46 protein-coding genes and 1 pseudogene (1 of these 47 only partly in view) are annotated in these 50,641 nt (G+C 63.5%); 26 read left to right on the top strand and 21 right to left on the bottom strand.

Going from position 1 to position 50,641, the window contains the following annotated elements; all coding sequences use genetic code 11:
* From ACX4ZE_RS09850 to ACX4ZE_RS09835, 4 genes are all read right to left on the bottom strand, one after another.
* Window positions 1-767, bottom strand: a 767-nt coding sequence (locus tag ACX4ZE_RS09850) for an ESX secretion-associated protein EspG (protein ID WP_480273021.1), incomplete at its 3' end; no start/stop codon positions are given.
* Window positions 764-2,194, bottom strand: coding sequence for a WXG100 family type VII secretion target (locus ACX4ZE_RS09845; RefSeq protein WP_480273020.1), 1,431 nt, complete (start codon window positions 2,192-2,194; stop codon window positions 764-766). The genes ACX4ZE_RS09850 and ACX4ZE_RS09845, both read right to left, overlap by 4 nt.
* Window positions 2,194-2,595: a hypothetical protein gene (locus ACX4ZE_RS09840; RefSeq protein ID WP_480273019.1), complete on the bottom strand. Its 402-nt coding sequence runs from the start codon at window positions 2,593-2,595 to the stop codon at window positions 2,194-2,196. Before ACX4ZE_RS09840 ends, ACX4ZE_RS09845 begins: the two co-directional genes overlap by 1 nt.
* Before the next feature lie 41 nt (window positions 2,596-2,636).
* Complete coding sequence (locus tag ACX4ZE_RS09835; RefSeq protein WP_480273018.1) at window positions 2,637-3,203, bottom strand: DUF3558 domain-containing protein; 567 nt, start codon at window positions 3,201-3,203, stop codon at window positions 2,637-2,639.
* A gap of 397 nt (window positions 3,204-3,600) precedes the next feature.
* On the opposite strand from ACX4ZE_RS09835, the gene ACX4ZE_RS09830 reads away from it, so the two are divergent.
* Window positions 3,601-5,340 (top strand): glycoside hydrolase domain-containing protein, encoded by a 1,740-nt coding sequence (locus ACX4ZE_RS09830; protein ID WP_480273017.1) that lies wholly within the window; start codon window positions 3,601-3,603, stop codon window positions 5,338-5,340.
* Between the two features lie 67 nt (window positions 5,341-5,407).
* Here ACX4ZE_RS09830 and ACX4ZE_RS09825 read toward each other — a convergent pair whose 3' ends face one another.
* Both ACX4ZE_RS09825 and ACX4ZE_RS09820 read right to left on the bottom strand, forming a co-directional pair.
* Window positions 5,408-5,833, bottom strand: a complete 426-nt coding sequence (locus ACX4ZE_RS09825; protein ID WP_480273016.1) for an HIT family protein — start codon at window positions 5,831-5,833, stop codon at window positions 5,408-5,410.
* A 214-nt stretch (window positions 5,834-6,047) separates the two neighbouring features.
* Window positions 6,048-6,425 carry a PH domain-containing protein gene (locus ACX4ZE_RS09820; protein ID WP_480273040.1) on the bottom strand — a complete coding sequence of 126 codons (378 nt, stop codon included), beginning with the start codon at window positions 6,423-6,425 and terminating at the stop codon, window positions 6,048-6,050.
* Window positions 6,426-6,561: 136 nt separating this feature from the next.
* On the opposite strand from ACX4ZE_RS09820, the gene purD reads away from it, so the two are divergent.
* Complete coding sequence (gene purD / locus ACX4ZE_RS09815; protein WP_480273015.1) at window positions 6,562-7,833, top strand: phosphoribosylamine--glycine ligase; 1,272 nt, start codon at window positions 6,562-6,564, stop codon at window positions 7,831-7,833.
* Window positions 7,834-7,899: 66 nt separating this feature from the next.
* On the opposite strand, the gene ACX4ZE_RS09810 is transcribed toward purD, so the two are convergent.
* Complete coding sequence (locus tag ACX4ZE_RS09810) at window positions 7,900-8,847, bottom strand: M23 family metallopeptidase (protein WP_480273014.1); 948 nt, start codon at window positions 8,845-8,847, stop codon at window positions 7,900-7,902.
* Window positions 8,848-8,900: 53 nt separating this feature from the next.
* Here ACX4ZE_RS09810 and ACX4ZE_RS09805 point away from each other — a divergent pair, with 53 nt between their 5' ends.
* The 6 genes from ACX4ZE_RS09805 (at window position 8,901) to ACX4ZE_RS09780 (ending at window position 16,106) form a co-directional block, all read left to right on the top strand.
* Complete coding sequence (locus ACX4ZE_RS09805; RefSeq protein WP_480273013.1) at window positions 8,901-10,088, top strand: pyridoxal phosphate-dependent aminotransferase; 1,188 nt, start codon at window positions 8,901-8,903, stop codon at window positions 10,086-10,088.
* A gap of 107 nt (window positions 10,089-10,195) precedes the next feature.
* Window positions 10,196-10,843, top strand: a complete 648-nt coding sequence (locus ACX4ZE_RS09800; RefSeq protein WP_480273039.1) for a TetR/AcrR family transcriptional regulator — start codon at window positions 10,196-10,198, stop codon at window positions 10,841-10,843.
* 143 nt (window positions 10,844-10,986) lie between these two features.
* Entirely contained in the window at window positions 10,987-12,408 is a 1,422-nt protein-coding gene (gene purB, locus ACX4ZE_RS09795) for an adenylosuccinate lyase (protein ID WP_480273012.1), read from the top strand.
* 164 nt (window positions 12,409-12,572) lie between these two features.
* Window positions 12,573-12,995, top strand: coding sequence for an HIT family protein (locus ACX4ZE_RS09790; RefSeq protein WP_480273011.1), 423 nt, complete (start codon window positions 12,573-12,575; stop codon window positions 12,993-12,995).
* A gap of 88 nt (window positions 12,996-13,083) precedes the next feature.
* The gene (locus tag ACX4ZE_RS09785; RefSeq protein WP_480273010.1) at window positions 13,084-15,261 is read left to right on the top strand and encodes a S9 family peptidase; all 2,178 of its coding nucleotides are present in this window, start codon (window positions 13,084-13,086) and stop codon (window positions 15,259-15,261) included.
* 143 nt (window positions 15,262-15,404) lie between these two features.
* The gene (locus ACX4ZE_RS09780) at window positions 15,405-16,106 is read left to right on the top strand and encodes a DUF2334 domain-containing protein (protein ID WP_480273038.1); all 702 of its coding nucleotides are present in this window, start codon (window positions 15,405-15,407) and stop codon (window positions 16,104-16,106) included.
* Window positions 16,107-16,462: 356 nt separating this feature from the next.
* Here the strand turns inward: ACX4ZE_RS09780 and ACX4ZE_RS09775 are convergent, their stop codons facing one another.
* From ACX4ZE_RS09775 to ACX4ZE_RS09760, 4 genes and pseudogenes are all read right to left on the bottom strand, one after another.
* Window positions 16,463-16,867 carry an ISL3 family transposase gene (locus ACX4ZE_RS09775; protein WP_480273037.1) on the bottom strand — a complete coding sequence of 135 codons (405 nt, stop codon included), beginning with the start codon at window positions 16,865-16,867 and terminating at the stop codon, window positions 16,463-16,465.
* 276 nt (window positions 16,868-17,143) lie between these two features.
* Window positions 17,144-17,809: pseudogene (locus ACX4ZE_RS09770) on the bottom strand (ATP-binding protein); the annotation flags it as partial.
* Between the two features lie 229 nt (window positions 17,810-18,038).
* Window positions 18,039-18,575, bottom strand: a complete 537-nt coding sequence (locus tag ACX4ZE_RS09765) for a GtrA family protein (protein ID WP_480273009.1) — start codon at window positions 18,573-18,575, stop codon at window positions 18,039-18,041.
* 659 nt (window positions 18,576-19,234) lie between these two features.
* Entirely contained in the window at window positions 19,235-20,008 is a 774-nt protein-coding gene (locus ACX4ZE_RS09760) for a transposase family protein (protein ID WP_480273008.1), read from the bottom strand.
* 483 nt (window positions 20,009-20,491) lie between these two features.
* Here ACX4ZE_RS09760 and ACX4ZE_RS09755 point away from each other — a divergent pair, with 483 nt between their 5' ends.
* The 3 genes from ACX4ZE_RS09755 to ACX4ZE_RS09745 all read left to right on the top strand — a co-directional run bounded on the left by ACX4ZE_RS09755 (window position 20,492) and on the right by ACX4ZE_RS09745 (window position 22,878).
* Window positions 20,492-20,641, top strand: coding sequence for a hypothetical protein (locus tag ACX4ZE_RS09755; RefSeq protein ID WP_480273007.1), 150 nt, complete (start codon window positions 20,492-20,494; stop codon window positions 20,639-20,641).
* A gap of 84 nt (window positions 20,642-20,725) precedes the next feature.
* Window positions 20,726-22,561: an asparagine synthase-related protein gene (locus ACX4ZE_RS09750; protein WP_480273006.1), complete on the top strand. Its 1,836-nt coding sequence runs from the start codon at window positions 20,726-20,728 to the stop codon at window positions 22,559-22,561.
* Window positions 22,558-22,878, top strand: a complete 321-nt coding sequence (locus ACX4ZE_RS09745; protein WP_480273005.1) for a PqqD family protein — start codon at window positions 22,558-22,560, stop codon at window positions 22,876-22,878. The genes ACX4ZE_RS09750 and ACX4ZE_RS09745 overlap by 4 nt, the downstream gene beginning before the upstream one ends.
* A gap of 40 nt (window positions 22,879-22,918) precedes the next feature.
* On the opposite strand, the gene ACX4ZE_RS09740 is transcribed toward ACX4ZE_RS09745, so the two are convergent.
* Window positions 22,919-24,118: an IS110 family RNA-guided transposase gene (locus ACX4ZE_RS09740; RefSeq protein WP_480273004.1), complete on the bottom strand. Its 1,200-nt coding sequence runs from the start codon at window positions 24,116-24,118 to the stop codon at window positions 22,919-22,921.
* A gap of 231 nt (window positions 24,119-24,349) precedes the next feature.
* On the opposite strand from ACX4ZE_RS09740, the gene ACX4ZE_RS09735 reads away from it, so the two are divergent.
* Both ACX4ZE_RS09735 and ACX4ZE_RS09730 read left to right on the top strand, forming a co-directional pair.
* Window positions 24,350-24,787, top strand: coding sequence for a lasso peptide biosynthesis B2 protein (locus ACX4ZE_RS09735; protein WP_480273003.1), 438 nt, complete (start codon window positions 24,350-24,352; stop codon window positions 24,785-24,787).
* A gap of 6 nt (window positions 24,788-24,793) precedes the next feature.
* Window positions 24,794-25,285, top strand: a complete 492-nt coding sequence (locus tag ACX4ZE_RS09730) for a GtrA family protein (RefSeq protein ID WP_480273002.1) — start codon at window positions 24,794-24,796, stop codon at window positions 25,283-25,285.
* A 146-nt stretch (window positions 25,286-25,431) separates the two neighbouring features.
* On the opposite strand, the gene gad is transcribed toward ACX4ZE_RS09730, so the two are convergent.
* Window positions 25,432-26,823 carry a glutamate decarboxylase gene (gene gad / locus ACX4ZE_RS09725; RefSeq protein WP_480273001.1) on the bottom strand — a complete coding sequence of 464 codons (1,392 nt, stop codon included), beginning with the start codon at window positions 26,821-26,823 and terminating at the stop codon, window positions 25,432-25,434.
* 246 nt (window positions 26,824-27,069) lie between these two features.
* Window positions 27,070-27,714: an MBL fold metallo-hydrolase gene (locus ACX4ZE_RS09720; protein ID WP_480273000.1), complete on the bottom strand. Its 645-nt coding sequence runs from the start codon at window positions 27,712-27,714 to the stop codon at window positions 27,070-27,072.
* Window positions 27,715-27,854: 140 nt separating this feature from the next.
* Here ACX4ZE_RS09720 and purS point away from each other — a divergent pair, with 140 nt between their 5' ends.
* Both purS and purQ read left to right on the top strand, forming a co-directional pair.
* Window positions 27,855-28,091 carry a phosphoribosylformylglycinamidine synthase subunit PurS gene (gene purS, locus ACX4ZE_RS09715; protein ID WP_480272999.1) on the top strand — a complete coding sequence of 79 codons (237 nt, stop codon included), beginning with the start codon at window positions 27,855-27,857 and terminating at the stop codon, window positions 28,089-28,091.
* On the top strand, window positions 28,088-28,765 hold the full coding sequence (gene purQ, locus ACX4ZE_RS09710; protein WP_480272998.1) for a phosphoribosylformylglycinamidine synthase subunit PurQ: 678 nt from the start codon (window positions 28,088-28,090) through the stop codon (window positions 28,763-28,765). The genes purS and purQ overlap by 4 nt, the downstream gene beginning before the upstream one ends.
* 48 nt (window positions 28,766-28,813) lie before the next feature.
* Here the strand turns inward: purQ and ACX4ZE_RS09705 are convergent, their stop codons facing one another.
* Window positions 28,814-29,890, bottom strand: coding sequence for an ABC transporter substrate-binding protein (locus ACX4ZE_RS09705; protein ID WP_480272997.1), 1,077 nt, complete (start codon window positions 29,888-29,890; stop codon window positions 28,814-28,816).
* 49 nt (window positions 29,891-29,939) lie between these two features.
* On the opposite strand from ACX4ZE_RS09705, the gene ACX4ZE_RS09700 reads away from it, so the two are divergent.
* On the top strand, window positions 29,940-30,371 hold the full coding sequence (locus ACX4ZE_RS09700; RefSeq protein WP_480272996.1) for a MarR family winged helix-turn-helix transcriptional regulator: 432 nt from the start codon (window positions 29,940-29,942) through the stop codon (window positions 30,369-30,371).
* A 226-nt stretch (window positions 30,372-30,597) separates the two neighbouring features.
* Window positions 30,598-31,896 (top strand): M18 family aminopeptidase, encoded by a 1,299-nt coding sequence (locus tag ACX4ZE_RS09695; protein ID WP_480272995.1) that lies wholly within the window; start codon window positions 30,598-30,600, stop codon window positions 31,894-31,896.
* Here the strand turns inward: ACX4ZE_RS09695 and ACX4ZE_RS09690 are convergent.
* Complete coding sequence (locus tag ACX4ZE_RS09690) at window positions 31,845-33,158, bottom strand: glycosyltransferase 87 family protein (RefSeq protein WP_480272994.1); 1,314 nt, start codon at window positions 33,156-33,158, stop codon at window positions 31,845-31,847. The genes ACX4ZE_RS09695 and ACX4ZE_RS09690 overlap by 52 nt on opposite strands.
* 218 nt (window positions 33,159-33,376) lie before the next feature.
* Here ACX4ZE_RS09690 and purL point away from each other — a divergent pair, with 218 nt between their 5' ends.
* From purL to ACX4ZE_RS09670, 4 genes are all read left to right on the top strand, one after another.
* The gene (gene purL / locus ACX4ZE_RS09685) at window positions 33,377-35,671 is read left to right on the top strand and encodes a phosphoribosylformylglycinamidine synthase subunit PurL (protein WP_480272993.1); all 2,295 of its coding nucleotides are present in this window, start codon (window positions 33,377-33,379) and stop codon (window positions 35,669-35,671) included.
* Between the two features lie 589 nt (window positions 35,672-36,260).
* Window positions 36,261-37,994 (top strand): alpha/beta hydrolase, encoded by a 1,734-nt coding sequence (locus tag ACX4ZE_RS09680; protein WP_480272992.1) that lies wholly within the window; start codon window positions 36,261-36,263, stop codon window positions 37,992-37,994.
* A complete protein-coding gene (locus tag ACX4ZE_RS09675; protein ID WP_480272991.1) occupies window positions 37,991-38,635 on the top strand; it encodes a CPBP family intramembrane glutamic endopeptidase in 645 nt (214 codons plus the stop codon). Before ACX4ZE_RS09680 ends, ACX4ZE_RS09675 begins: the two co-directional genes overlap by 4 nt.
* A 78-nt stretch (window positions 38,636-38,713) precedes the next feature.
* A complete protein-coding gene (locus ACX4ZE_RS09670; RefSeq protein WP_480272990.1) occupies window positions 38,714-39,109 on the top strand; it encodes a sterol carrier family protein in 396 nt (131 codons plus the stop codon).
* Window positions 39,110-39,137: 28 nt separating this feature from the next.
* On the opposite strand, the gene ACX4ZE_RS09665 is transcribed toward ACX4ZE_RS09670, so the two are convergent.
* Complete coding sequence (locus ACX4ZE_RS09665) at window positions 39,138-40,406, bottom strand: YhgE/Pip domain-containing protein (RefSeq protein ID WP_480273036.1); 1,269 nt, start codon at window positions 40,404-40,406, stop codon at window positions 39,138-39,140.
* 214 nt (window positions 40,407-40,620) lie between these two features.
* Here ACX4ZE_RS09665 and purF point away from each other — a divergent pair, with 214 nt between their 5' ends.
* Window positions 40,621-42,207: an amidophosphoribosyltransferase gene (gene purF / locus ACX4ZE_RS09660; protein ID WP_480272989.1), complete on the top strand. Its 1,587-nt coding sequence runs from the start codon at window positions 40,621-40,623 to the stop codon at window positions 42,205-42,207.
* Window positions 42,208-42,586: 379 nt separating this feature from the next.
* Window positions 42,587-43,663 (top strand): phosphoribosylformylglycinamidine cyclo-ligase, encoded by a 1,077-nt coding sequence (gene purM, locus ACX4ZE_RS09655; RefSeq protein ID WP_480272988.1) that lies wholly within the window; start codon window positions 42,587-42,589, stop codon window positions 43,661-43,663.
* A 160-nt stretch (window positions 43,664-43,823) separates the two neighbouring features.
* Here purM and ACX4ZE_RS09650 read toward each other — a convergent pair whose 3' ends face one another.
* The 4 genes from ACX4ZE_RS09650 to ygfZ all read right to left on the bottom strand — a co-directional run bounded on the left by ACX4ZE_RS09650 (window position 43,824) and on the right by ygfZ (window position 47,146).
* Entirely contained in the window at window positions 43,824-44,030 is a 207-nt protein-coding gene (locus ACX4ZE_RS09650) for a DUF3073 domain-containing protein (RefSeq protein WP_480272987.1), read from the bottom strand.
* Between the two features lie 175 nt (window positions 44,031-44,205).
* Window positions 44,206-45,159 (bottom strand): asparaginase, encoded by a 954-nt coding sequence (locus ACX4ZE_RS09645; protein WP_480272986.1) that lies wholly within the window; start codon window positions 45,157-45,159, stop codon window positions 44,206-44,208.
* A complete protein-coding gene (locus ACX4ZE_RS09640; RefSeq protein ID WP_480272985.1) occupies window positions 45,156-45,872 on the bottom strand; it encodes an MOSC domain-containing protein in 717 nt (238 codons plus the stop codon). Before ACX4ZE_RS09640 ends, ACX4ZE_RS09645 begins: the two co-directional genes overlap by 4 nt.
* Window positions 45,873-46,021: 149 nt before the next feature.
* A complete protein-coding gene (ygfZ, locus tag ACX4ZE_RS09635) occupies window positions 46,022-47,146 on the bottom strand; it encodes a CAF17-like 4Fe-4S cluster assembly/insertion protein YgfZ (protein WP_480272984.1) in 1,125 nt (374 codons plus the stop codon).
* Window positions 47,147-47,243: 97 nt separating this feature from the next.
* Between ygfZ and ACX4ZE_RS09630 the strand changes: the two genes are divergently transcribed.
* The 3 genes from ACX4ZE_RS09630 to cydB form a co-directional block, all read left to right on the top strand.
* Window positions 47,244-48,164: an aminodeoxychorismate lyase gene (locus ACX4ZE_RS09630; protein ID WP_480272983.1), complete on the top strand. Its 921-nt coding sequence runs from the start codon at window positions 47,244-47,246 to the stop codon at window positions 48,162-48,164.
* 219 nt (window positions 48,165-48,383) lie between these two features.
* On the top strand, window positions 48,384-49,868 hold the full coding sequence (locus ACX4ZE_RS09625) for a cytochrome ubiquinol oxidase subunit I (protein WP_480272982.1): 1,485 nt from the start codon (window positions 48,384-48,386) through the stop codon (window positions 49,866-49,868).
* 9 nt (window positions 49,869-49,877) lie between these two features.
* A protein-coding gene (cydB, locus tag ACX4ZE_RS09620; RefSeq protein WP_480272981.1) for a cytochrome d ubiquinol oxidase subunit II crosses the window boundary here: on the top strand, window positions 49,878-50,641 show its 5' portion. The gene runs 271 nt beyond the window's last position; the window shows 764 of its 1,035 coding nt (coding positions 1-764); the start codon lies at window positions 49,878-49,880; its stop codon lies beyond the right edge, outside the window.

The raw sequence follows: 50,641 nt of genomic DNA, 5'->3' as shown, positions 1-50,641 counted from the left end.
CAGGAGAATCCTTGTGGTCGAACACAGGCGGCAATGTTTTCCGACAATCGGCGCATCAGCGTTTCAGCGTCGCCGGGAATGACAGTGAAGTTCTCGGCATCGTGGTTCGTCAACAAGTACCGGCCGTCGGGGTAGTCGAGCCAGAAGAACCCGTGACCGTTGTCGGCAGGGCGCGAATCCAGTTGATAGCCCGGGTAGGTTGTGATCTCACCGCTCCCGGCGCGGCGGCGATGGAAGAACCGCTGCGCCTGCTCGATCGGGGACAACCGGGTGGGGTGGCGGGTGTGGACCGGGGCGGTCAGATCGTTGCGGCGGCCGTCGAAGCGGGGTGTGCTTCCGGGTTTCGACCGGGGAAGCGCGGCGATGATATCGGCGGCAACGGTGGTGGCGGGATGGGTGGTCAACACGATGTCGCCGCCGTGTTCCGCAGTAGGTCCGGGCTCCTGGACCGCCAGTACGGCGGACGGTCCGCTGATGCCGGCGAAGACGCGGACCTCCTGCCGCTGCTGCCCGTGGGTGCCCGCGATCTCCACCCGCGCCTGCGGCTCCAGCAGCACGCCGAATACGGCATGCAGGATCTCGTCATACCCCGCTTGTAGGCGCCGAGTGGCCTCTCCTCGGGAGCGGAGGTCGTCGTCGAGGTGGTCGACGCGCTCGCGCCGGTAGCTCAGCGGAAATGGTGCGCGGTCGCGGCCGTTGGCCTCCAGGGCGATCCGGAAGGCAGTGATGCCGAAACGGTACCGCTTCCCAGTAGGTAGGCGGGTCATCCACCGATCACCCCACCCGGTGGAAGAACCCTCGGCAACTGGCCGATCAGCTCGTTTTCCCGCTCCTGAATCAGGTAGTCGGGTGTCTTGTGCTCGGTCTCGTCATCCTTACCGCCGCCCCGTCCTGGCACGCCGCCCATCATGCCGGGCATGCCGCTCATCGTGCCGGGAATCCCCCGCATGCCGGTCCCGGTTCCACGAGCCACGGAGACGGCCGGGCTTCCGGTACCAGGACCAGTAGGTGAACCTCCGCGGAGACCAGGGCCGCCGCGGCCCGCCCCAGCAGCACTGCCACCTGAACCGACGCCGGGCACTCCGGAACCGAGCCCACCCAGCTCGGGCGCACTGGAACCGCGCCAGCCCAGCCCGGGCGCACCAGAACTGGCACCACCTGAACCCGGCACGCCGGAACCAGGGCCGGCAGAGGTTCCGATCCCGGACATGGCAGCGCTCTGGGGTGTGGTCTGCGGAGTTCCAACCGCAGCGGTGGACGCCGGGTCGGTGTACTGCTCGCCCGTACCCCGCGGGTTATCCACCCCGTTCGGAGCTTCGGCGGCCGGGATGCTGCGGGGAACTTCGATAGCCGCGGGGCCGGGGCCGCCGCCGGTGCTGCCCGGCCCGGTAGCCGGACCGGGACCGGTTCGTCCGGTCGGGTCCTGCCCTGGGTCGCCGAGCCCGATCGTGTTTTTCGCGACGGGAAGGATCGGCGTTTGGGAATCGACTGCCATCGTGCCTGGCTGGTAGGTGCTGGTCATGACCTGCTGTGCGGCGGCTTCGGCTTCGTTGGCGCGATGCTTAGCGAACTTGAACACCCCATTACCAGGGACGTGGCCGACGAATTCATCGAAACCGCTGAGTTTTTCCGGCTCCGGGACCGACATTTTGGCCTGGGCCAGGTAGCCTTCCATCAGGTCGATACCGTTGGCGACCATCTGGAACGAAGTCGGCAGCTGTTTCGCCTGAGTGGCATACTCACGGATCCCGTCGACTGCGGCGTCGGCGGCCCGACCGGACCACATCTCACCGATGACCCGCTGGATCGTGTTGTCGTACTCAGCGATGGAGTCATCGATCTCGGTGGTCAGACGTCGCCAGGCATCGGCGCCGGCATTGATATCGGCCGCGGATACTCCTGGATCACTGCCGGAGCCGTTCAGAGCGTCATAGATATCCTGGTGAGACCAAGTTTCGAAGGCCTCGGGTCGCACTACCTCGGGTGCCGGCTCTCCGTCGAAATCGGTGCTGAGTCGCTGGTACTCGTCGTTGATGACGGTGCGGTCCGGCGTCCACTTGTTCGACGCGGCATCGCCCAGCCTGCCTCGCTCCGCGGCGGCATGGTAGGCGGCGCTGTTCCCGCCGATCGCGTTCGACACGTACGTGCCGACGATCGGGATCGCGATCACCGCGTCCTGGAATGAGAATTCCATCAGATGTCCTGTCCGGTAGCTCGCAGGGCGGCGGCGCGCTGCTGGTCGATCAGCTCCGCCTTCCCGATCGCGGCTGCGAAGGTGTCATGCTGCAGCCACGCGATGTCGATATGTTCTTGAATCCGGTTGGCGGCGGAATCTTTCGGATCGTGAGCGCCACCGGAAACTGCTTTGGCCTCGAACTTCTCGCGAAGCGCCACTGCAGAGGGCAAGGTCCCCCAACCTCGCAGGAACTCGAGGTCTCTGGTGTACTCCTTTGCGAGTGTGAGTCTTTCGGCGTATTTCTCGGCTGCCGCGCGGAGTGCTTCGCCTAGTTCGGGTTCCATGCGGAACTCGCCGGCGACGGCTTGTCGGGCCAGCGTGGTCCAGTATCCGTGCTGGTCTGTGGTCTTCTCGGCCATGTCGACCCCCTCCTTGTGGTTGCCGGACTCGCACTGTTCGGTCAGCGAGGCAGGTGGGGTTCGAGTTCGGCGGCGTGCTGTGCGGCGATCTGGCAGGTGTCGCCGTCTTTGGATTTGTACTCACTCAGCCATCCGGCGCGGACTACGAACATGCCCTGCTCGGCCGCGAACGAGACATAGCAGCTCTCGGGGTCGTTTCTTTCCTTGGACACATGCCCCTGGCGGCCGTTCACGGTCGTCTCACGAAGAAGTATCGCGCTCTCCTTATTGCGACCTTCTTGCAAGGTGTGGCTGGTCGAGAACACGCTGACGCGGTAGTTCATCGGCCCGTACCTGTTGTCGATCGGACCCCAGTTGCAGACGCGGAAGCTGGAGACGCCTTTGGGTGGATCGGAGATCACCATCTTGGTGGTCGGGTCCAGTCCGGCGTCGAGTAATGTCCGGTCGCTGAGTCCTGGGTCTCGGCAGACGTTGAACACGATGATCTCGTCGATGTTCCGTCTGGTCGGCTCGGCCGAACCTTCGATCGTGGAGCCGTTGCATCCGGTCGCGCCGGCTGTCACTGCGATTGCGCAGGCGATCGCCCGCACTGTCTGAGCGCCTCGCACAGCTCTCCCTTTACCGTCGAATCCGGGTATCCCCCGTTACCTGATAGGACGCACCCCGCCTCGGATCGGTTCCACATCGATCCACGAGACACCTACGTCACGGTACCCGACCACGGAGTGACCGGACGGGGCAGTTTCCACTCGGCCTACGGGCCTCGACCACCGGCGTCTCGCCTCGTTTCGCACGCTCCGCACGCGACCCTTTCACACCGGTGGTCTTGTAGATCACGCGTACACACCGGATAAGCTACAAACCGGACATGGTGGTACCCCATCGGCTTCGGCAGGCCGAATCTAGCGGTATCGGGTTCCGAATTGCTGAAAGCTGTTGAGATGCTTGATCTCAAAGCGTTAGTACCGGCTGGGGCCCGGACTTGTACGACTATCGGGGTGCGCGATGACTGAGTTGATCGATTTCTCTGCCGCACTGATCGATCCGCAAGCGATCAAGGACGCCGGATACGCCGGTGTCATCGGCTACTTCAGCGATTCCAGGCCAGGTGCGAATTTCGGTGCGAAGCCGCTGACCCGAGAATATTGTGCGCGACTACGAGCCATCGGGCTCGAGATTGTATCCAATTACCAATACGGTAAGGGGGATACGTCGGACTGGCGGGGCGGTTACGATGCGGGTGTACATCATGCGCGGATCGCGCTCGCCTACCATTTCGCGGCAGGCGGTCCGGGCTTCCGGCCGCTGTACGCCGCAATTGACGCGAATCCTTCGCTTTATGAATGGAATTCGCTGATCGCGCCATTTCTCCGCGGTTGGGCTTCGGTAGTCGGGCTGGAGTGGACCGGTATGTACGGTAATGCGCGCTGCATCGATTGGGCGCTGGAAGACGGTGTCGCCACGTGGTTCTGGCAACACAACTGGTCCGGCGATCCCGCGATCAACGGCGATCATCCAGCCGCGCACATTCATCAGATCCGCATCGATCGTGATCGGGTCGGTGGCGTCGTGGTGGATGTCAACAAGGTGCTTGCCGAAGACTACGGCCAGTGGTCCAAAGCAGTATCGCCGGGCCAGGGGCCGGGGGGCACCGCACCCAAGCCGGACTTTATCGAACTGGAACAGATGGGCTACTCGGCTTCCAGCCGTCACGGGGCACGCATTGTGAATTTCCTGCTGCACACCCAGGAAGGAAATGGAACCGCGGAGAGTCTTGCGAACTACCTCAACAATCCGAGAAACGGCGTGAGCTACCACTACACGCTGCGCGATCGCATAGTCGTCGATGTCGTCGACACCGATCTGGCGAGCTGGTCGGTGCTGGACGCGAATCCGTACACGATCAACCTCTGCTTCGCGGGTAGCCGTGCAGCTTGGAGTCGTGCCGACTGGCTGCGCATCCGCGACGACATCCGGATCGCGGCCTGGCTGGCGGTACAGGATGCACGTAAATACGGTTTCGACACCTACGTCATCGCACCTCCTTACGAGCTGCGCGAGGGGATCACCGACCACAAATATGTGACCGAGCGCCTCGGTATCGGTACGCATACCGATGTCGGACCGAACTTTCCCTGGGATGTTTTCGCCGAGGACGTGCGTAGTTTCGCCGTTGCTGGACCTGTCGATCCGCTGCCGAACGCGATCGATGAGCACGCTGCCGCGACCGAGTGGCTGGGTAGACGGATCACCGAGGACGAAATCGCGACGCCCGATGGTGTAGGCAGGTTCGCCCAATTCGAACACGGCTACATCTATTGGCATCCCGACACCGGAGCCCACGCTATCCCCGAAACATTGTGGGGGAAATTCATGGAGATGCGCTGGGAGACAGGTCCACTCGGTTACCCGGTCACCGACCGGACCACTCTGAACGGGCCGGATGGCTTGCCGTGGGGTGAGGTACAAGGTTTTCAGGGCGGCGCACTGTATCGACGGTTATCGAATGAGACCGCCTTCTGGGTGCATGGCGCGATCCGTGACCGCTGGAACCGCTCTGGTTATGAGAACGGCCCGCTAGGCTGGCCGGTGAGTGACGAAATCCCATGGGATGGCAGCACATACCAGGATTTCGAGCATGGCAGGATCTACTGGACCCCTGGCCAGACTTTGGGGACGATCACGGTGGGCGGGATGGATATCCCGTTGCGTGAAGACGGAGCCGATGGAGGGGCGGGAGGATGATAGAGACAGGCTACAGTCCGGCCGTATCTCGCGGCCGGACCGCTTTCCGCGTCTGCCGGAACCGCGTTCAGTCGGGAACGTTGGCTCCGTAACCGAGATCGCGCAGCGCCTGTTTGATCCTGTTCTGGGCTTCGTCCAAGGATTCGGGGCTCGGATTCGGATCGGCGCCGGAGATGTCGAAGTCGCCCAGTGTGAAGGCGGGGAAGACGTGGACGTGCAGATGCGGCACTTCCAGGCCCGCGATCAGCAGCCCTGCGCGAGGTGCGTCCCATGCGGCGCGCACGGCCTGGCCGATCTTCTGGGCGAGGCCGGTGAGCCGGGCGAAGGTATTGGTGTCGATGTCTTGCCACTGGTCGATTTCCTTACGGGGCACTACGAGGGTGTGGCCCGCAGTGACCGGGGCGATAGTGAGGAAGCCGACGAACTCGTCGTCCTCCCAGACGAATCGGCCAGGGAGCTGACCGGCGATGATCGCGCTGAAGACAGAAGCCATACACCGCAGACTAGACCGGCGCGCACCCCGGTGGTCGGGCACCGGCCACGCCATCTGTCGAGCCACCGCCGCTCTCATACACCCGCGCGCCTGGGTCCGGGGCAGACCTTCGCCAGAACCCCGGACTTTACGCCGCCGCTTTGTCTACAACCTTTACGGGACGAAGCACCAGCCGCACAGACCGGAATCTCCCGCGTTCACGCGGGAGGGGACGTCAAACCGCGACGAAGTGTGACAGAATGCCCTGCACCTCGTAGATGTCCACCTGCCGGTTGAATCGTTTCTGCAGAGGTTCGGCCGCGCCCGAGATCCAGATGGCCAATTCGGCGTCCAGATCGAAAGTGCCCGCCGTCTCCACCGAGAAATGAGTGATCGCGCGGTAAGGAACGCTGTGATAGCTCACCTTGCGCCCGGTGACGCCCTGCTTGTCGATCAAGATCAGGCGGCGGTTCGTGAACAGCATAACGTCTCGGACCAGCAGATACGCGGCATAGACTTGTTCGCCGTCGCCCAGGAGCCTGGCATACTCCTGTTGCGCCTGGCCCGGATCGATCCGGCCGGCATTACCCATCAATCCGTCGATCAGCCCCATTGTCAGCACATCCTTCAGCTGCTCCGGTGTGGTCGATGCGGGCAGTGTGGCCCACATCCGTTGTCACTGTTCATCATCCCTGCCAAGCGACCCGGCCGCGGCGAAGACAGCACCCGGCTCGTTTAGGCTGTCCGTCGTGCGTGTACTCGTCGTCGGTTCCGGAGCCCGTGAACATGCCCTTGTCCTGGCCCTGCGTCGGGACCCCTCGGTGAGTGCGCTCTTCGCCGCGCCTGGCAACGCCGGGATTGCCCAGCACGCACAGGTCTGCCCGGTCGATCCGTGTTCGGTCGAGGAGGTGGTCGCCCTGGCCACCGACATCGGTGCCGACCTTGTGGTGATCGGTCCTGAGGTGCCATTGGTGCTCGGCGTCGCCGATGCGGTGCGTGCGGCGGGAATCGCTTGCTTCGGTCCATCGGCTGCGGCTGCTCGGATCGAGGGTTCCAAGGCATTCGCCAAGGACGTGATGGCAGCGGCAGGTGTGCGCACCGCGCATAGCGAGGTTGTGGACAGCCCGGCCGAACTCGACGATGCGCTCGACCGTTTCGGGCCCACCTGGGTGGTGAAGGACGACGGATTGGCCGCGGGTAAGGGCGTCGTAGTGACCGAAGACCGCTCCACCGCGCGTAAGCACGGTGCGGAGCTGTTGGAGCAGGGACACCCGGTGCTGTTGGAAACTTTCCTGGATGGACCGGAAGTATCGCTGTTCTGCCTGGTCGACGGTGAGACGGTGGTTCCGCTGCTGCCTGCGCAGGACCACAAGCGCGTCGGCGACGGTGACACCGGACCGAATACGGGTGGCATGGGTGCCTACACGCCGTTACCCTGGCTGCCCGATGAGATCGTTACCGCGATCGTCGAGGATGTGGTGAAACCTGTTGCCGGCGAATTGGTGCGCCGCGGCAGCGGTTTCTCCGGCCTGCTCTATGCCGGTCTGGCGATCGGTACGGCTGGTCCCGCGGTGGTCGAATTCAATTGCCGATTCGGAGATCCCGAAACGCAAGCGGTGCTCGCATTGTTGGATAGTCCGCTCGGTGAGCTGCTCAACGCTACCGCGACCGGCGAACTCGCTCAGGTCGCCCCGCCGCGCTGGCGGGATGGCGCTGCGATTACCGTGGTGCTGGCTGCGGAGAACTATCCGGGTCGTCCGCGTATCGGCGATGTCATCTCAGGCGCGGGTGAGGCGGCGTTCGACGACACCGCCATGGTCTTGCACGCCGGAACCGCGGTACGTGAAGACGGCGCTCTGCTCTCCGCGGGTGGGCGGGTGCTCAGTGTGGTCGGTGTCGGGGCTGATCTGGCCGAGGCGCGTGCGCGCGCCTATGACCGTATCGCCACGATCAAGTTGCCGGGCAGCCACTACCGCACGGACATCGGTATTGCCGCTGTCGAGAACCACATCGCGGTCTGAGCACGCGGCGCTATCGCCGAGTATTCGTGTGGCTAGCGTCTCCGGCGTGGTCACCAGGAGGCGGGTTCAGCCGAAGTCCAGTCCACGCAGCGCCAGCCACCGCACCGGGTCTACGTGCCGTCCGCCGACAATCACCTCGAAATGCAGATGAGAGCCGGTCGAGTCACCGCGGTTGCCCATGCGGGCGATCTGCATGCCCGCGGGCACCCGTTCACCGACTGAGACGAAGAAGTCGTACATATGCCCGTAGACGGTGATACTGCCGTCGTCGTGGCGGATCCGTACCCATAGTCCGAAGCCTTGGGCGGGACCTGCGTCGATCACCGTACCTGTGGCGACCGCGTAGATCGGGGTGCCGAGTGGCCCCGCGATATCGATACCGTTGTGGAATGCGCCCCAACGGGAACCGTATCCAGAGGTGAAGACGCCACGGGTGGGCAGAACAAAGCCGGCGATGCCGGGCAGGATCGCTCCGGGCAGCACCGGCGCGCCCCTGGTCATCCATGGCTGACGCTTGCCCGCGACCGCGGCGGCGGCCTCGGCCTTGGCGCGTTCGAGAGTTGCGCGCGCGGCGGCCGCGACTACCGCCTGCTCGCGCCGCCGCTCACCGTTGGCGATCGCGTCCAGAAGCCGGCGCACCGTTGGCGGCGTGCTCTGGATCTGTGGTGGATAGGCGAAAGTGACGCGTTGGGCGTGGTCCGGTGCTGGAGTACGTTCGGTGAGTATCCCGGCAAACGAGGCGTCGCCCGAGGTCAACACCGCTGTCGCGGCGAGCCAGGCCAGTAGTGCCCGGTGTGTGCGTGCCAGTGCGCGTATATGCGCCCTGCTGGGGTGGCGCTGCCATATCACTCGAGGCTCCGGTATGCGTTCCCACCAGGTGCGCATATCTCCTTTCCGCCCCGCTGCCCGCGCAGGGTTGTTCGAACCGGGAGCACGCTGGTCCAGTGGAATGCTTCCGATACCCTCCGCCTCGTGCCCGTGGTCGAGCTCGTCGCACTGAACTTTTTCAAGCATCGGGCCGACCGTAATCGTGACTGTGCGGGAGCGAGTGCTCTACCGTCTGTCGAGTGCCAAGAGAATCTCGCCGGTCGGCCATTCCACCTTTCTACGTGATGGATGTGTGGAAAGCTGCCGCAGAACGCGCAAGAACCCATGGTGATGTGCTCGTCCTGGCCGCGGGGCAGCCCGCTACGCCTGCGCCCACGCCGGTGCTGCACGCGACCGGGTTGGCTATCGAGTCCGAATTACTCGGCTATACCGAGACTTTCGGTATTCTAGCGATTCGTGAAGCGATCGCCGAACACCATCGCGAGAGCTATGGATACCAGGTGGGTCCGGATGATGTGGTGGTGACGACCGGCTCCTCGGGTGCGTTCTCATTGTTGTTTCTCGCTGCTTTCGACCCGGGTGACACCGTCGTGGTCGCGCGCCCCGGCTATCCGGCCTATCGCAACACTCTTACCGCGCTCGGTTGTCGTGTGCTGGAGTTGGACTGCGGCGCCAGGACCAGATTTCAGCCGAATGTCGCCATGCTGGAGGCATTGCCGGAGCCACCGGCGGGTTTGATCGTAGCCAGTCCCGCCAACCCTACCGGCACCGTGATCCCGCCTGGTGAACTCGCGGCACTGGCCCGTTGGTGCGAGGAGCATGGCACGCTGCTGATCTCCGACGAGATCTACCACGGCATCACCTACGACAACTCCCATGCCGACAGCACGACCTCGTCGGCCTGGGAGACTTCGCGGGAATCGGTGGTGATCGGCTCGGTCTCCAAGTACTTCTCCATGACCGGCTGGCGACTGGGCTGGATGCTGGTGCCCGCTCAGCTGCGGCCCGCGTTGCAGCGGCTCGCCTCGAATCTGACTGTTTGTCCTCCAGCCATTTCGCAGTACGCCGCGCGGCACGCGTTCAGTGCGGCGGCCAAGGAGGAGCTCGACGGGCATGTACGCCGGTACGCGGTGAACCGGCGGTTATTGCTCGACGGGTTGCCGAGGCTGGGCATTGCCGATCTCGCTCCGGCTGATGGCGCCTTCTACGTATATGCCGATATCGGCCATCTCACCGAAGATTCCCGCGGCTGGTGCACCGATGTGCTCGAGCACACCGGGGTCGCACTCGCGCCAGGGGTCGATTTCGACACCGTCAACGGACATCGCACGGTCCGCTTCTCGTTCGCGGGAGCGACAACGGATATCAAGGAGGCATTACTGCGTCTAGGGCACTACCTCGATGTCCGATCACATGCCGGGCAATGACTTTTCGCACTCCAGTACTGCGATGGTGTGGACGCGGCACCATAAAGGTGGCTGATTTCCTGCTGATTTCCCCTGTGAGAATCGAGAATGACTGGCACGATGGCACCGTGATCACCGCGACGACCCCGAAAGGCGAACGGCGTCGCCAGGCTCTATTGTCCGCCGCCGCCGAGTTGCTGCTCGAAGGTGGATTCGACGCGGTGCGGCATCGTTCGGTCGCCACGCGCGCTGATCTGCCTTTGGCATCGACCACTTACTATTTCCAATCCTTGGACGATCTGATTGCCCGGACTGTCGAGTTCAGCGGTAACGCTGAGCTGGACGCCATGCGTAGACGGGTCGGTGAGGTGAGCCACCGCCGCCGTGGTGCGGAGGCCACCGTCGATCTGGTGCTCGACTTGCTGGTGGGGTCCGACAGTGCGGACGAAGTAGCCCACAGGCAGCTGATCGCCCGTTACGAGCGCTCGATCGCCTCGGCGCGACACCCGGAGCTACGGGAGGTCCAGCTACGGTTACGCGCCAAACTGGATGAGCTATTGGCCGACGTACTGCGTCGATCCGACCGGATGGTGCGTCAGGAGCAGCTGCGCAGGCTGATCGCGGTGGTAGACGGTGCTGTTGTCGCGGCCCTCAGTGAGCTGGACCCCGAACCCCGGCGGATGGCCCGCGGCGCCCTCCTGGAAGTAATCGACATCATCGCGCCCCCCCTGGCGCGCACGCTGGGCCCGGAGGTGGTAGCTCGCGTGGCCACGTAGGGCCTCGTGCGCGCCGTATCGGGCACTGCGCGCACGCTGGGCCCGGAGGTGGTAGCTCGCGTGGCCACGTAGGGCCTCGTGCGCGCCGTATCGGGCAGCGCACCCAGCGGATCATTCGTTTCTTGGCATTAGACTCACCAGACGTGAGCTTTGTCCCCAATATCCTCGCCACCCGCTACGCCGGCCCCGGATTGGTACACCTGTGGTCACCCGAGCACAAGATCGTGCTGGAGCGGCGGCTATGGCTCGAGGTGTTGCGGGCGCAGGTAGAGCTGGGTATCGATGTGCAAGAGGGGGTCATCGCGGATTACGAGCGGGTACTCGACGAAGTCGATCTCGCCTCGATCGCCGACCGCGAACGCGTCACCCGGCACGACGTGAAGGCACGTATCGAAGAGTTCAATGCCCTGGCCGGGCATGAGCACGTGCATAAGGGCATGACCAGCCGTGATCTCACCGAGAATGTGGAGCAGTTGCAAATCCGGCTATCGCTGCAACACGTGCACGCGCACGGTGTCGCGATCGCTGCGCGTCTGGCTGAGCGTGCCGCCGAGTATCAGGCATCGGTGATGGCCGGTCGCTCGCACAATGTCGCCGCGCAGGCCACCACGCTGGGCAAACGTTTCGCCTCCGCTGCCGATGAGATGCTGATCGCACTGGCCAGAGTGCGTGAACTGATCGACCGTTATCCGTTGCGCGGCATCAAGGGTCCTATGGGCACCGCACAGGACATGCTCGATCTGCTCGGCGGCGATCCGGTCAAGCTCGCTCGGTTGGAGCAGCAGGTGGCCGCGCATCTCGGTTTCGCGACCGTGCTGACCAGTGTCGGTCAGGTCTACCCGCGTTCGCTGGACCATGATGTGCTTTCCGCGCTCGTGCAAGTGGGCGCTGGACCGTCCTCGCTGGCGCACACTGTCCGGTTGATGGCTGGGCACGAGCTGGTTACCGAGGGTTTCCAGCCCGGCCAAGTGGGCAGCTCGGCGATGCCGCACAAGATGAACACTCGCTCATGCGAACGGGTCAACGGACTGCAAGTGGTGTTGCGTGGTTATGCCTCGATGGCTGCCGAGCTGGCGGGCGCGCAGTGGAACGAGGGCGACGTGTTCTGTTCGGTGGTCCGCCGGGTCGCGCTGCCGGACGCGTTCTTCGCCGTCGACGGGATGATGGAAACGTTCCTTACCGTTCTGGCCGAATTCGGCGCGTACCCGGCCGTCATCGACCGCGAATTGGATCGTTATCTGCCTTTCCTCGCTACCACTCGCATCCTCATGGCAGCTGTTCGCGCGGGTGTCGGACGCGAAACCGCGCATGAGGTGATCAAGGAGCACGCCGTCGCAGTCGCTTTGGCTATGCGGGAACAGGGCCGGGAACCCGACCTGCTGGATCGGCTTGCCGCTGATGAGCGTCTGCCACTCGATCGTGCCGCGCTCGATGCGGCGTTGGCGGATAGATCTGTCTTCGTCGGTGCCGCCGAGGCACAGGTCGCCGAAGTTATCGGACGGGTGCAGAAACTGGTCGATCGCTACCCGGACGCGGCCCGCTACCAGCCCGCTCCGATCCTTTGATACCGGAGCGCCATGTAATGGTAGGGAACTGACGGTTCGGTCGGGTGCCGGGTGGCATGAGGCCCTGTGTCGATTGCCCGGAGTGACGGCACCGGTGTCTCAGGGTTTCCTGTGACGGGAATCGAGTAGGCACCCGCGGTGTATGAGCGCATAGGCTGCGTGCCGTGAATCCGTACACGATTTTCGCCGACATCATCGCGGGGCGGGCGCCATCGAGCAAGGTCTTCGAAGACGACGATGTGGTCGCGTTCATGGACATCCGGCCGATGACGCCGGGGCATCTTCTGGTGGTGCCGAGGGTACCCGCGCGTAGCCTCGCTGAACTCGATCCAGTGATCGGAGGGAAGCTGTTCCAGGTGGGACAGCGGTTGGCCGCCGCGCTCCGATCCAGTGAAGTGGAGTGTGACGGGGTCAATTTCTTTCTGGCCGACGGGGTGACGGCTGGGCAAGAGGTCTTCCACGTGCACCTGCATGTGATCCCACGCACCCAGGGCGATGGGTTCGGCTTGCGGGGGCGTCCGACCCACCCGCAGCGTGCTGATCTGGACTATCTCGCTGCCTCGATTCGGGGTGCGCTCGCGGATTGAGCCGATCAACCTGGGATGGCGGGTTCGGCGCTCGGCGACATCATCCGACCTACGGGTGGCGCGACAGCGGAACAGTAGGGTAGACGCCATGGCTCTCGACAGCGGAACGATCTCTGAACCCCACAGTGGCGCTCCCGCCGTGGCGGCGCCGATCGCCAAGCGGGTGCCCGCCGAGCGGGTGCACCATGGCGACGTGTTCGTCGACGACTACGAGTGGCTACGAGATAAGGAGAACTCCGACGTCCTCGCCTACTTGGAGGCGGAGAACGCCTATGCCGAGGCACGGACTGCGCATTTGGGTGCGTTGCGCGAGAAGATCTTCGGCGAGATCAAGGCGCGTACCCAAGAGACCGATCTGTCGGTACCCACCAGAATGGGTGGGTACTGGTACTACTCGCGCAGTTACGAGGGTAAGCAATACGGCGTGCACTGCCGATGCCCGATCGCGGCCGACACCGAAGGCATCGATGCGTGGACGCCGCCGATATTGGACGCGCAGACCGAGGTCGCGGGTGAAGAAGTATTGCTCGACAGTAACGAGCTGGCCGAGGGTCAGGAATTCTTCGCGCTCGGTGCGTTCTCGATCAGCCATGACGGCAATCTGCTGGCCTATTCGGTGGACGTCGTGGGTGATGAGCGTTACGTGTTACGGTTCAAAGACCTGCGCAGCGGGGAGCTGTTGGGCGACGAGGTCGTGGGCACCGCACCTGGCGCCACGTGGTCGCTGGACGGTAGCCATGTCTTCTATCAGACTGTCGACGAGTCGTGGCGCCCGGATACGGTGTGGCGGCACCGGCTCGGCAGCACCGATCCCGACACGGCAGTGTTCCATGAGCCGGACGAGCGCTATTGGGTGAGCATCGGCGCGAGCCGCTCGGAGAAGTATCTGATGATTTGGCTCGGCTCGAAGATCACCAGTGAGGGTTGGGTCCTGGAATCCGACAATCCCGAAGGTGAATTCCGCGTACTGTTGCCGCGTCGCGAGGGTGTCGAGTACTCCGCCGAACACGCGGTGATCGATGGCACGGACCGGTTTCTGATCTTGCACAACGATGTGGTGGACGGGGTCAAGGCGGAGAACTTCGTACTCGCCGAGGCGCCGGTCGACAACCCGTCGAACCTGACGACGTTGATCGCCCACCGTGACGATGTGCGGCTAGAGGATATCGACTGCTTCCGTGATCACTTGGTGCTCAGTTATCGGCGCGAGGCGCTCACCCGGATCGCGGTATGGCCGCTGACCGAATCCGGCTACGGCGAGCGCCGCGAACTCGGATTCGACTTGGAACTCTTCGCGGTCGGCGTCGGCGCGAACCCGGAGTGGACGCAGCCGACTCTGCGGATCGGGCTGACCTCGTTCATTACACCAATGCAGGTATTCGACTACGTCCCGGCCACTGGTGAGCTGTTGTTGCGCAAGGAGCAGCCGGTACTCGGTGGCTACGATGCGAACGACTACGAGCAGCACCGGGATTGGGCGGTCGCCGAGGACGGCACCCGAATTCCGATCTCACTGGTGCGGAAGAAAGATGTGAGCGCGGGCGCGCCCGCACCGCTGCTGCTCTACGGTTATGGCTCCTATGAGGCGAGTATCGACCCGTCCTTCTCGGTCGCCCGTCTTTCACTGCTGGATCGCGGCATGGTTTTCGCGGTCGCACACGTTCGCGGCGGCGGTGAGATGGGCAGGCTCTGGTACGAGCACGGCAAGACGCTGCGCAAGAAGAACACCTTCACCGACTTCGTCTCCTGTGCCCGGCACCTCATCGACACCGGAGTCACCGCAGAGGACCGGATGGTGGCAGACGGAGGCAGTGCGGGTGGCCTGCTGGTCGGCGCCGTGGCCAACATGGCGCCGGAGCTCTTCGAGGGCGTCCTGGCCAATGTCCCGTTCGTCGATCCGCTCACCTCGATCCTCGACCCATCCCTCCCACTGACTGTCATCGAGTGGGATGAGTGGGGAAATCCGCTGGCGGACAAGGGGGTCTACGAATACATGAAGTCCTATGCGCCGTACGAGAACGTCGGGGCCAAGGACTACCCTTCGATCCTGGCCATCACCAGCTTGAACGACACCAGAGTGCTCTACGTCGAGCCCGCGAAGTGGATCGCCAAACTGCGTGCCACCGCGACCGGCGATGCGCCGCTGCTGCTCAAGACGGAGATGAGCGCGGGCCACGGCGGAGTAAGCGGGCGCTACGAGAAGTGGCGGGAAGTGGCCTTCGAGTTCGCCTGGGTGCTCGATACAGTCGGTCTCGCCGGGGTGTAGGTCGCTGGTCGGCTGCGGGCGTGCCTAGCGGCCGGGCGGTAGCGCCGCCGCTACCGCCCGGTCCACCGGACGTGCGTGGAGTATTCGCCGCGTGGTCATGTGGGCTGCGTATCGGTGACATGCGCGACGGGCATGGTCGACGTATGAACGCTGCGCTGATCGTGTCGGTTTCCGAGATCAGAGACACCACCACAGATGCGGCATTCCAGTTCGCCGAACAGATGGACCAGCGCGGAGTGCCGCTTTCCTTGCTGGTCGCGCCGCGGATGAAGGGTAAATACCGGTTGCTCGACGATCCCGCTACGCAGGAATGGCTGCGTAGTAGGCGGGTTCGCGGCGATGCCATCGTGCTGCACGGCTACGACCAGGCGGCCACCAAACGCAGACGCGCCGAATTCGCAGCGCTGCCCAGGCACGAGGCGCGCTTACGGTTGATCGCGGCGGACCGCGTGCTCGAACAAGTCGATGTGCGCACCCGGCTGTTCGCGGCGCCGCGCTGGAATGCCTCGGCAGGCGCGCTAGAGGTACTGCCGGAACTGGGCTTCCGGCTCGCGCTCGGGCTCACTTCGATCATCGATCTGAAGCGCGATACGGTACTGAAGTCCAGGGTGTACGGCATTGGCGAGGGGTTTCGCGCGGAGCCATGGTGGTGTCGCGCGCTAGTGCTCGGTGCTGCGCGCACTGCCCGCCGCGGCGGAATGCTCCGCCTCGCCGTGTCTGCCGTACAGTTGCAGCGGCCCGGTCCGCGACAAGCCATGCTCGACGCTGTCGACCTCGCGTTATCCCATGGCGCGGTAGGCGCGAGCTATCGCTGGGAGCCTTCTCCAGGAGCTCGTGCAGCATGAATGCCGTCCGCCGCGTCCCCAACCTCTCGGGTGAGTACACTTAGACGTCTCGCCACCAACGTTCGCCACGGACTTGCGTCTGGACTCAGTCTTTCGGCCAACTCCACTTCCAGTGCCGCGAACATGCTGTTGTCGAGTTTCGGCCGCCCCGGCGACCCCGCTCTGATCATAACGAGAGCTTTCCACCGTGCCTCCATGCTCGGCGCCACCGCTGCACCGATCGGACACCGACCCCGCAACCCCCGCCCCGCACCGCTTGACGATCTGCGCATTGCTTTGTCCTTCGGCGAACATTTCAGCCGCTTGCACCCAGATGTCGCCTGCCAGCCTGAAGGGTTCTGGCGCAGATAGCGTGATCACTCCTGGGTGCGCCGGATTCCCGTAATCGAGCCGGACTCGTCGTGGCTGAGTAGTATTCGCTTTCGGAGCAGGTCCAGGTTCGATCTACCAAAGCACTGCCTTTTGAGGGCCTTGACCTTGTTTACGGTGCCCTCGGTTGGTCCATTGCTCCAGGGCAGGGTGAGCCCGGCGGTGACGGCGGCGAGGTCGTGTTCGAGGCCGGTCGCGAACGAATGCAGCGCGGGAAGGTCGTCGGCGCGGACCTGGTCTATCCATTTGGGTAGCCGGTCACCGCGCAGGTCGCGCATCATGACCGCGAACGTGCCGACGTGGCGGCGGGTGGCCGCGAGTTCCGGGCAGCGGGCCAGGATCTGGTTCAGTTGTTCGCTGTCGTCGCCTGTGAGGGTGTCGGGGTCGCGCATGTTCCAGGCCGTCACGGTGCGGATCTTCGGCACCGCGGGCGGGATCGTGACGGGGCGGACCGGCTTGCGTCCGCAGCGGCGGGTTTGCGGGTAGCGGTAGACGGTGCGCCGACTGCCGCGGTAGCCGAGCTGGTGCAGTTCGGCGGTGAGCGCGGTGACGTCAGCGATCCCGGCATTCCACCGCTCGAGCAAGTGCGGCACGAACTCATCCAGCACCGCCACGCGCGAGGCGGCGGCGATCACCTCATCCGGTGAGGCGGCAGTGGCGAAGCGGCGCATCTCGGGTGGTTCCCGGTTGCTGGTGATGACGGTGGAGGTTTTGCAGTGGCGTTCGACGATGAGTTCGTAGAAGTCGCCTGACTCGGTGGCCTCGAGCCGGTGCAGAGCCAGGTCGTCGAGGATGAGCAGCTCGACGCGGTGCAGTTTGCGCATCTCGTCGTCGTAGCTGCCGTCCAGGCGCGCGCCGCGCAGTCGTTTGAACAGTTTGTCGGCGCGCTCGGTGTGAGCGGTATGGTGTCGGCGGACTGCGATGTGTCCTAATGCGTTGGCCAGGAAGGTTTTTCCGATCCAGAACGGGCCCATCACCAGGATGTTGTAGGCGTCGGCCAGGAACCGCAGTGAGGTCAGCTCGGCCCAGAGTTCACGGTCGAAGGTGACCGCTGTCGAATCGTCCCACGCTTGCAGTTGCCTCTGCGGGTCCAGGTGGGCGGCGGTGGCGCGGCGTTGCTCGGATTGTCGGTCGCGGCGGGCGACCTCGTCGGCGAACAGCATCTCCAGGAAGTCGTGGTGCGGCAGCCGGTTCGACCGCGCCAGAGCGAGGCGCTCGGGGAGGGTGTCGAGCAGTTGGCCGAGCTTGAGCCGCCGCATCAGCGATGTCAGCTCGGGAGTGACCTCGATCGGTTTGATCGCCGGGGAGGCGGCGGGACGGCGGGTGGTGCTCATGACGGTCCCCTGACCGAGAAATCGGTGGCCGAACGGACGAACCGGGACGGTGCCGGCGGGGGTAACAGCGTCAGTTGCTGGCCGGTGGTGGCGCGGGTGAGCATGCGGTCGATGACACCGACGTCGACGACCTCGGCGTCCTGGTTTTGGGACAGTCGTGGAGGATGTCGACGAGGCGGTTGACGAGCTAGCGCAGTGCTGGCTGTCCGGGTGCATCATGACTCAACAATCACTTCACATTCCGGGTGCCTACAGCGTCCGGGAAGACAAACGCACGGGAACTCCACCAGCGAAAAACCGATGCCAAGGCTGTTCCGAGGACCTTCGCACTGATGAAATCGGCGGTGTTCTCGACTGTCTGGCTGACGTGAGGAACGCGCAGGTCCAACAGGTAGTTCGATACCCATAGCGGGATTGTTGCCACTACGATTCCAAGGCCACTGAAGAGGAAAAACAGAGCGGCCTCATGTCTGCGCTCTCGTCCTCCACGGTGCTTGAAGGCCCACTCTCGGCTGAGAACATAGTTCACGATCGTGGCAATCAGTATCGCGAGGATGTTGGCAGTCATTGGTTTCTCGGAGAGCACTGTCGTCTTCAGGACGAAGAAGATCCCCGTGTCGATCAGGAAGGTCAGCCCGCCTACCACCACGAACTTGGACATCTCGATGTGGACTAGGCGATACGTCCAGCCTGAGCCGGGCGCGTGGACGTCCTCTGCGGCAGATGTGTTCGTCACCTCGGGTTCTGCCACAATTCGATCACTCACCGTTTCGTTCCTCGATCCTATCGGCACTTTTGGCGTCAATTCGCTTACAGCTCGCTTGGCCGCGGGCGGCTTCGGCTTCTGCGCCTAAGAGCATTCGCCAGCGGCGGTGGGTCCTGTCACTGCCACAGGCACAGTACTCGTCAGCGGTTGGGCAACCACCGGCTGGAGCCTGGTAAGGGGACTACCGATTGTGAGAGTTCCAATACTCCAAAATGATTGCTGGAGGGAACGGTCGCCACCGATGTACTCCCGACATTGGCATGTTCGAGGAGCGGTTACGGGTGTCCGAACGTGCCGCGCCTGCCTGTGGCCGGGGCGATGCAACGTCGCCCGAGCCCTGTCGCTGAGGCCGAGCGAGTGCTGCTCGATCAGTGGCGGGCGATCTCGGTGCGCATCCGCGTTGGGTGATGAAGTAAGGCGCGCATGTTGCGCCGGGCTGTGAGCCTGGCGGTCAACCGCATCGGACGCGGTGGTTGTGGCGTGTTCAGCGCTTGAAACATTTTGTGTGGATGTGCAAGAAATGCCCAACCAGGTCCCTGTCGCCACCAACGGTCTATAATGACGATTCCAGAATCGTTGCAGTCGTGGAGTTCTCATTTCGGAGACCGTGTCGAGGAACTGGCAGATTCGATTTCTCCGCATCGGAGACTGAGCCTTTTTCATCGTCGGTTGGCTTCGAGTTCGCGAATTTGGAGGGCGTGAATCGCTTTGACGAGCTGTCCGGCCTTGTGCGGGCAGCAGCGTAGCTTCCGTAGCACTTTCCAGCTCTTGATCTGGGCATTGGCACGTTCACCGGGGGCACGCAGCCGTGTGTGAGCGCGGTTGGCCTGCCTCTGGGACTCGGGCTTGTCGCGTCCCCTGTAGGGGGTGAGCAGTCCCTCGACACCGTGATAACCCTTGTCTGCCAGCACGATCCATCCGCTGTGCTCGAGCTCGGCCATGATCTGCCAGATCCAGGCCGCTTTCGTGTCGTGCACGCTGCCGGGCAAGGCACCCGACACCCACACGATGTCCCCGTCACCGGTGGCGATGACCTGCACGTTCATCCCATGATGGCGGTGTTTTCCCGAGTAGTAGGGCCGGTCGGCGGCCACCCGGTCGATCGGGATCAACGTGCCGTCCAGGATCAGGTAGGCGTGCCCGTCGTCCTTCGCCTGCTTCAGCGCCGACCCCAACCGCGGCCCGCGGGCGACCAACAGTTCCACGGTCTCGCCGACGTAGCGCCATGCGGTGGTGGTCGAGATGGCGAACCCGGCACCGAGGTCGGCGTAGGTTTCGGCTTTGTGCAGGTGGGCCAGTACGAGCAGGGCTTGACGGCCCGGATCGAGTTTGCGCCAGGCCGAGCCGATCGCGCGGCGGTGTCGACGGATCGTCCCAGCGACGAAGTGGAGGGTCTGACGTGACAACGGCAGCGAGGAACGGTAGAACAGCAATGGAAGCCCCTGGGGTACAACGAGTTTTAGTCGAAAGCCGTACTACCAGGGGCTTCCTCCTGCCCAGCGCAGACACGCCATACCCAGTCCCATTGTCTACCAAAAACATCCAGTCACGATGAAAACGGCTCACTGATCCACCCGGAAAAGTGCTAGCTGTAAGGGTTTCCGGCCTGGCGTCGCCAACTAGCTGATAGGTGCACTCGGCCTCACTCGTCTGCGGCTGTAAGTCCCTCTACCTTCGCATGGATAGCATGCACCGAGATGCTTGCACGACATATTGAGATAAGTCAAATCAGTTGAGCAGCAATAAATCATAAATAAAGTTCATCACTTCTGATTTCATTCTCGACCAGCGATTTCGCGGTTATTCCGCCACATTGGTTTCGCGGGAAGCATTTTCAGCAAACATCGTTGATGTACCATCCGAATCCGGGAAAGCCACTTGGGCTTCCCCTGCGAAATATCCAAAGGAGAACAGGGTTGCACACAAAGAACGTCGAGACCGTAGCAGTAGTGGATAGCGTGAAGGAGCGGTTCCGCAAACCGGCTTTCGCATGCATGGGTTCGTTCAAGGAGCGGACGCATGCGCTCGGGGGCAACAACTGGGAGCCCACCTGGTTGTGGAACTGACCTAGTGCGTGGTGGGAGGACGTATCGGCTACGTCCCCCCGCTGTCGTCTGGATCAGCAGACCTTTCACTTATAGGGGCTTGTGATGACAACGATTACGGGAGCTGGGATAGCCGATGAGGACACGTGGTTCGTTGTCTTACCCGCAGCTGCGGACCCGTCCGCTCTCGCCTCACCGCTCGTCGCGGGGGCATCGAAGGTTGTGTACTATCCGGATGGTCAGCCCTGGATTGTGGGGTACTGGCGGGATGCGGAAATCTACCAGTGGAACTCTCCGGATGTCGGGGTGGTGCTGATTGGTAGCTTCGACTCCCGGAATGCGGTATTACCTTTACTCGCTGGCGAAGTGCGCGCTCTGTCTGACGTGGACCGCCTGTCAGCGACCATTCAGGGCTCTTATCACACGATTGCCCGCGTCCACCATCAAACACGAGTCCAGGGAGCGGTGTCTGAGGTCCGCAGGGTCTTCGCAACCTCGGAGCCGTGGGCACCGGCGCTGGTCGCGAGCCGAAGTGACGTGCTGGCCACACTCTTGGATGCCGAGTTCGATCGCCGCTGGCTCGCCGCGCGGTTGCTTTTTCCGTCGTTGGCGGGCATGAGGACCGGAACGCCTTGGAAATCGGTGCGGTCCGTTCCCGGCGATAGCTACGCGCGGATCACTTCCGCGGACCACTCCATTGACATCGTCCGCTGGTGGCGGTATCCAGAGGCAACAGTGTCGTTAGCCGATGGAGCCGAGATTTTCGGTGCGGCGTTAACCGGGGCCGTCGAAAGCCGCGTCGATATGCTCGCGGGCAACCTTATGGGGTCAGACTTCTCCGGAGGACTGGATTCGACTCCCATCTCCTTCCTCGCTGCGAACCACGGTGCGAAGCTCGTACTGCTGACTCAGGAGGGAATGGACAGCGCAAACGACGATGCTGTCTCGGCCGAGCGTGCGAGCTGCTATCTCCCCGGCTGCACGCGTGTGGTCGTCGGTGCACACCAAGCGCCTCTACCGTTCGATCGAGTCGGAATCGGATACGGCCTGGACGAACCCGACTCGACATATCGGAACCGTCAGCGCCTGGGATTCTATGCAGAACAGCTACTCTCGCAGGGGGTTCAACATCACCTGGGCGGCAGCGGTGGCGACGAAGTTGTCAAGACTCCTCCGATGTATTTGCACACGCTCTTGCGCACCAGCCCGGTGTTGGGCCTGAAACACCTGCGCGCCCTAGCCGCACGGAAACCCGCGCTCAATGTCCGCCACGGGATGGCCCTGCTTTCACGCCGTAGAAGTTACGGCGACTGGTTGACCGCGCAGATCACAGATCTTCGCAGCCCCTTGCCCGATCACCCACTCGGCGAGTGGGGACATCCTTTCCGGCTTCCGCCATGGGCTACCGATGAATGCCTCGATCTCGCAACCAGCTATCTGCTCGACCGCGCCCAGGACGCGGTCCCGTTTTCGGGCGATCGCGGTCAGCACGCGGCGGTCGAAACCATCGTTGCTGCAGGAAGGATCAGCCGCATCATGGGGCAGACTATGGCCATGTGGGGCCTGCCGATGTCCTTTCCGTTTCTCGATGATCAGGTCATCGATGCAGCGCTCAGGATCAGACCTCACCACAAGAGTAACCCGTGGTCGTTCAAGCCTCTGACGGTCCGCTCGATGTCTTCTCGGGTTCCTCCGGAGATCCTTCGCCGGAACACCAAAGCCGATGTGAATCGTGAAGTGCACACCGGGTTGCGGAAGTCGCGCCCCGAACTGACCGCATTACTCACAGACTCGCGATTGGCGAGGTTAGGCCTTATCGACGAGCAGATGGCCGTGACGGAACTGGTCGATCAGTTGGACCCCGGTGCGCACCCGGCGATGCTGAACGAGACTCTCGCAACGGAAGTGTGGTTACGCAACACACAGGAGATGAGGCAATGAGATTTCATAGGCAACGGGCAACAGGTCTGATCATTGGCACCAGCACTCGCGTACGGCTCCGCGAATACGTGGTTGCATCCAAGAGCGAGGGTAGCGGGGGCCCCCTCATATTACTCGACCAGAAAGACGGGCAGTACTGGAAGCTGAACGACACTGCCAGCGCGATTCTTCCGCCCCTCTTAGCGGGCACGTCCATCCCCGACCTCCTCGACACGCTCGCTGAAAGGTATGACGCACCGCGGGACATCCTTCACCTGAGTGTCGTCGAACTTCTCACTCAGCTACACAACTCTCGTCTGATCTCATTGAATAGGTAAGAAAGGCTTCCAATGCTGATGTCAAGCCCTGACACCGATGTCAAGGCGCAGCGGTAGCGGGCGGCGCACCTTGGTAGCTCGCTCCGTCGCGGATCATGGCCCACAAGACATTCACGCGACGGCGGGCAAGCGCCAGCAGCGCCTGCTTGTGGGGTTTCCCCTCGGCTCGTTTGCGTTGGTAATACGCCTTCGAGGCCGGGCAGGTATGCAGGCTGGACAAGGCCGACAAATACATCGCGTTGAGCAGGCCGCGGTGAAAGCGGCGGGGACGCCGAAGGTTTCCGCTGACGCGCCCGGAGTCTCGTGGAACCGGTGCCAGGCCGGCGTATCCGGCAAGCCGGTCAGCACTGCCGAAAGCGTCCATGTCACCGCCGGTAGCGGCGAGGAAGATCGCTCCCAGCTGCTTGCCCATCCCGGGCAGGCCCAGGATCACCTCGGAGTGGCGGTGCTGGCGAAACCGGGCCTCGATGAGGGAATCGATCTCGGCGATCTCCTCATCGAGGGCCATCACCCCCTTCGCCATGCGGACCACCATCGTGGCCGCCAGTTTCTCCCCAGGCAGTGCCGTGAGCTGTTCCTCGGCCGCAGCCACCACCACCGTCTCGGCGAGGTCGGCGGCACCGCGCACCTTGCGGTGACGCAGCCATGCTTCGATCCGCGTGAGGCCGCTGCGGCGGATCGCCGCGGGGGTCTGGTAGCCGGTGAGCAGCACTACCGGGCCTTTGTTGGTCAGCTCCAGCGCGCGTTCCAACGCGGGGAAGATCTCCAGCAGTTGTGCTCGGAGCCGGTTGATCTGACGAGTTCGGTCGCAGACCAGGTCGGTGCGGTGAATGGTCAAGGTCCGCAGGTCCACAGCGACTTCGTCGCCGGGCCGCAGCGGGCCCAGGTCCCGGCGCATGCGGGCCTGGTCGGCGATGACGAACGCGTCCTTCGCATCGGTCTTTCCCTCGCCCCGGTAGGTGGCCGAAGCACGATGCACGGTCAATCCGGTGATATAGACCATCGGCTGGTCATGGGCCAGGAGCAGCCCGATCAGCAGCGCGGCGCCACCGTGGTTGAGATCGACGGCCCACAGCACCTCCTCGTCGAGGGCCGCGACGTCGGCGATCAGTCTCAACAGGGCCTTCTCGTCGTTGAGAACACGGCGCGAGAGCAGCCGTTTCCCGTCGGTATCGACCACCACGCAGTGGTGATGTTCTTTGCCGATGTCTACTCCGGCCCAGATCCGGGGCACGGTCACCTCCGTCAGTTCGTCGGGTGTTGCCAGCCCAGCAGACGACCGCGCCAGCGTTGCCCTACACAGCGATCACGTCGCATATCCCAATTAGTGGTCGGGTCGTCGCGGAGCTCCGGGCGGCTAAGCCTTTCCAGCCATCGGTCGGCGGAACCATGACAGCCATACCCGGAGCTCCTGGGTTCCCCGATCTTACGAATGACCAGTTAGAACCCAAGACAAGAAAGTAGGGCAACCATGTCAGCGCCCGCAAAACTATTCGATGTCGCACCACCGTCTTGGCAAGCCCGCATCGAGGGACGCGTGGTCGTACTAATTGCCCACTTGCTCGCACACTTTTCACCACTACGCATCACACGATTGCTCACGTTGCTCAGTCGTGGTGCGCGTGCTGCGACGGTCGACGAGGCACTGGCCGCGCGGCAGGCGGTGATTAGTGTCAGCGTTCTCTGTTCCGGAGAAGGGTGCCTGCCTCGCTCGATCGCGACAGCACTACTGTGCAGGATGCACGGGTCCTGGCCCCGCTGGTGCACTGGAGTCTGCGCCGAACCCTTCCGCGCCCACGCCTGGGTGGAGGCAGAAGGCGTGGTTGTCGGCGAAACGCTGTCCAGCGAACACTACCAGGTGATGATGGCCGTACCGAGCTACGCCACTCACGTTCTGCATGGGCAGTGAAGCACTGTGCCAACCTCAGATCAAACAGAGTCGACAAGCCTGCGGCGATGGAAGAGTAGTGCTGCACGAGAGGTCGAAGTCAAAGACGGCCACCTTCGTGTACAAGCAACTCGGTTCATCGTCTCCGGTGGCCTGGCCGCTGCCGTCGATTTCGGTCTCCTCCTGGCCCTGCTGCAAATAGGGCTGCCTTTCGCTGCCGCGAAGACGGCAAGCTTCGTCGCCGGGACGTCTGTTGCCTACCTCATCAATCGTCGCTGGACATTCAAGGCCCCACCGCACCGAGCCAGGATGTTCGCGGTGGCAGCCCTGTACGCAGTGATGTTCTGTGTTCAGGTCGGAATCAGCACCTGTCTACACGCTGTGCTCCCGTCCGGCACCATCTCGATCCTCGTCGCCTTCGTGATCGCACAAGGAACTGCAACTACCACCAACTTTATCGTGCAACGCCGAGTCATTTTCAACCTGGACTCAAGGCTGTACCGGCGAGCGGTGAGATGATGACAGGTCCCTGTGATGTGTTCCACCTGATCTGGCTCCCGTTCAGGCTGCATAACCACTGTCACCTGATCGTGCAGCAGCCTTGACCAAACCAACGGGGGCAGGTCACCCGCGCACGGCGCAGCCCGGTGGCAGTGTGAGTCTATTCAGGGAGGTGCGATCTCTATTGTCGGTACAGCGGGTGTCGCGGTATGCGTGAAGCCACCCGCGTCGCTGCGGGTGAGTGAAGTCGAGAACGGTCGCCGCTGCAACTGTTCGACGCACCGAGCCAGGTCGGCGAGCAGTAGATTGGCCATGTCGATGGTGAAACCGTGGCGGATCACCGCGCGCATGACTGTCTCCTCTCTCCGGTCGGCGGGCAGCGGATACGCCGCGATCAGCCATCCTCTGGAACGAAGTCGGTCGGAGAGATCGTAGAGGTTGAATCCGGGGGCACCGGTCAGTCGCCAGCACACCGCCGCGATACCTTGCTGGGGGTCGCCGTCGTGGAGCAGATCGAAGATCCCCATGCGGCTCAGGCTTTCGGCCAGGTGCCGTGCCACGTGGTAGACAGCGGACTGGACCCTGGTGTAACCGATGCGGCCCAAGCGGATGAAGTTGTAGTACTGCGTGATCGCTTGCGCGCCGGGTCGGGAGAAGTTCAGGGTGAAGGTGGCCATGCTGCCGCCGAGGTAGTCGACATTGAAGAGGAGTTCTTCCGGTAGGTCTTCGGCTCGGCGCCAGATCGCCCAGCCGCAGCCCAGTGGCGCGAGCCCGGTTTTGTGGCCGGAGGCATTGATCGACTTGACCCTGGGCAGCCGGAAGTCCCACACCAGATCAGGCGCGGTGAATGGGGCGAGGAAGCCGCCGCTGGCGGCGTCGACGTGGATCGGGATATCCCAACCATGTGCGTGTTGCAGGGCATCGAGTGCGGCACTGATTCCAGCGACGTTCTCGAACAGTCCGGTAAAGGTCTGACCGAAGGTGGTCACGACCATAATGGTGTTCCCATCACAGTGCCTGGCGAGATCGTCGGGGTGCAGAGTGAGCCGGTCGCCACGTAAGGGAATCTGCCGGATCTCGACATCGAAGAATCGGGCGAATTTCTCCCAACAGACCTGGACCGGTCCGCAGACGAAATTGGGTGTCCCGGTGCCGCCGCGCTTGCGCCAGCGGCATTTGGCGGCGAGTCCGCCGAGCATGGCCGCTTCGCTGGAACCGATGGTCGACGTGCCGCGGGTGGTGGTCGGGTCCGGTGCGTGCCACAGGTCGGCGACCATGCGGACGCTCCGCTGCTCCAGCTCGGCAGTTTGTGGATACTCGTCTTTGTCGATGATGTTCTTGTCCATGCATTCGACCATCAACCTGCGGGCTTGGTCGTCTACCCAGGTGGTGCAGAAGGTAGCCAGATTCATTCTGGTGACACCGTCGAGCATCAGTTCGTCGTGCACGAGTTCGTAAGCGACTTGGGGAAACATCCCGTGTACCGGAAAACCGTTCTGTGGCGCGGATCGGCCGAGCCCGGGCCGGACGAACAAATCATCGGCTTCTTCGGACATGGATACAGCCTCCCGGTTCGGCTCGTATGCGGTGCACTGGTATGGGTGCGGCTGTTCCGCGTGGGTAGATGGGCAGATGACGGTTGTCCGGCTGCCATGCGTATGAGTACCCGATATGCGTCACTGCTGTCTAGCTCAGCTTGGCATACCTTCAGTAATTGCGGATAGACTTCGAATACCTCGGGTCGCTGATTGCGCACCGTATCCGAAGCGCCCAGTCGATTCAGGCGCTTTGTGTGACAGCTCTTACAGGGCGGTGGCCTCTTCTGGCGTAAGTACTAGGAATTCGGTTCCAGCAGGAGCCATTTCGGCTAAACGGCCTAAATAGATGCCCTGTGCTTCTGGCGTGACGATGCCGAAATGAATAGGCAGCGCGACTCGAGGGCCGACCGCGCGGAGATAATCGACGGCCTCGCTGATCCGCATCCACGGCGCCACGGCGGGTGTGGCCAGCACACCGACAGGGACCGGTGGCACCCACAGCGAGTCGCCTGGATGTACTAGCTGGGCCGGGTCGTCCGGAGTGCCCAGCTGGAAAACTGTGTTGTCGATTACGGGGATCTCGGGGTGGATGACGGCATGCCTACCTCCACCGCCGGTGATCTGCAGATCACCGAGTGTCAGCACGTTGCCTGCGCGGATCGGCTCCCACGATGCGCCACGTTGCTGGGCTGTCTGCGGATCCGACAGCAACCGTGCGCCTGGGTTGGCTGCGATGAGCGCGTCGATGCGGTCCGGATCGATGTGGTCGGGATGTTGATGCGTGACCGCGATCACGTCCAAGCCGGTGAGGCCCTCGAAGCCATGAGAGAAGGTACCCGGATCGAACAAGATCTTCGTGTCGTGTAGCTCGACGAGGAGGCAGGAATGACCGAAGTGGGCTATGCGCATCTGAACATACTACCGACGCGGTGTGCTCGCTCCGGCCTCGTTCGCCGGTGCCGCCAGGCCTTGGCCTACCCCGCGGATGTCGCTCCCGACCAGCACAACTACGCTGCTGAGGTACCCCCCAACCACATGAGGAGCAACGCGTGGCACGAGTCGTGGTCGAGGTGATGCCGAAGGCCGAGATCCTGGATCCGCAGGGGCAGGCCGTTGTCGGCGCACTTCCGCGCCTGGGATTCGAAGGCATCTCGGATGTTCGGCAAGGCAAGCGATTCGAACTCGATGTCGACGACAGTGTCGATGACGCGACGCTCGAACAGATCGCCGAATCGCTGCTGTGCAACACGGTGATCGAGGAGTGGAAGGTGGTTCGCCTCTCATGACCGGGAGGATCGGGGTCATTACGTTTCCGGGCACGCTCGACGACGTCGACGCCGCACGGGCGGTGCGTTTGGCCGGCGCCGAGGCGGTCGATCTGTGGCATGCCGACGCCGACCTGAAGGGCGTCGACGCGGTGATCGTCCCTGGCGGCTTCTCCTATGGAGACTACTTGCGGGCGGGCGCCATCGCTCGATTCGCCCCGGTGATGGCCGAGGTGATTCGCGCGGCAGGCTCCGGACTGCCGGTACTCGGTATCTGCAACGGTTTCCAGGTGTTGTGCGAGGCCGGGTTGCTGCCCGGCGCGTTGACCCGCAACGAAGGCCTGCACTTCATCTGCCGGGACGAGTGGTTGACCGTGGAATCGGTATCCACGGTGTGGACCTCCCGGTTCGAGCCGGGTGCACAGATTCTCGTCCCACTCAAGTCCGGTGAGGGCCGGTACCAGGCCTCGGATGCCGTACTCGAAGAGCTGGAAGGCGAGGGTCGGGTGGTGTTCCGTTATTCGGGCGGCAATCCGAACGGCTCGCAACGCGACATCGCTGGTATCGCTTCGGCGAACGGCCGGATTGTCGGCTTGATGCCGCACCCCGAGCATGCGACCGAGCCTCTGACCGGTCCCAGCGACGACGGGCTCGGGTTGTTCCTCTCGGTACTCGACACCTTGGTTTCCTCCTGAGACCTGCGGCGCGCGCGACCACGGCACGTGGGCTCCGGCGATATCGGCTCAGGCGATGCGATCGACGATGTCGAGTTCAGTGCCATAGGCATGGGCGAGATAACTGTGCCGGATGAGTTGATTGCCTCGGAAACCCCCTATCTCGTCGCGGGTTTCGAGGAAAATTCCCTGGTCGAGGGTATCGAGGATTTTTGGCACCGCCAGGGAACCTGCCGCCTGTGCCAGTGCGCCCAGGGCGTGGATGGCTTCATAGGCGGCATTGCCGAAGCTGCTGAGCGCGGGGGCGAACGCTCCATGCCGCCTGCGGTAGCGGATCATCCGGTTGCGTCCGTCCAGCGTGCGGTTGTCGAGGATGAAGCTGGAGGCTACGAAGAAGTTGCGGTTGGCCTCCGGGCCCGCTGCCAGCAGCACGTTCTCATCAGCGGCCGGGCTGAACCGAAGCTGCGTCGATGCGCGGCCGGTGGCCGTGTACTGCAGGTTGAAGCGGGAGACATCGGTGCCGACCATCAGGATCACCACCGCATCGGCCAGGTCCAGCGCCGGGTGGTGGAGGAATCCGGAGAAGTCCTGGAAGCCCAACGGGACGAACTGCTCGAGCACAATCGTAGCCGGGCGAGCCAAACTGGCACGAATCGCCTCGGCAGTCCGGCGGGGCCAGATGTAGTCGTTTCCGATGATGGCCCAGCGCTGAACGTCGTATTCGCGTTCGAGCCATCGCATGGCTGGCACGGTCTGTCCGGCGGGGTGTTCGCCGAGCAGTAATACGCCGGGTGGCTCGTCGATCGATCCCTCATGGCTGGTGGCGTACAGGTAGGGCACCCGGCCCGCGGCGGCGCGCGCTACCGCGCGCCGGACTGCGGAAGTATGCCAGCCGGTGATAGCGTGTGCCATTCCTGTGGCCAACAGTGCCGAGATCTCTGCAGCGACCTCGCGTGGTGGACGTCCGCCATCGATATTCGTAGTGCGAATTTCCCTTCCCAGAATTCCAGCACCCTGGTTGATTTCATCCACTGCCAGGGACATTGCCGCAATGCAGGAGGGTGCGACGATACCCCCTGGACCTTGTAGCGGGACTATATTGAGGATCTCGATGGTGTGCTCGGGGCTCTCACTGAACACTGACATTCGGTACTCTTCTTCTCATCCGAGCGAAATTCATGGCAGGCAGGAAATAATGACGCCTATTGTAAGCGGAAATCAGACGCTGCATGGTGCGCTGCGTGCTGCGGAGCGCAGTTGGGTACGGCAGTTGGACAAAGCGCTGTGTGCCAGGAAACTTTCGCTGGACCAGTGGTCTATGTTGTCGAATTTATGCGTCGACGAGGGGATGGCAATGTCCGAGCTGGCGGAGAAATCTCAGCTCGCACCATCTTCGGCAACCAGGCACGCCGACTATCTGGCCGAACGTGGCCTGATCTTCAGGCTCGCCGCACAGGATGATCGGCGGCGCATCCTGATCGGTCTCAGCAAATTCGGTGCCGATCTGGTTGCCGAGGTGCGGGCGCAGGAGGTGCGGGTCGAACGGGAGTTACGAGAGAGAATCGGTGCGCGCCGATACACCGAACTCGTGCGATTACTAGATCTGGTTTCACTCGCCGCTGAGTAATGTGCATAATATGTCGGAAAGCCGGGTATTCATCCGATGAATTCCGGGCACGCTTGACATGTCAGCACCGGTGAATTTTCTCGTTGTGTCGTTCCGGTGGGAAACCATGTGGCCGAGAGATCGTTCGTAACCGGTAGACGCTCGGCGAGTTGTCGAGGATCGGCATATGCTTTGTTTCGCGGCCGTGGCAGGTCGGTAGCGATCCCCTTTGCCTAGGATCGCAGGCATGCCCGTTTCTTCCACCACAGCTACCGCTGCCGAGCTGTGTGCGTTCATCGATGCCTCGCCCTCGCCGTTCCACGTCTGCCGGACGGTCGCCGCGGAATTGGAGCTGCGTGGATTCACTCGGCTCGCCGAAACGGATGCGTGGCCCTCGGCGGGCCTGAACAGGCACTATGTGGTGCGTGGCGGGTCGTTGATCGCCTGGTCGGCCGCAGATGTGCCGGAGGTGGCCCCGTTCCGGGTGGTCGGTGCGCATACCGACAGTCCCAATCTGCGCCTCAAGCAGCATCCGGACCTGACCTCGGCGGGTTGGCGGCTGGTCGGCTTGGAACCCTATGGTGGTGCGTGGCTGAACTCCTGGTTGGATCGTGAGCTCGGCATTTCGGGCCGGCTGAGTGTGCGTGCGGGAAACGTCGTGCGCGAACGGCTGGTTCGTATCGATGAGCCGATCCTGCGAGTGCCGCAGCTGTCGATCCATCTGTCCGAAGACCGTCGCGGCGTCACACTCGATCCGCAACGACATCTCAATGCGGTGTGGGGCGCGGGGAATGAGCCGGGTGTGTTCCTCGATGTCGTGGCCGAGTATGCCGAGGTCGACCCGGCAGCTGTGCTCGGCTGGGAGCTGATGACTCACGACTTGACGCCGAGCAGGCTCGTAGGATCGGAACGGGATCTGGTCAGCGCGCCGCGCTTGGATAACCAGGGCACATGTTTTGCCGGTCTGCGGGCGTTCCTCGCCGCGATCGAAGAGCCAGGCGCGGCAGTACCGGTGCTGGTTATGTTCGACCATGAAGAGGTGGGCAGTCAGTCCGATCGTGGCGCGCAATCGGAACTGCTTCCCGCCGTATTGGAACGCATCGTGCTCGCACGCGGTGGTGGTCGTGCCGATTACCTTGCCGCGCTGGCCGGTTCGGTATGTGCTTCCGGTGATATGGCGCACGCGACCCACCCCAACTATCCGGAGCGGCATGAGCCTGCGCACCGGATCGAAGTGAACGGCGGACCAGTGCTCAAGGTCAATCAGAATCTCCGCTATGCCACCGATGCCACTGGTGCGGGTGCGTTCGCATTGGCTTGTGCGCAAGCCGGAGTTCCATTGCAGCGCTATGTGCACCGCGCCGATCTGCCCTGTGGTTCCACCATCGGTCCCATGACCGCGGCGCGCACCGGCATGCCGACCGTCGACGTCGGCGCCGCGCAATTGGCGATGCACTCGGCGCGAGAGTTGATGGGCGCGTCGGATGTCCCGGCTTATGCCGCGGCACTGGCTGCTTTCCTGTCGCCGGAGAATGTTGGGCGGTAGGTGGCGACCGCGATGACGAGCATCGCGAAAACAACCAGCACGTAGCTGCCTCCGATGAGCTGTTGCCACCAAGCCCAGTCCAGCTCACGATCATCGGAGTGCGGTAACAACCACTGTGGGCCGATCAGGAACAGCACGGCGCAAGCCGCGGCTGGTGTGATCAGCCATGGGCTGCGCGTACCCCGCGCTATATGGTCGGCGGCGACCACCAGTGCGGGCGCGATCCATACCCAGTGATGCGACCAGGACACCGGCGAAACCAGAAGAACCGCTGCGGCGTTCACCAAAAGCGCCGCCACAGTCGCGCCCGCGGCGATCAGCTTGCGCATCCATACCGCGGCGAGTGCGATGACCAGCAGCGACAGCACGATCCACAACGATGTGGCTACCGAATCGTGCACGCCGAGGCGGAAGACCACACCCTTGATGGACTGGTTGCCCGCGAAATGAGGCGGTCCGATCCGGCCGGTATCCGCGAGAGTATGGAACCAGTAGTCCAGCGAATCGCTGGGGAACAGCAAGAAACCGAGGCCGACCGCCGCGATCGCGGACGCGACCAGCGTACCCGCGGTCTTCCAGTCCTTGCGCAGGAGGAAGTACAGCAGATAGCCGGCCGGGATCAGCTTTACCGACACTGCGATTCCGATCAGCATGCCGCGTGGCCAGAACGGCTTGCGCACCAGACAATCCAGCGTGATCGCGGCCATCAGCACCAAGTTGATCTGGCCGAAACCGAAAGTCTGTCGGATCGGCTCGAACAATTGTGTCACCGCGATCGTGCCGATGACCAGGGTGAGCATGGTCAGCCGGGACAACTCGGGCCGCAGACGTGCCAGTATCAGCCACAATGAGATGCCCAGGCTCGCCACGGAGGTGGCGATCACCAGTACAGAGGCGACCGCGAGCGGCATCAAGGCCAGCGGCGCGAAGAACAGTGCGGCCAGCGGGGGATACGTGAACGGTAACCTGATCCCGTGCACTGGCGGCATGGGGCCGTACAGATCTCCGCCGTCCAGCCAGACGCGGGCGCCATTGCGATAGACCTGCAGATCGATGTAGCCGTACCACCAGCGCGCCAGCAACGACACGAGCACTGAGGCCGCGAACAGTGCGACAGCAGCGATGAGCAGGCGTATCCGTGCCGCGGACCAGCTCGGTGAGGTGCTGTTCGGAGCGGTGACCGAATCTCCGTCCCGGGATCGTTGTGCGTCGGTGGCTATCGACTGCGTACCCGGATTCGTAACCCCCGCTCCATCGTTCACCGGCTCAGCGTAACCGGTCTGTTCGGTCGTTCAGCTGGTTGACCCAGTTGGTGACACCGCGCGCTCCATGGTCCGCGGCCTCGGCGGCTAGTGCGGCGGTGGCCTCGTCGACATGGCCCGTACTTACTGCCTCTAGACTGACGCTCAGGCATCTCGCCGCAACCCAGTGACAACGCTTGTCGCTTCACACTGCTCGGCCGAAAGGACCCTGGTACTCCGTGACTCCGCAGGTCGATACCGTCAGCGCGGCCGCAGCAAACCCCGATGCGCCGCAACCCTACAAAGAACTCGGCCTCAAGGACGACGAGTATGCCCGCATCAAGGAGATCCTCGGTCGCAGGCCGACCGACGCCGAGTTGGCGATGTACTCCGTGATGTGGAGCGAGCACTGCTCCTATAAGTCTTCGAAAGTGCACTTGCGCTATTTCGGTCAGACCACCACCGAGCAGATGCGCGAGTCCATGCTCGCGGGGATCGGGGAGAACGCGGGCGTCGTCGACGTGGGGGACGGCTGGGCGGTCACCTTCAAAGTCGAAAGTCACAACCATCCGTCCTATGTCGAGCCGTACCAGGGCGCGGCTACCGGCGTCGGCGGCATCGTGCGTGACATCATGGCGATGGGTGCGCGCCCGATCGCGGTAATGGATCAGTTGCGTTTCGGTGCGCCGGATGCTGCCGATACTCGTCGTGTAGTGGACGGTGTGGTGCGCGGCATCGGTGGGTACGGCAATTCGCTCGGGCTACCGAATATCGGCGGTGAGACCGTGTTCGACCCCTCTTATCAGGGCAACCCGCTGGTGAACGCGCTGTGCGCGGGCGTGATGCGGGTCGAAGATCTACATCTGGCCTTCGCCTCCGGCACCGGTAACAAGATCGTGCTGTTCGGCGCGCGTACCGGGCTGGACGGCATAGGCGGAGTGTCGGTGCTGGCCTCCGACACTTTCTCTGGCGACGAGTCCGGAGCGGGCCGTAAGAAGCTGCCTTCGGTGCAGGTCGGCGACCCGTTCACCGAGAAGGTGCTCATCGAGTGCTGTCTCGAGTTGTATGCTGCCGAGCTGGTCGTCGGTATCCAGGATCTCGGTGGCGCCGGACTGTCCTGTGCGACTTCCGAGCTTGCGGCGGCCGGGGACGGCGGCATGCGCATCGAGCTGGACAAGGTGCCGCTGCGCGCGGCGAACATGACTCCGGCCGAGGTGCTCTCCAGCGAGTCACAGGAGCGCATGTGTGCGGTGGTCGCTCCGGATAATGTGGACGCGTTCCTGGCTGTGTGCCGCAAATGGGATGTGCCGGCCACGGTGATCGGCGAGGTCACCGATGGTGACCGGCTGGTAGTCACCTGGCATGGTGCGACGGTGGTCGACGTGCCGCCGCGCACTGTCGCGCACGAGGGGCCGGTATACGAGCGTCCGGTTGTCCGCCCCGATGAGCAAGACGCCCTGATCGCTGACATTCCAGACAAGTTGACCAGGCCGAAGACTGCGGACGAGTTGCGTGCCACGCTGCTGCGGATGATCAGCAGCCCGCAGCTGTGCAGTCGCAAGTGGCTCACCGAGCAGTACGACCGCTATGTGCGCGGCAACACCGTGCTCGCCGAACATGCCGATGCGGGTGTCATCCGGATCGACGAGGAGACCGGCCGCGGTATCGCACTCGCCACCGATGCATCCGGTCGCTACACCAAGCTGGATCCCTACACCGGCGCGCAGCTCGCGCTGGCCGAGGCATACCGCAACGTGGCCACAACCGGCGCGATGCCCAAGGCGGTCACCAACTGCCTGAACTTCGGTTCTCCGGAGGACCCGGCAGTGATGTGGCAGTTCCAGCAGGCGGTGCGCGGCCTGGCGGATGGCTGCGTCGCGCTCGGTATCCCGGTCACCGGTGGCAATGTGAGTTTCTATAATCAGACTGGTCGGACCGCGATCCTGCCGACTCCCGTGGTCGGTGTGCTCGGTGTACTCGATGATGTACACCGCCGTATTCCGACCGGGCTAGGCTTGGAGCCGGGTGAGACGTTGATCCTGCTGGGCGAGACGCACGACGAGTTCGGCGGTTCGATCTGGTCGCAGGTCGCACACGACCATCTCGGTGGCGTACCACCGAAGGTCGACTTCACTCGCGAGAAACTGCTGGCCGAGGTGCTGACCGCCGGTTCGAGGGACGGCATGATCAGTGCGGCCCACGATCTTTCGGAGGGTGGCCTCGCCCAAGCTGTCGTCGAGGCCGCGCTCGCTGGTGAGACCGGTTGCCGCATTCTGCTTCCCGAGGATGTGGACCCGTTCGTCATGCTGTTCTCCGAATCGGCGGGCCGGGTGCTCGTCGCCATACCCCGCTCAGAGGAGCCCAGATTCACTCGTATGTGTACCGCGCGGGAACTGCCCTGGGTCCGTATCGGCGTAGTCGACCAGGGGTCGGATTCGGTGGAATTCCAGGGGCAGTTCGCTATCACCGTAGCGGAGCTGCGGGCCGCCCATGAGAGCACGCTGCCGAAGCTTTTCGGCGCGGGTGTGGTCTGATCGCGGCATCCGCCGCCTGATGCGGGGGCGCCGCCGCGAACGTGCACCCGGGGGCCTGGACCCCTCGTTTACCGGGTCCCCGGGTGCACGTGGTCAGGCGGAGGATATGAAAGGACCCTGCTCGGCGAGCAGCTTCCCCCTCCGCGACCGGCCGATACGATCGGGCGTGCCCGCCGTCGGGTACTGAACTCGAATCACCGCCTGCCAGATCCCCCGCACCGCTGCGAATGTTTCCGTGACCAGGAAGAGCACGGATACCGGGAGGAATGCGTGCCGTCAGCTGTCCGATGGTGGAGTGCCATCGTCGATGCTGTCCCGGCGGAGTCGATGCCGAAGGCGCTCGAGGCCTGAGTGACTATCGTCATAGATATTGTCGGACGGGCGCTCGGGGTGCTCATGGATAGGAATTCTGCAGAGCACGCGTCCGGCGCGCACGCGTACAACTACTCGAGTGGATCGGGTAGTAGTCACTGGGGACACGGTCATATCGCTGGTAGATCCGTTGTTGTGTGGCGGGATCGGAACCGTTCATGGCCATGTTGTATGGACAAAGCGCCGAATCGTCGGTAGCGACCGCCATACTGGTCGAGTGCTGGAGACCGCTGGGGCCATGCGGAGGCTGCGTATGCGTGCTGTCGCGGCTATTCGGCGCGCCGAGGTGATCATCGACCTGAACTATGCAGGATTGGTGGTCGCGACGGTGTTTTTCGCGCTGTCGGTAACACCGTCGCTGCTGCCGCGCGATTGGTTGTTCCAGGGATTGATCAGCGGGATCAATGCCGCGCTCGGATATGGCGCTGGTTGCCTGCTGGAATGGTTGTTCCGAGTGTGGGTGCGGCCCCGGCTGCGAGTTTCCGTGGCGCCGACTTGGGTGCGTTACTCGGTCAAGTCGGCCATCCTGTGTACCGCTGTGCTGAGCGCCGCCCTCATGCTGGTGCAGTCGGCGCGGTGGCAGCGCGAAAGCGCCGCACTGATGGGGATGTCGGGCACCACCACACCCGCCTACCTGCGCGTCGGGGCGCTCAGCGTGGCTGTTGGTGTCGCAGTGGTTGCGGTGTATCGGACAGTGCGCGCGATTGTCCTTTCCCTGGCTCACCTGCTCAACCGGTGGGTGCGGGTACCGCGTGAGCTGGCGCCGTCCATGGGCTTGCTCGTGCTGGTGGTGTTCGCGGTCACGGTCTTCAACGGTGTCGCTTCGCAGGCGTTCTTCGCGGTTGCCAACTCGGCTTTCAGCGTGCGCAACGAGCGACTCTCGGCCAACGCGATCCAACCGAGGCAACCGGAGCGTTCGGGCAGCCCGGCCTCATTGGCGAAGTGGGAGACGCTCGGTTTCGAAGGGCGGTGGTTCGTCTCGCACGGCCCCAGCGCCAGCCGCATCGCCGCGGTCACCGGGCACCCAGCCAAGGAACCGATCCGAGTATATGTCGGCTTGGATTCGGTCGGAGGCGACGAGAAACCAGCTGAGCTGGCAGTATCCGAACTGGAGCGAACCGGGGCATTCGACCGGCAGGTGCTGGTAGTTGTCACTACCACCGGAACCGGGTGGGTGAACTCTATGGCGACCGGGGCAATCGAGTACATGTACGGTGGCGACACCGCCATTGTGGCCACCCAGTATTCGTATCTGCCGAGCGTACTGTCGTTCCTCGCAGACCGAGGAAAGGCCGCCGCAGCGGGAAAGAACTTGTTCGACGCGGTATACCAACACTGGACAGTACGACAACCGGAACTGCGGCCCAAGCTACTGGTATATGGAGAGAGCCTGGGTTCGCAGGGGTCAGAGGCAGCGTTCGATGGTCTGGCCGATCTGCGGGCCGAAGTGGACGGCGCGCTGTGGGTCGGACCACCGAATTCCAACAGGTTGTGGCGGCAATTCGTCTCACGTCGCGACCCGGGTTCGCGCGAGGTGCAGCCAGTGTACGCCGATGGGCTCGTGGTCCGGTTCGCCGCCAACCGTGCCGAGCTGGCGCTGCCTTCATCGGAATGGCGGCCACCACGTATCGTCTATCTACAGCATCCGTCGGATCCGATCGTCTGGTGGTCGCCGGATCTGATCTTCTCGAAACCGGATTGGTTGTCCGAGCCGAGGGGCTCGGATGTTTCCGCGCAGATGCGCTGGTGGCCGTTTGTGACCTTTTGGCAGGTCAGCGCCGACCTTACCAATGCTGTGAGCGTCACCGACGGCCATGGGCACCGGTACGGCAGTTTGGTGCTGGACGGGTGGGCTGCTATCACATCGCCACCAGGCTGGACACCGGAGCTGTCCGAACGGATTCGAGGTGCGCTGGAGACCGCGGAAGAGTACGAGCGGGAGATCAAATGAGCGACACACGGGCTACGGGAACTATTGCGGCCGTTGTCTTCCCACTCGTCTGGAGCACGGTAGCCCTGCCTGGCCTCGACATCGGCGTGCGTGGCCGGACCGTGGCGACTGCCGGATTCGCCACCGGTTACGCGCTCACACTGCGCAGCACACCGAACTGGCGTTCGGCTCGCGGTGTGCGCTATGGATTGCTGGCGGCATCAACTGTCGCAGCTGGTTATGGTGCGGCCCTTGCCTTTCCGCCGTTACAGCAACGGGTGGCCGCGATCCCCGGTCGCGGACCTGGTGTGTCCTTGCTCGAATGGGTCACCGTGCATATTCCGATCGGCACCGTTTACAGTGAGGAGCTCATCTTCCGGGGCACGTTGGATCCCCTGTTGGACGACTCGTTCGGTGTCCGAGCGGGCGCACTGCTGGGTGCGGCGGTATTCGGCCTCTGGCATATCGCGCCCGCGCGGGCGGCGGGCGACAGCGTGCTCGCCACTGTGGTCGCGACTATCGCGGGTGGTCTTGTGTTCGGGGCGTTGCGCCGTGGTACCGCGGGTACTATCGCCCCGGCGCTGCTGCATTTGGCGATCAATGCAGGTGGCGCGATCGCCCCACACCTGGCGCGCAGGCTCGGGGGGCGACGTAGGTCCTGAGCCCTGCTCCGAGGAGGTGTACGCGGCCTGGCACTATGCAAAAGTGAAGATTGAGCCAAGCGAAATGAGGTCGGCTCGGTGGCAGGAAGTGGGACGGTCGACCCCGCACGGACGCGGGCGGCTGTAGCAGCGGTACACGAGTGGCTGCGCGACGAATCGGTCGATGCGCCTACTCGCGCCGAGCTCGCGGAGGCAGTGCGGACTACCGCACGGACATTGGCGGCCTCGGCTCCAGGGCACTCGGTAGAGGTCCGAGTGCCGCCGTTCGTCGCGGTGCAGTGCGTCGAGGGGCCGAGACATACCAGGGGAACACCTGCCAATGTCGTGGAGACCGCTCCGAGGACATGGCTGCTTCTGGCTACAGGCCTGCTCGAATTCGATGCCGCAGTGGCCTCGGGCGCGGTCAATGCTTCGGGTACCAGAGCGGTGGAAGTAGCCCATTGGTTACCGATCACCCGGATGGGTGCCGACTGATGCGAGCTGTCGAGCGAGCCGCTGACCCTCAATCCTGGACGATGTTGCTGCGCTCCAGCCCTTTGCGGTCGTAGAAACGGGTGAACACTGTGCCGAGCGCCAGACCGACCGTGAGACCGAACAGAGTCATCCATATCCCGCGTGCGAGTCCGGCTTGGAGACTCGAATTGAAGTAAAGGATCGACCGTACGCCGAGGTACACCTGGTGCATAGGCTCGAACTCGGCAAGCCAGCCCAAGTACCGTGGCGTCGCCTCGATCGGCACGGTGCCGCCGGAGGACGGTAGGCCGAGGATGATGAACAAGATCAGGTTCACCAGCAGACCCGCAGAGCCGATCGCAGCCAGTGTGGACAATCCTGTTACGCCTACCGCGGTCATGGCGAGCACGCTGTAGAGGAACAGTGCGAGCGGGTTATCGATCGGCATGCCGAGCAGTTTGCCGACGAGCAGGAACACCCCGGCGGTGATATTCGCCGCCACCACGAGAACACCCCATTTGATCAGTAGCGTGGTGAATCGCGAGATGGGTGTCAGTGGGTAATGCACATACCAAGGGCCGTATTCGGTGGGGACGAAGCCGAGCTGAGCGTCGATTATGGTGTGGACGACCATCGCGCCGATCACGCCGGTCAGAAGTAGCAGCAGCGCATAGAAGAAAGCGGTCAAGCCTTGGCCGCTGCCGCTGGGCAGCGGGTGGTGCTCCTCGGTGATCACTTGAATCGGCTGTGCCAGCGCTATTCTGGTCGCACCGGATAATTCGGGCGCGGCTGGTCCGCCGGGCCTCGGGGCGAGTTGCGCGTTGACTTGTTCGGTCAGCTGCGCGCCGATCTGCTTGTTCACCGCGGTCAAAGCCTCGTTGCTGATCCGGAGTACGATCTGAGTGGCGTACGCGCCGGTGCGTGGATTGGTTCGCACTGTGATGATCGGCTGTTGGATCTCTCCCGGTATGACACTGCCCAAACCGAGGATGCGCAGTCGCTTACTGAAATCGCTCGGGATGATGATCGTGCCGTAGAGTTGCCCGGTCCGCATCTGCTCTTGGGCCGCGCTGATGCCGAGTACACGCAGATCGACTTTGTCGGCAGGCACCCGTTGCCGCAGCCCAGCGGTGATCTGGTCGCCGAAGCTCACCCGCCGCTGTTGGGCTCCGTTGCCGATGACGTCGCCCGCATCTTGGTTGACCAGCGCGATCGGGAAGCCGTGCAGATTCTTCTCCGGATCGGCGATGTAGTCGAGATACATGATGCCCAGCAGTGTGGTCAGCAGGATCAGCACCCCGAGTGGGAGCAGAATCATACGCGGCCACGGCCGTCGAACCCCGGCCGCATTTGCTCCTGTGTTGCTCGTGCCGTCCGTATTGGTCACGGTGCGCACCGTAACAGCTGCCGACAACGGAGAGTCGCAACTTCGATCATCCTGAATCGTCGCTCGGATGAGGTGGGTGCGAGGATGGGGATTCCCACCCGTAGAATGAACGTGCCCTTCAGCCCGCCCGAAGAGGGAGCACACGGTGACCAACGCTGAACCGCCGGTCGACAACACTTCCGCCGGCTTGTTCTCCTCCCAGGATGTCGACGAGCGTGAGCCGCGCGAGGAGTGCGGTGCCTTCGGAGTCTGGGCACCAGGCGAAGAAGTGGCCAAGCTTGCGTATTACGGCCTGTACGCATTGCAACACCGCGGACAGGAAGCGGCGGGCATCGCGGTGTCGGACGGCGCGCAGATTCTGGTCTTCAAAGATTTGGGCCTGGTCAGCCAGGTTTTCGACGAGCAGACGCTGGCCGCTATGCCGGGCTATATCGCTATCGGGCACTGCCGCTACTCCACCACCGGAGGGGCGGGCTGGGAGAACGCCCAGCCCATCTTCCGCACCACCGCAGTCGGTTCAGGGCTTGCGCTGGGGCACAACGGCAATCTGGTCAATACCGCTGAATTGGCGCACCGCGCACGTGAACTCGGCCTGATCGGTGCCGCGATCAGTGATGGACGTCCCCAGTCCGCTGCCGCGAACTCCGACTCCAATGTAGTTACCGCGCTGCTCGCGCACGCCGCGGCCGACTCGAGTATCGAGCAGGCCGCGATGGCGCTGCTGCCTACCCTGCGGGGCGCGTTCTGCCTGACTTTCATGGATGAGAACACCCTCTATGCCGCGCGTGATCCGCACGGTGTGCGCCCACTGTGTCTAGGCAGGTTGGAGCGGGGCTGGGTGGTAGCCAGCGAGACCGCCGCGCTGGATATCGTCGGCGCTACGTTCGTCAGGGAGATCGAGCCCGGTGAGTTGCTGGCGATCGACGCGGACGGCGTGCGCTCGATGCGCTTCGCCAACCCTGAGCCCAAGGGTTGCGTCTTCGAGTACGTGTACCTGGCCAGGCCGGACAGTGCCATCGCGGGTCGTTCGGTGCACGCTACCCGGGTGGAGATCGGTAGGCGCTTGGCGCAGGAGCATCCGGTCGAGGCGGACCTGGTGATTCCGGTGCCCGAATCCGGCACCCCGGCCGCAGTCGGTTATGCCCAGGGTTCGGGGGTGCCTTATGGACAAGGCCTGATGAAAAATGCCTATGTCGGACGCACTTTCATCCAACCCAGCCAGACTATCCGCCAGCTGGGCATCCGGCTCAAGCTCAACCCGCTGCGCGAGGTCATCCGAGGTAAGCGGCTGATCGTCGTGGACGATTCGATCGTGCGCGGGAACACCCAGCGCGCGCTGATCAAGATGCTGCGCGAAGCGGGTGCGTTGGAGATCCATGTACGGATCGCCTCGCCACCGGTGAAATGGCCGTGCTTCTACGGCGTCGATTTCGCCTCCAGGGCCGAGCTGATCGCCAATGGTACGGGGACAGAAGGTGATGTTGCGGACATGGTCGAGGGCGTGCGCCGATCAATTGGCGCCGATACTCTCGGCTATATCTCCCTCGAAGGCATGATCGCCGCGACCGAGCAGCCGCGTTCCCGTCTATGCTCCGCGTGCTTCGACGGAAATTATCCGATCCAGCTGCCTACCGAGGTGAGTATCGGGAAGAATGTGTTCGAGGGCATGCTGACCGGTAAGTCCGAGGCAATGTTGTTGCACGAGAATGTGAGTGCGCTGAGCCATCCGTGACCGAGGGTCGCTGCTGTTCCATAGCGCGATCGTGCTGATCACGTACGATACGGCCGCTGTCGCCGACTGTGTGATAGCACTGCGCAATGGGTCGGTGGTCGAGCAGGGCGATCGAGGCCGGATCTCACGCGCATCACAGGAGAGTGCGCCCGGCGGCCGTTCGCTGTGGTTCTGCTGCCCGATCCGGTGCAGCAACGCCACAGGCGAGCAGCGGATGACCGAACTGCTCAGTGGAGGTGGGCGGACCGATAGCCAGCCTTACGGCTCGTTCCCGCCTATTGTCAAGAGGGTGAGCCAATACCGGTGTGGGGTCGTTCTCCCGCTCCGGTAGCGTGAGCAGGCATCTATCCGCCGATTCGGTTTGGAGCTTTCCCCGAAAATGACTGAACAGACCCCCAGTGGCGCAGCCTCGTATGCCGCAGCAGGCGTGGACATCGAGGCAGGTGACCGTGCAGTCGAGTTGTTCGGGCCATTGGCGAAGAAGGCGACCCGGCCCGAGGTTCAAGGTGGTCTCGGCGGCTTCGCCGGGTTGTTCGCGTTGAAGGGCGGCTATCGCGAACCGCTGCTCGCTGCTTCCACCGACGGTGTCGGCACCAAGATCGCGGTGGCACAAGCGATGGACAAACACGACACCGTCGGCCTCGACCTGGTCGCGATGGTAGTGGACGACCTTGTGGTCTGCGGTGCGGAACCGCTGTTCCTGCAGGACTATATCGCGGTAGGCAAGGTTGTGCCGGAGAAGGTTGCCGAACTCGTCTCCGGCATTGCCGAAGGCTGCGTGCGTGCGGGGTGTGCGCTGCTCGGTGGCGAGACCGCCGAACACCCTGGTCTGATGGGCCCAGATGATTACGATCTGTCCGCGACTGGTGTCGGTGTGGTCGAGGCTGACGCGGTACTCGGACCGGATCGAGTCCGCCCTGGCGATGTGGTGATTGCCATGGGCTCCTCGGGTCTGCATTCCAACGGCTACAGTCTTGCTCGTAAGGTGCTCCTCGACATAGACCATATGTCGCTTACCGGGCACGTGGAGGAATTCGGCCGCACTCTCGGCGAGGAACTGCTCGAACCGACCAGAATCTATGCCAAGGACTGCCTCGCGCTGATCGCCGAAACCGATGTTCGGACATTCGCCCACGTCACAGGTGGCGGGTTGGCTGCGAACCTGGCCAGGGTACTGCCTGCGGGTCTGGTCGCGGAACTGGACCGTGGCACCTGGAATCCGGCACCGGCGTTCAAGATGATCGCGCAGCGGGGTCGGGTGGAACGGGCCGAGATGGAGAAGACATTCAATATGGGTGTCGGTATGGTCGCCGTCGTCGCTCCGGAGGATGTGGATCGGGCACTGGCTGTGCTGACCGCGCGACACGTCGAGTGCTGGACGCTGGGCACGGTGAAGAAGGCCAAGGACGCCGATGCCGTACGCGCTGTTCTGATCGGCGAGCACCCGCGGTTCTGACTGCGGCGAAGGACGTCAGAGGACACATCGAAGTCCCGCATCCTCTCTGGATGCGGGACTTCGATGTGTCTATGTGGCAAGCCTTACGGTACTGGGCCGACAACCCGACAACGCCTGAAGGGGGAGGCCCGCCGGCCTCCCCCTTCAGGCGCGATCCGAGTCAGCGGCGCCAGTCGTCGTCCTCCTCGTCCCAGCGGGACAAGGAGTCGCCCGCGTCTTGCTCATCGGACAGCACACCACCACTCCGCTGGGAGTTGGGGCTTCCCGAGAGCTCGCGCTGAAGGCTCGCGAAGTCGGTCGTGGGCGAGCTGTACTTCAGCTCGCGTGCGACCTTGGTCTGCTTTGCCTTAGCCCGGCCACGGCCCATGGCTGACCCCCTCGCGTCACAGCGGGGCGGCCTGGGGTTTGGTGGCGGCCCCGTTCGAATTAATACTCTTCCTGACAGACACTTTAGCGTGTGTCCGGCCGTCTTGCTTCCAGGAGTGGGGGAAGAGCTGTCGAACCGGTACCGTTTGCCCGTCTGTCGCCGTGTATGCGAATCGTTACACCACCCCTGGTATCGTGCGGATCATGCCGACCCTGACGTCGCCGCCGAGTACCGGGGGAGTGGCCAGCTTTGTATGAGTATCGGTCCAGTTGATCCCCATCTGCTGGAGAATGGCCAGCGTCAGCGGCATTCGAGCGCGATCGTGGCCATCGTCGATCCGGTAGGCGAAGGCCGATCCGTCCGGCATCGCACCCACGTGCAAGCCATCCGCGCCTACCTTGCACACCAATCCTGGAGTCGCCCGCATAACGAGTAGATCAAGGCTGTTCGTGCCGGAAATCACTCGCGGATGAGCACGGATGGCATCGGTGACTCGGCGTTCGGGAGTGCCGGGCTCGGCCGTGGCCAACATCGCGAATACCCGAGCCAGATTTGTCAGCGAGACCGGGATGATCGGAAGTCCGCAGCCATCGCGGCCCAAGTCGGATTCCGGCTCACCGGTCAGCTCGGCTACGGTGGCGCTCACCGCACGCTGCAGCGGATGCCCCTCATCCAGGTATTTCTTGGTCGGCCAGCCGTTTACCGCGCAGGTCGCGAGCATCGCCGCGTGCTTGCCGGAACAGTTCATGAAGATGCGTTGCCTGCCCTGTCCGCTGGTGAGTGCCGCGGCGCGAGCATTGTCGTCGATCGGCAGGTCGGGTGGGCATTCGAGAGATTTCTCGGTGAATCCGAACCGATCGAGCAGCCTGCGTATCAGGGTGAGGTGTTCCGGCTCGCCATAGTGGGAGGCGGTGGCGATGGCGAGTTCTGCGTCATCGAGTGGTTCGAAGCCGTGACGCAGCATGGTGATCGCCTGCATCGGCTTGTTCGTCGAGCGGGGGAGGATCGGCAGCCGCACTTCGCCGAGGGTGAGCTCCGGCTTGCCTCCGGGGTCGAGCATCACTACCGAGCCGCGGTGTACGCATTCGCGGAAGCCCGAGCGGATGACTTCTACCAGTTCCACACTCACGAATGCGCTCCCTGGCCGGGTCCCGCGATACCCGTTCGTTCGTTCCGGGCTACTGCGGTACGTGCGGTGTCGGTGTGTCTACGTGTGTGTCGTTCGATTTGTTTGCGCACATCGTCAGAGACGCTCGGTTCTTCGGCGAGCAAGGTCTCTAGCAGAGTGAGATCCGTGCCGGTGAATACATCGCGGACAGTGATGCCGTGGCCGGGTGTGTGTACCACCGAGACCTGATCGCCTGCCCCGATCGTACCTTCGGCGAGCACCCGTAGGTAGGCGCCGGTATCACCGCGTAATGTGAATCGCTTCACCCACTGCTGCTCGCCACTCCAGTGCTGGAACGTGGCGCACGGCACTCGCGGCGCGCTTACTTCCAACAGGGTGTCGCCGATCGACCAGCGTGCGCCGATCACAGCGTCGCTGACCGGGAGTCCGGCAATGCGGAGGTTCTCGCCGAACCACCCTGCGGGCAGCTCGCGGCCGAGCTCCGCACCCCACCGGCGGGCTTCCTCGTCGGCATACGCGTAGACGGCTTGATGCACGCCACCGTGGTTTTCCACATTGCAGACGTGGTCGCCGTCCACTCCGAGGGCTCGCACTCCGACTCTGCCCGGTATCGGTCTCTTGTCGATCGCTGTGTGACCGATCCGTCCGGGTACTTCAAGGTCGGCGTGCACAGCGCAGATAGCGAGGACCTCGCCGGAATCACCGGTGCGCATGGGAAGCGCTCCTCTCGTCAGCCATGAGAACCTGATGTGAGCAGAAACCCGTTGTCGATGGCAAGTCCGATGTCGCACTGCGGACGGGACGTCGATCGGCGCGGCGCGCAGTGGGCATAGTGGCAGTGGGCATAGTGTTCGGTCCTCGATCAACGGCTGCCGTGTCCGCGCAGCCGTTCGATCGCGATCCGGCCTGCCTGAGGCGTATCGCCGGCGGGCATCGAATCGGGGTCGACGCTCGCCGCGACCGAGCCTGCGGTCAGCGCGGCGTCCATCGGAACCGTGCGCTTGATCAAAGCCAGGGCAATGGGTCCGAGCTCGTAGTGATCGATGACGGTGCCGAGCCTGCCGACTACGCGGCCGCCCACGGTGATATCGGCGCCGCCGGTCGGGCGTTCGCCCGCCGAGCCGTCCAGATGCAATAGCAGCAGCTGTCGTGGCGGCTTGCCGAGGTTGTGCACCCGCGCGACAGTCTCTTGGCCGCGATAGCAGCCTTTGTCCAGATGGACAGCTCCCTGTTCGGCGACACTGCCGATCCAACGGGCTTCGTGCGGAATCGTCCGCTCGTCGGTGTCCACTCCGACCCTGGGACGTACGGCCGCGACACGCAGCGCCTCGAATGTCCACATTCCCGCGGGCACGGCGCCGGCCGCGGTGAGCCGGGCCCACCAGTCGGTCAGCTGCTCGCGTGAGATGACCAGGTCGAAGGAATCCGCTGTCGGCCAAGGCATCCGGCGCAGAAACCCGCCGCCGGGCAGTGGTATCGCCACATAGTCACCGGGCAGGGTGGGAACGCCGAGCGCTCCGGTCAGATCGGCGACCCGAGGGCCGAGCAGGCTCAGCATCGCGTAGTCGGTGGCCGCGCTGGGCTCGGCAGCGGCCCAGAACACCATCTTCCGCAGGAAATCGAGCAGATCGGGGCCGCGCTCGGCCTCGGTATCGATCCAGGTCGCGCCAGCCGATTCGGTGAGGACGAAGTGGTGTAGTACCCGGCCGTTCACATCGAGGTCGAGGCTCTCCGCCGATTGCCCTTCGCCGAGGGTAGCGACGTGCTGACTGGATATGGTGTGCAGCCAGGTGAGCCGCTCAGCGCCGGTGATGCGCAGGACAAAACGATGCGAGCGATCGACGATCGCGGCACGCTCGATCGCGACGCGCTGTTCGCCGAATGGATCGCCGTAGTGCCAGGCGACGGCGGCATCGGGGGAACCGGCCGCTGCCGCGACGGCTCCCGGCACGCTGAGGATGGGGCTGGGCGCAACGACCACGGACACCTTTTCCACTCTAGGCGTGACTGCCTGGTGACGCGCGAACTGGGCGGAAGTCGCCATGACATAGGCATCGTCGGCTCCTACCGCTTACGCTCGACTCATGGTGGATCGAGTCCTGGTAACGCTCGACGGTGTGGTGCGAGACGCGGACGCGCCGTTGTTGTTCGCAGACGATATGGGCGTATTGCGTGGGGATGGTGTCTTCGAAACGGTGCTGGTACGCGAGGGAATCGCGTACGCGCTCGAATTCCATCTAGGCAGACTGCGGCGTTCGGCGCAGGCACTGGATCTGCCCGAGCCGGAGCTGGGGAAATGGCGAGCGGCGGTGCAGACCGCCACAAAGGAATGGGGCAGCGAGCGCGAAGGAATGATGCGGCTGGTGCTCACTCGTGGTCGTGACTGCGAACAGTCCGGTATACCGGATCGGGTACGCAGTGGTGACTTGGCCGCCGCGGTGCCGGTACCGACAGCTTTCGCGATGGTGGTCCCGGTGCCAGGGCGTGTAGCGAAGGCGCGTACCGAAGGCGTCTCCGTGATGACCCTGGCGCGTGGTATCTCGATCGATCTCGCGCAGGCGGCGCCTTGGCAGTTGCTCGGTGCCAAAACGCTGTCCTACGCGACCAATATGGCCGCCTTGCGGTTCGCCGCGCGCATGGGCGTGGACGACGTAATTTTCACCAGTACCGAGAACCGGGTGCTCGAGGGGCCGCGCTCCACTGTGGTGATCGCGCGCGACAAACAACTGATCACCCCGCCGGCGAAGCACGGCGTGCTGCAGGGCGTCACGCAGCGCGCGCTGTTCATCGAAGCGGAGAAAGCGGGCTGGGAGTGCCGCTACGACGCACTGTTCACCGCCGACCTGCTCACCTGTGACAGTGTTTGGCTGATGTCGAGCGTTGCGCTGGCGGCGCGGGTGCATTCGCTGGACGGGCTGCGGATGTCTGCACCGGACAATGCCGAGGAGATCATCGAGCTGGTCGGACGTGGTATCGAACGAGCAGGCGCCATCGGCGATTGGTGACCTGTTCGCCAGTGTGTCCGGATCGGTATCCGGTGCTGTTCATGCGGTGCCTAGGGTGATTCTCGCCTTACTCGGCAGGGTGAGAGTTAGCGGTGAGCACGGCGAATCCGACCAGATAGGCGAACACCGAGATTCTCCGATCAAGGCCCCAGCAAACAGTCCCTGATCGCCTCCAGCGTAGTCTTACTACGGTATGTCGTAGTTGGGCAGGAGGTCGGTTTGGACGCCCTGGATATATCTCGATGGCAGTTCGGGATCACGACGGTGTACCACTTCCTGCTGGTTCCGTTGACCATCGGCCTCGCGCCGCTGGTCGCCGCTATGCAGACGGCGTGGGTGATCACCGGAAAAGAGCATTGGCTTCGGCTGACCAAGTTTTTCGGCAAGTTGTTCCTGATCAACTTCGCGTTGGGCGTCGCTACCGGCATTGTGCAGGAATTCCAGTTCGGCATGAACTGGAGTGAGTACTCGCGCTTCGTCGGTGATGTGTTCGGTGCGCCGCTCGCGCTGGAAGGGCTGGTCGCTTTCTTCCTGGAGTCGACCTTCCTCGGGCTGTGGATCTTCGGCTGGACTCGATTGCCGAAACTCCTTCATCTCGCCACAATCTGGTTGGTCGCCATCGGCGTGAACGCATCCGCGTACTTCATCGTCGCCGCCAACTCGTTCATGCAGCATCCGGTCGGCGCTAGGTACAACCCGGAGACCGGGCGCGCGGAACTCGACAGCATCGTCGCGCTCCTCACCAATAACACGACGCTGGCGGCCTTCCCGCATGTGGTCGCCGGAGCCTTCCTCACCGCAGGCACGTTCGTCGCGGGTATCGCGGGCTGGTGGATGGTCCGCAATGCGCGCAGCGGCGACGAAGCGAAACTGTCCGAGGCGCGCGCCATGTGGCGACCTGCCGCGCGGTCGGGCATCTGTGTGATGATCGTGTCATTGGCCGCGTTGGTCTACAGCGGAGACATCCAGGGCAAGCTGATGTTCGAACAGCAGCCGATGAAGATGGCTTCGGCGGAATCGCTGTGTCACACCGCGAAAGACCCCGATTTCTCTCTTCTGACCGTCGGTACGCACAATAACTGCGACAGTGTCACACACGTGCTCGAGTTGCCCTATGTACTGCCCTGGCTGGCCAAGGGCTCGTTCAGCGGGGTGACGTTGGAGGGCGTCGCCGATCTACAGCAGGCCGCCAACGAGAAATACGGTGTCGGCGATTACCGGCCGAATCTGTTCGTCACCTACTGGTCGTTTCGGGCCATGATCGGTCTGGCGGCGGGCTCGACGCTGTTGGCGCTGGTCGGGTTGTGGCTCACCCGCCGTGGCCGGGTACCGGATCAGCGCTGGTTCTCCTGGCTGAGTCTGCTCGCCATCCCCACACCGTTCCTGGCCAACAGCGCGGGCTGGGTGTTCACCGAGATGGGCCGACAGCCCTGGGTAGTCGCACCGAATCCGACTGGCGATCCGAACTTGCGTCTCACTGTGCAGCAGGGTGTCTCGGATCACTCACCCGGTGTGGTGTTGTTCTCGCTGATCGTGTTCACGCTGCTGTACGGCGCGCTTGCCGTGGTGTGGTTCTACCTGATGCGTAGGTATGTGATCCATGGGCCGGACTCGGCCGCGACCGAGTCGCGCGGTACCGAGGGGATCTCGGGCGGTCGTGGTGCCGCGGAACCTGCCGTCGAACAACTGTCGTTCGCCTACTAGGAGCTGACGATGAGTCTGCAAGAGTTTTGGTTTGTTCTGATCGGTGTGCTGTTCACCGGCTACTTCGTGCTGGAGGGCTTCGACTTCGGGGTCGGCATGCTCATGCCGATCCTCGGCAAAGGCTCCGATGCGCGCAGGCGTGTGGCGCTCAACACGATCGGGCCGGTATGGGATGGCAACGAGGTTTGGCTGATCACCGCGGGTGGTGCGATGTTCGCGGCGTTCCCGGAGTGGTACGCCAGTTTGTTCTCCGGTTTTTATCTGGCATTGTTGCTGCTGCTCGTCGCGCTGATCTTACGCATCTGCGCCATCGAGTACCGCGGCAAGATCGATGACCCGCGTTGGCGGGCCCGCTGCGATATCGGCATCGGCATCGGTTCCTGGATTCCAGCGCTGGCCTGGGGCTGGGTATTCGGCAATGTGGTGCACGGGGTCCCGCTCGACGCGGATAAGCAGTTCGCGGGTTCGGTGGCCGATCTGTTCGGTCCTTACGCCCTGCTCGGCGGTCTGGCGACCGGATTGCTGTTCGCGCTGCACGGCGCGATGTTCTTGGTACTCAAGACCGGTGGCGAGGTACGCGACGATGCTCAGCGCATCGCCCGGCTGTTGCTGGCCCCAACGGTAGTGGTGGTCGGTGGATTCGGACTGTGGACTCAGCTGGCCTACGGGACGGGATGGACCTGGATTCCACTGGTACTGACGGTGGTCGGGCTCATCATGGCGGTGAGCGCGGACTTCGTCCGGCGCGACGGATGGGCATTCACCGGGACCGC

This window comes from Nocardia sp. TBRC8007 (genome assembly GCF_056629435.1).
This window is presented reverse-complemented; position numbering and strand designations above follow the sequence as displayed.

Excerpts from the sequence above, each read along its gene's own strand:
- ACX4ZE_RS09845 (WP_480273020.1), bottom strand. The coding sequence starts at position 2,194 with ATGGAATTCTCATTCCAGGACGCGGTGATCGCGATCCCGATCGTCGGC.
- ACX4ZE_RS09840 (WP_480273019.1), bottom strand. The coding sequence starts at position 2,595 with ATGGCCGAGAAGACCACAGACCAGCACGGATACTGGACCACGCTGGCC.
- ACX4ZE_RS09830 (WP_480273017.1), top strand. The coding sequence starts at position 3,601 with ATGACTGAGTTGATCGATTTCTCTGCCGCACTGATCGATCCGCAAGCG.
- ACX4ZE_RS09825 (WP_480273016.1), bottom strand. The coding sequence starts at position 5,833 with ATGGCTTCTGTCTTCAGCGCGATCATCGCCGGTCAGCTCCCTGGCCGA.
- ACX4ZE_RS09820 (WP_480273040.1), bottom strand. The coding sequence starts at position 6,425 with ATGGGGCTGATCGACGGATTGATGGGTAATGCCGGCCGGATCGATCCG.
- ACX4ZE_RS09810 (WP_480273014.1), bottom strand. The coding sequence starts at position 8,847 with ATGCTTGAAAAAGTTCAGTGCGACGAGCTCGACCACGGGCACGAGGCG.
- ACX4ZE_RS09785 (WP_480273010.1), top strand. The coding sequence starts at position 13,084 with ATGGCTCTCGACAGCGGAACGATCTCTGAACCCCACAGTGGCGCTCCC.
- ACX4ZE_RS09780 (WP_480273038.1), top strand. The coding sequence starts at position 15,405 with ATGAACGCTGCGCTGATCGTGTCGGTTTCCGAGATCAGAGACACCACC.
- ACX4ZE_RS09775 (WP_480273037.1), bottom strand. The coding sequence starts at position 16,867 with ATGCGCGACCCCGACACCCTCACAGGCGACGACAGCGAACAACTGAAC.
- ACX4ZE_RS09750 (WP_480273006.1), top strand. The coding sequence starts at position 20,726 with ATGACAACGATTACGGGAGCTGGGATAGCCGATGAGGACACGTGGTTC.
- ACX4ZE_RS09745 (WP_480273005.1), top strand. The coding sequence starts at position 22,558 with ATGAGATTTCATAGGCAACGGGCAACAGGTCTGATCATTGGCACCAGC.
- ACX4ZE_RS09735 (WP_480273003.1), top strand. The coding sequence starts at position 24,350 with ATGTCAGCGCCCGCAAAACTATTCGATGTCGCACCACCGTCTTGGCAA.
- gad (WP_480273001.1), bottom strand. The coding sequence starts at position 26,823 with ATGTCCGAAGAAGCCGATGATTTGTTCGTCCGGCCCGGGCTCGGCCGA.
- ACX4ZE_RS09720 (WP_480273000.1), bottom strand. The coding sequence starts at position 27,714 with ATGCGCATAGCCCACTTCGGTCATTCCTGCCTCCTCGTCGAGCTACAC.
- purQ (WP_480272998.1), top strand. The coding sequence starts at position 28,088 with ATGACCGGGAGGATCGGGGTCATTACGTTTCCGGGCACGCTCGACGAC.
- ACX4ZE_RS09705 (WP_480272997.1), bottom strand. The coding sequence starts at position 29,890 with ATGTCAGTGTTCAGTGAGAGCCCCGAGCACACCATCGAGATCCTCAAT.
- ACX4ZE_RS09700 (WP_480272996.1), top strand. The coding sequence starts at position 29,940 with ATGACGCCTATTGTAAGCGGAAATCAGACGCTGCATGGTGCGCTGCGT.
- ACX4ZE_RS09695 (WP_480272995.1), top strand. The coding sequence starts at position 30,598 with ATGCCCGTTTCTTCCACCACAGCTACCGCTGCCGAGCTGTGTGCGTTC.
- ACX4ZE_RS09675 (WP_480272991.1), top strand. The coding sequence starts at position 37,991 with ATGAGCGACACACGGGCTACGGGAACTATTGCGGCCGTTGTCTTCCCA.
- ACX4ZE_RS09665 (WP_480273036.1), bottom strand. The coding sequence starts at position 40,406 with ATGATTCTGCTCCCACTCGGGGTGCTGATCCTGCTGACCACACTGCTG.
- purM (WP_480272988.1), top strand. The coding sequence starts at position 42,587 with ATGACTGAACAGACCCCCAGTGGCGCAGCCTCGTATGCCGCAGCAGGC.
- ACX4ZE_RS09650 (WP_480272987.1), bottom strand. The coding sequence starts at position 44,030 with ATGGGCCGTGGCCGGGCTAAGGCAAAGCAGACCAAGGTCGCACGCGAG.
- ACX4ZE_RS09640 (WP_480272985.1), bottom strand. The coding sequence starts at position 45,872 with ATGCGCACCGGTGATTCCGGCGAGGTCCTCGCTATCTGCGCTGTGCAC.
- ACX4ZE_RS09630 (WP_480272983.1), top strand. The coding sequence starts at position 47,244 with ATGGTGGATCGAGTCCTGGTAACGCTCGACGGTGTGGTGCGAGACGCG.